The organism is Stenotrophomonas mexicanensis, from assembly GCF_032911605.1.
Taxonomy (GTDB): Bacteria; Pseudomonadota; Gammaproteobacteria; order Xanthomonadales; family Xanthomonadaceae; genus Stenotrophomonas; species Stenotrophomonas maltophilia_A.
In genome coordinates, this window is sequence record NZ_JAWJTG010000026.1 from 1 (window position 1) to 57,671 (window position 57,671).

45 protein-coding genes (1 of these 45 running past the window's edge) are annotated in these 57,671 nt (G+C 66.4%); 9 read left to right on the forward strand and 36 right to left on the reverse strand.

Annotated elements, in window-relative coordinates; genetic code table 11:
- Positions 1-217 precede the first annotated feature (217 nt).
- A complete protein-coding gene (locus R1L06_RS12475) occupies positions 218-1,201 on the reverse strand; it encodes a LysR family transcriptional regulator (protein ID WP_043403003.1) in 984 nt (327 codons plus the stop codon).
- A 207-nt stretch (positions 1,202-1,408) separates the two neighbouring features.
- On the opposite strand from R1L06_RS12475, the gene cysK reads away from it, so the two are divergent.
- The gene (cysK, locus tag R1L06_RS12480; RefSeq protein ID WP_014038293.1) at positions 1,409-2,368 is read left to right on the forward strand and encodes a cysteine synthase A; all 960 of its coding nucleotides are present in this window, start codon (positions 1,409-1,411) and stop codon (positions 2,366-2,368) included.
- A 291-nt stretch (positions 2,369-2,659) separates the two neighbouring features.
- Entirely contained in the window at positions 2,660-3,259 is a 600-nt protein-coding gene (locus R1L06_RS12485) for an O-acetyl-ADP-ribose deacetylase (RefSeq protein ID WP_317217847.1), read from the forward strand.
- Positions 3,260-3,350: 91 nt separating this feature from the next.
- Here the strand turns inward: R1L06_RS12485 and R1L06_RS12490 are convergent, their stop codons facing one another.
- The 8 genes from R1L06_RS12490 to gap form a co-directional block, all read right to left on the reverse strand.
- Positions 3,351-4,499, reverse strand: a complete 1,149-nt coding sequence (locus tag R1L06_RS12490; protein ID WP_317217848.1) for an ABC transporter substrate-binding protein — start codon at positions 4,497-4,499, stop codon at positions 3,351-3,353.
- A 129-nt stretch (positions 4,500-4,628) separates the two neighbouring features.
- Positions 4,629-5,633 carry a class I fructose-bisphosphate aldolase gene (locus R1L06_RS12495; RefSeq protein WP_010481439.1) on the reverse strand — a complete coding sequence of 335 codons (1,005 nt, stop codon included), beginning with the start codon at positions 5,631-5,633 and terminating at the stop codon, positions 4,629-4,631.
- Positions 5,634-5,829: 196 nt separating this feature from the next.
- Positions 5,830-7,296, reverse strand: coding sequence for a pyruvate kinase (pyk, locus tag R1L06_RS12500; RefSeq protein ID WP_032127871.1), 1,467 nt, complete (start codon positions 7,294-7,296; stop codon positions 5,830-5,832).
- 180 nt (positions 7,297-7,476) lie between these two features.
- Entirely contained in the window at positions 7,477-8,130 is a 654-nt protein-coding gene (locus tag R1L06_RS12505) for an HAD hydrolase-like protein (RefSeq protein ID WP_049463104.1), read from the reverse strand.
- The gene (locus R1L06_RS12510) at positions 8,127-9,302 is read right to left on the reverse strand and encodes a phosphoglycerate kinase (RefSeq protein WP_032127869.1); all 1,176 of its coding nucleotides are present in this window, start codon (positions 9,300-9,302) and stop codon (positions 8,127-8,129) included. The genes R1L06_RS12505 and R1L06_RS12510 overlap by 4 nt, the downstream gene beginning before the upstream one ends.
- A 645-nt stretch (positions 9,303-9,947) precedes the next feature.
- Positions 9,948-11,324 carry a DUF3999 domain-containing protein gene (locus R1L06_RS12515; protein ID WP_049422663.1) on the reverse strand — a complete coding sequence of 459 codons (1,377 nt, stop codon included), beginning with the start codon at positions 11,322-11,324 and terminating at the stop codon, positions 9,948-9,950.
- Positions 11,321-13,996, reverse strand: coding sequence for a DUF2339 domain-containing protein (locus tag R1L06_RS12520; RefSeq protein ID WP_317217849.1), 2,676 nt, complete (start codon positions 13,994-13,996; stop codon positions 11,321-11,323). The genes R1L06_RS12515 and R1L06_RS12520 overlap by 4 nt, the downstream gene beginning before the upstream one ends.
- Positions 13,997-14,121: 125 nt before the next feature.
- Complete coding sequence (gap, locus tag R1L06_RS12525) at positions 14,122-15,126, reverse strand: type I glyceraldehyde-3-phosphate dehydrogenase (protein ID WP_032127866.1); 1,005 nt, start codon at positions 15,124-15,126, stop codon at positions 14,122-14,124.
- A gap of 193 nt (positions 15,127-15,319) precedes the next feature.
- On the opposite strand from gap, the gene R1L06_RS12530 reads away from it, so the two are divergent.
- From R1L06_RS12530 to R1L06_RS12540, 3 genes are all read left to right on the forward strand, one after another.
- On the forward strand, positions 15,320-15,949 hold the full coding sequence (locus tag R1L06_RS12530) for an OmpW/AlkL family protein (RefSeq protein WP_317217850.1): 630 nt from the start codon (positions 15,320-15,322) through the stop codon (positions 15,947-15,949).
- 220 nt (positions 15,950-16,169) lie between these two features.
- A complete protein-coding gene (locus tag R1L06_RS12535) occupies positions 16,170-16,988 on the forward strand; it encodes a S1/P1 nuclease (RefSeq protein WP_317217851.1) in 819 nt (272 codons plus the stop codon).
- 11 nt (positions 16,989-16,999) lie between these two features.
- Complete coding sequence (locus R1L06_RS12540; RefSeq protein ID WP_317217852.1) at positions 17,000-17,800, forward strand: MBL fold metallo-hydrolase; 801 nt, start codon at positions 17,000-17,002, stop codon at positions 17,798-17,800.
- A 57-nt stretch (positions 17,801-17,857) separates the two neighbouring features.
- On the opposite strand, the gene R1L06_RS12545 is transcribed toward R1L06_RS12540, so the two are convergent.
- Genes R1L06_RS12545 through R1L06_RS12555 form a run of 3 tightly spaced genes read right to left on the reverse strand, consistent with a single transcriptional unit; the run spans position 17,858 to position 20,017 of the window.
- Positions 17,858-18,421, reverse strand: coding sequence for a hypothetical protein (locus tag R1L06_RS12545; RefSeq protein WP_317217853.1), 564 nt, complete (start codon positions 18,419-18,421; stop codon positions 17,858-17,860).
- On the reverse strand, positions 18,418-19,659 hold the full coding sequence (locus tag R1L06_RS12550) for a M56 family metallopeptidase (protein WP_317217854.1): 1,242 nt from the start codon (positions 19,657-19,659) through the stop codon (positions 18,418-18,420). The genes R1L06_RS12545 and R1L06_RS12550 overlap by 4 nt, the downstream gene beginning before the upstream one ends.
- Positions 19,652-20,017, reverse strand: coding sequence for a BlaI/MecI/CopY family transcriptional regulator (locus R1L06_RS12555; protein ID WP_014648244.1), 366 nt, complete (start codon positions 20,015-20,017; stop codon positions 19,652-19,654). Before R1L06_RS12555 ends, R1L06_RS12550 begins: the two co-directional genes overlap by 8 nt.
- A 118-nt stretch (positions 20,018-20,135) precedes the next feature.
- Here R1L06_RS12555 and R1L06_RS12560 point away from each other — a divergent pair, with 118 nt between their 5' ends.
- Both R1L06_RS12560 and R1L06_RS12565 read left to right on the forward strand, forming a co-directional pair.
- On the forward strand, positions 20,136-20,693 hold the full coding sequence (locus R1L06_RS12560) for a flavin reductase family protein (protein WP_317217855.1): 558 nt from the start codon (positions 20,136-20,138) through the stop codon (positions 20,691-20,693).
- A gap of 34 nt (positions 20,694-20,727) precedes the next feature.
- Complete coding sequence (locus tag R1L06_RS12565) at positions 20,728-22,680, forward strand: acetyl-CoA hydrolase/transferase C-terminal domain-containing protein (protein WP_317217856.1); 1,953 nt, start codon at positions 20,728-20,730, stop codon at positions 22,678-22,680.
- 126 nt (positions 22,681-22,806) lie between these two features.
- On the opposite strand, the gene tkt is transcribed toward R1L06_RS12565, so the two are convergent.
- The 13 genes from tkt to R1L06_RS12630 all read right to left on the reverse strand — a co-directional run bounded on the left by tkt (position 22,807) and on the right by R1L06_RS12630 (position 38,758).
- Complete coding sequence (gene tkt / locus R1L06_RS12570; RefSeq protein ID WP_032127859.1) at positions 22,807-24,804, reverse strand: transketolase; 1,998 nt, start codon at positions 24,802-24,804, stop codon at positions 22,807-22,809.
- Between the two features lie 335 nt (positions 24,805-25,139).
- Positions 25,140-26,459 carry a dicarboxylate/amino acid:cation symporter gene (locus tag R1L06_RS12575; RefSeq protein ID WP_032127858.1) on the reverse strand — a complete coding sequence of 440 codons (1,320 nt, stop codon included), beginning with the start codon at positions 26,457-26,459 and terminating at the stop codon, positions 25,140-25,142.
- Between the two features lie 57 nt (positions 26,460-26,516).
- Positions 26,517-28,232 (reverse strand): BatD family protein, encoded by a 1,716-nt coding sequence (locus tag R1L06_RS12580; RefSeq protein ID WP_317217857.1) that lies wholly within the window; start codon positions 28,230-28,232, stop codon positions 26,517-26,519.
- Entirely contained in the window at positions 28,229-30,049 is a 1,821-nt protein-coding gene (locus R1L06_RS12585; RefSeq protein WP_317217858.1) for a tetratricopeptide repeat protein, read from the reverse strand. The genes R1L06_RS12580 and R1L06_RS12585 overlap by 4 nt, the downstream gene beginning before the upstream one ends.
- A complete protein-coding gene (locus R1L06_RS12590; protein ID WP_154264293.1) occupies positions 30,046-31,050 on the reverse strand; it encodes a vWA domain-containing protein in 1,005 nt (334 codons plus the stop codon). The genes R1L06_RS12585 and R1L06_RS12590 overlap by 4 nt, the downstream gene beginning before the upstream one ends.
- Positions 31,047-31,496 (reverse strand): DUF4381 family protein, encoded by a 450-nt coding sequence (locus tag R1L06_RS12595; protein WP_049461751.1) that lies wholly within the window; start codon positions 31,494-31,496, stop codon positions 31,047-31,049. Before R1L06_RS12595 ends, R1L06_RS12590 begins: the two co-directional genes overlap by 4 nt.
- Positions 31,493-32,422 (reverse strand): DUF58 domain-containing protein, encoded by a 930-nt coding sequence (locus R1L06_RS12600; protein WP_049422629.1) that lies wholly within the window; start codon positions 32,420-32,422, stop codon positions 31,493-31,495. The genes R1L06_RS12595 and R1L06_RS12600 overlap by 4 nt, the downstream gene beginning before the upstream one ends.
- A gap of 8 nt (positions 32,423-32,430) precedes the next feature.
- Positions 32,431-33,456, reverse strand: coding sequence for an AAA family ATPase (locus tag R1L06_RS12605; RefSeq protein ID WP_032127852.1), 1,026 nt, complete (start codon positions 33,454-33,456; stop codon positions 32,431-32,433).
- 172 nt (positions 33,457-33,628) lie between these two features.
- Entirely contained in the window at positions 33,629-35,596 is a 1,968-nt protein-coding gene (locus R1L06_RS12610) for a type IV pilus secretin PilQ (RefSeq protein ID WP_317217859.1), read from the reverse strand.
- A 21-nt stretch (positions 35,597-35,617) separates the two neighbouring features.
- Positions 35,618-36,124 carry a pilus assembly protein PilP gene (locus R1L06_RS12615; protein ID WP_010484064.1) on the reverse strand — a complete coding sequence of 169 codons (507 nt, stop codon included), beginning with the start codon at positions 36,122-36,124 and terminating at the stop codon, positions 35,618-35,620.
- Positions 36,125-36,150: 26 nt separating this feature from the next.
- Entirely contained in the window at positions 36,151-36,807 is a 657-nt protein-coding gene (locus R1L06_RS12620; protein ID WP_049400744.1) for a type IV pilus inner membrane component PilO, read from the reverse strand.
- Complete coding sequence (locus R1L06_RS12625; protein ID WP_049422632.1) at positions 36,804-37,700, reverse strand: PilN domain-containing protein; 897 nt, start codon at positions 37,698-37,700, stop codon at positions 36,804-36,806. Before R1L06_RS12625 ends, R1L06_RS12620 begins: the two co-directional genes overlap by 4 nt.
- Positions 37,700-38,758 (reverse strand): pilus assembly protein PilM, encoded by a 1,059-nt coding sequence (locus R1L06_RS12630; protein ID WP_010484061.1) that lies wholly within the window; start codon positions 38,756-38,758, stop codon positions 37,700-37,702. Before R1L06_RS12630 ends, R1L06_RS12625 begins: the two co-directional genes overlap by 1 nt.
- 219 nt (positions 38,759-38,977) lie before the next feature.
- Here R1L06_RS12630 and R1L06_RS12635 point away from each other — a divergent pair, with 219 nt between their 5' ends.
- A complete protein-coding gene (locus R1L06_RS12635) occupies positions 38,978-41,401 on the forward strand; it encodes a penicillin-binding protein 1A (RefSeq protein ID WP_317217860.1) in 2,424 nt (807 codons plus the stop codon).
- A gap of 160 nt (positions 41,402-41,561) precedes the next feature.
- Entirely contained in the window at positions 41,562-42,206 is a 645-nt protein-coding gene (locus R1L06_RS12640; RefSeq protein ID WP_012511978.1) for a hypothetical protein, read from the forward strand.
- A gap of 302 nt (positions 42,207-42,508) precedes the next feature.
- On the opposite strand, the gene R1L06_RS12645 is transcribed toward R1L06_RS12640, so the two are convergent.
- The 11 genes from R1L06_RS12645 to R1L06_RS12695 all read right to left on the reverse strand — a co-directional run.
- Positions 42,509-43,252 carry a hypothetical protein gene (locus R1L06_RS12645; RefSeq protein ID WP_317217870.1) on the reverse strand — a complete coding sequence of 248 codons (744 nt, stop codon included), beginning with the start codon at positions 43,250-43,252 and terminating at the stop codon, positions 42,509-42,511.
- 69 nt (positions 43,253-43,321) lie between these two features.
- The gene (locus R1L06_RS12650; protein WP_317217861.1) at positions 43,322-43,966 is read right to left on the reverse strand and encodes a YadA C-terminal domain-containing protein; all 645 of its coding nucleotides are present in this window, start codon (positions 43,964-43,966) and stop codon (positions 43,322-43,324) included.
- Positions 43,967-44,125: 159 nt separating this feature from the next.
- Positions 44,126-48,022 (reverse strand): ESPR-type extended signal peptide-containing protein, encoded by a 3,897-nt coding sequence (locus tag R1L06_RS12655; protein WP_317217862.1) that lies wholly within the window; start codon positions 48,020-48,022, stop codon positions 44,126-44,128.
- A 64-nt stretch (positions 48,023-48,086) separates the two neighbouring features.
- Positions 48,087-48,782: a pilus assembly protein gene (locus R1L06_RS12660; RefSeq protein WP_317217863.1), complete on the reverse strand. Its 696-nt coding sequence runs from the start codon at positions 48,780-48,782 to the stop codon at positions 48,087-48,089.
- 18 nt (positions 48,783-48,800) lie between these two features.
- Positions 48,801-49,943 (reverse strand): CblD like pilus biogenesis initiator family protein, encoded by a 1,143-nt coding sequence (locus R1L06_RS12665; RefSeq protein WP_317217864.1) that lies wholly within the window; start codon positions 49,941-49,943, stop codon positions 48,801-48,803.
- A complete protein-coding gene (locus tag R1L06_RS12670; RefSeq protein ID WP_317217865.1) occupies positions 49,940-52,660 on the reverse strand; it encodes a TcfC E-set like domain-containing protein in 2,721 nt (906 codons plus the stop codon). Before R1L06_RS12670 ends, R1L06_RS12665 begins: the two co-directional genes overlap by 4 nt.
- A 64-nt stretch (positions 52,661-52,724) precedes the next feature.
- Positions 52,725-53,225 carry a CS1 type fimbrial major subunit gene (locus R1L06_RS12675; protein ID WP_317217866.1) on the reverse strand — a complete coding sequence of 167 codons (501 nt, stop codon included), beginning with the start codon at positions 53,223-53,225 and terminating at the stop codon, positions 52,725-52,727.
- Positions 53,226-53,862: 637 nt separating this feature from the next.
- Entirely contained in the window at positions 53,863-54,948 is a 1,086-nt protein-coding gene (locus R1L06_RS12680; RefSeq protein WP_317217867.1) for a hypothetical protein, read from the reverse strand.
- A 292-nt stretch (positions 54,949-55,240) separates the two neighbouring features.
- On the reverse strand, positions 55,241-56,518 hold the full coding sequence (locus R1L06_RS12685; protein WP_032127838.1) for a citrate synthase: 1,278 nt from the start codon (positions 56,516-56,518) through the stop codon (positions 55,241-55,243).
- Positions 56,519-56,814: 296 nt separating this feature from the next.
- Positions 56,815-57,057, reverse strand: a complete 243-nt coding sequence (locus R1L06_RS12690) for a type B 50S ribosomal protein L31 (RefSeq protein ID WP_005418951.1) — start codon at positions 57,055-57,057, stop codon at positions 56,815-56,817.
- Positions 57,058-57,145: 88 nt separating this feature from the next.
- Positions 57,146-57,671: the 3' portion of a nucleoside hydrolase gene (locus R1L06_RS12695; RefSeq protein WP_032127836.1), read on the reverse strand. Its footprint extends 413 nt past the window's final position; 526 of the gene's 939 nt are visible here — the last part of the coding sequence; its start codon lies off the right edge, out of view; its stop codon occupies positions 57,146-57,148.

The following is a 57,671-nucleotide window of genomic DNA, read 5'->3' on the forward strand; positions in this document are numbered from 1 at the left end:
GGTGGGGCGGTGTCGGAGTGCGGGGTGTCAGCCGCATGGATGCGGCTGCCAAGCCACAGGGATGTACTTGCGGCGTCCCCGCACTCCGACACCGCCCCGCCACCCCACACAATGCCAGCTTCTGCTGTTGCTGTTGCTGTTGCCGTTGCTTCTGAGGTTGCCGGCCAGCGGCCGGCACTACCGCGGGTGCAGGGCGGCACGCCCTGCTCGACCCACCTCACACCGTGATGGTCTGGGTCAGTGACTCCCACGTCGGTGGCACCGGCCACGCCGCCGCCTGGTTGCCATCCAGCACCCTGCGCAGATCACGCGGATCGATCTGCGGTGCCAGCACGTGCACCAGCTCCAGCGCGTAATCACGCAGCACGCGATCGCGAGGCAGCACCGCCCAGGCAATGCACTCAGTGATCGGCTCCGGGGCCGGCCACGACCTCAGGTCTTCGTCGTTGGAACTGACCGCCATCTCCGCCAGCAGGCCCACGCCCAGACCGGTACGCACGTAGGTTTTGATCAGGTCGGCATCGAGCGCGGTCAGCGCCAGATCCGGCACCAGGCCGTTCGCAGCGAAGGCGCGCTGCAACGAGGAATTCGGCCGGGTCGAGGATTCGTAGCTGATCAATGGCTGCCGGGCCAGCGCGGCCAGGTCTGGGGCGCGGCCGGCGCGGTCCAGCGGGTGGCCCTTCGGTACCACCACCAGGCGCCGCCAGCGGAACAGCGGCACCGCGATGCCATCGGTGGGCTCACCGCCAGCGGTGCTGATGATCGCAATATCGGCATCACCCTGATTCAAGCGGTCCAGCGCGTCGGCTTCGCCGGCCTGCTGCAGGTGCACGCTCACCTGGGGATAGGCCTGCTTGATCGCTGCCACCGCCGGCGGCAGCACGAAGCGCGCCTGGGTGTGGGTGGTGGTCAGGATCAGCTGGCCCTGGCTCTCGCGGCGCTGGTTGGCCGCGTAGGTGCGGATGTTGTTGGCCTCGGCCAGCACCGCACGAGCGCGGGCGATGACCTCGGTGCCGGCCGGGGTGACCGACTCCAGGCTGCGGCCCTTGCGCACGAACAACAGGAAACCCAGCTCGTCCTCCAGCTGCTTGAGCTGCTTGGACAGGCCGGGCTGGGTGGCGTGCACGCGCGAGGCGGCCAGCGTGATGTTCAGCTCGGCGTCGGCGATGGCAACCAGATAGCGCAGCTGGGTCAGCGTCATGGGAGGCAGGCGGCGTGGGGCGGAGGTCCACTCTAGGGTCAATTGCCGTCACCAGCTTATAACCAAAGGTTGTTTAAGAAAGGTATCTGGTCATTTCCGGGCGTCATATGCCGGCGCTACGGTCAGCCGGCAGCCGCTGGCCTGAACAGCCAGCCCTCCCCCTTCGCCCGCCGAAGCCCGGCGCGGCCCCGTTTCCGGAGCGCTTCCATGGCCCTGTACGACTCCATCCTCGATACCGTCGGCAACACCCCCATCGTCAGGCTGCAGCGCCTGGCGCCCCCGCAGGTCAGCGTCTACGCCAAGGTCGAGTCGTTCAACCCGGGCGGTTCGGTGAAGGACCGTCTGGCGCTGGCGATCATCCTCGACGCCGAGGCACGCGGCCTGCTCAAGCCGGGCGACACCATTGTCGAAGCCACTTCAGGCAACACTGGCGTGGCACTGGCGATGGTCGCCGCCGCGCGCGGCTACAAGTTCGTGGCCACCATGGTCGAGACCTTCTCGGTGGAGCGCCGCAAGCTGATGCGCGCTTACGGTGCCAAGGTGATCCTGACCCCGGCCGCCGAGCGCGGCAGCGGCATGGTGCGCAAGGCGGCCGAGCTGGCCGAGCAGCACGGCTGGTTCCTGGCCAGCCAGTTCGCCAACCCGGCCAACCCGGCCTACCACCGCAACACCACCGCTGCCGAGATCCTGCGCGACTTCGCCGGCAAGCGGCTGGACTACTTCGTCAGTGGCTGGGGCACGGGTGGCACGCTTACCGGCGTGGGCGAAGTGCTGAAGGTCGCGCGCCCGCAGACCCGCATCATCGCCACCGAACCGGCCGGCGCCGCGCTGCTGAAGGGCGATGACTGGAAGCCGCACAAGATCCAGGGCTGGACCCCGGACTTCGTGCCGGACGTGCTCAACCGCGATGTGGTGGACGAACTGGTCTCGGTCGAAGATGACCGCGCGATCGCCACCGCGCGTCGCCTGGCTGCGGAGGAAGGCATCTTCGTCGGCATCTCCGCCGGCGCCACCGTGGCGAGCGCGCTGGACGTGGCCGCCCGCGCTGAACCGGGCTCGGTGATCCTGGCAATGCTGCCCGATACCGGCGAGCGCTATTTCTCCACACCGCTGTTCGCCGATGTGAATGAGGGTTCCGACGACGACTGGCTGGCCGGCCTGCCGTGAGCCCAGGGTCGGATCCCGTTTCGTTCAAGGTAGCGCCGGGCCATGCCCGGCGTTGCTGTTTCCGGCATTCGCTTCGTTCACCATCCGCCGGACATGGCCCGGCGCTACCGTTTCGCCACCTCCCCCTTTCTGCTTCAGCCTGCGTGAAGGCGTCGCCCGCCATCGTGCGTGAAGGCCGTCGGATCGCAGCGCGTGAGACGGTCATGACGCAGTATCGATGCCCTGTCCCCTACCGTGGGAACAGCCGGCGCAGATGCTGCGCGGAACACCTCACAGGCAGGAGACGGACGCATGAAGATCGAAGTTTGGCAGGGCGATATCACGACCCTGGCGGTGGATGCGATCGTCAACGCGGCCAATGAAACACTGCTCGGCGGCGGCGGCGTCGACGGCGCGATCCATCGCGCTGCCGGGCCGGCATTGCTGGCCGAGTGCGAGCAGTTGCCGGAGCTGCGTCCGGGCGTGCGTTGCCCAACCGGCGAAGTGCGCGCCACCGACGCTTACGCATTGCCTGCGCGGCATGTACTGCACACGGTGGGCCCGGTCTGGCACGACGGCCAGCGCGACGAACCGGCATTGCTGGCCAACTGCTACTGGAAATCGCTGCAGTTGGCCGAGTCGCTGGGCGTGAAGTCGATCGCGTTCCCGGCGATCAGCTGCGGTGTGTATGGCTATCCGCTGTACCAGGCCGCGCAGATCGCAGTGACGGAAACACTGGCGTGGCAGCGCAGCCATGCACAGCCGATGCGCATCGTGCTGGTGGCGTTCAACACTGCTACGGCGAAGGCCTACCAGCAGGCATTGAGCGCCGCGGGACAAAGCACGGACAACGAACCGCGCGGGTCGATGCTGCCGCCTCTGGGCGAGGCGGGCTTCGCCGCTGCGCACTGAACCGCAGCGCTTCCGGTAAAAGGAAAGGCCGGGCATTGCCCGGCCTTTCCCGTTGCGGCCTTGAGGTCATCCACGCTACGTGTGGATCACCTCAACGGCTGGCTGCTTCCACCGCAGCAGCGGCGTCATCGGCCACGGCAGCAGCTGCATCCGCAGCGGCGCGTGCGGCCGAGGCAGCAGCACCGTCGGCGCTGGCACCTTCGACCTGCACGCGCACTTCCACCAGGCCCGCACCGTTGTTCAGGCTGGACACGTCGACGGTGTAGTGACCGGCCGGCAGCGTCTCTTCCAGGCGTGCATTGGTGCCATTGCCACCGTCGTCGTCGGTCAGCTCGACGACGCCGCCGACCACGCGCAGCACGGTATCGACCTGGCTGGAAATCGCATCCAGGCGCACGTCGGCCGGACGATCCAGGGTCAGCAGGAAGCGGCGGCGGCCTTCGTTGTCCAGCATGGTGTACGCGCTGCCCGACTTCGGCAGTGCCGTGCCATCGCGATCCACCAGGTTGCCTGGCAGTTCAATGCGGGTGGCCGACAGGGTGAACATGCCATTGACGCCGTCGCCGAGGCCGCGTGCAGTCAGGGTGTACTTGCCCGGCTTCAGCGAGAGGTTCAGGCGCGAGTTGGTGCTGTCGCCGCCATCATCGTTCTCGGCATCCACGCCCTGGCCGGACAGCTTCAGCACCGGATCGAAGACATCCGAGACCAGGCGGATCTCGTACAGGCCCGCCTTCTCCACCTGCAGGGTGTAGTCCTGCGAGTTGCTGGCCAGCATGTCGACGATCTCACCACTGCCCACCAGCGGCTTGCCGTCGTACGGCTTCAGCTTCTCGGCGCGCAGGCGGTACGGACCAAAGGCACTCGGACCGTTGGCGTTGACCGCCACCTGGTAGGTGCCGCCACCGTTGGCACGGAAGGCCAGCGAGACATCGCCTTCGCGTTCGTAACCGGTATTGCTGGTGGACACCAGGCTGCCGTTGTTGAACACGGCGATCGAACCGGTCAGTGCGCCGGTGAGCTTCAGGCCGACCAGCTCCCTGTCTTCCAGCTTGATCTGGTACAGCTGGTGATGGCTGCCGTCGTTGAAGTTGATGCCGCTGCGCGAGGTGATCTCGCCGGACACCGGCTTGTCGAAATCGAGTGACGCGGCCTTGCCTGCGTCACCACCGCCACTGATGCGGTTGCAACCGCCGGCGATCAGGACCGTGGCGACGGCCAGTGTGATTGCTGCCAAACGCATGTTTTTTCTCCTTGGCCTTCCATGTATGTCCCGCGCACCGGCCCGGTGCGTGGGGGCGGAAACGATACCCGCAAAAGCAAACGCCGGCGTGATGCCGGCGTTGCCCTGTTCATCCTGCGATGGGACGGATCAACCGTTCCACTTGCCCAGCGCGGCCAGGCCGTTGTCCTTGGCGCGCTCGTACACGGTCTTCTGGGCGGCAGCGTAGTTGCCCTTCATGTCCTTGGCCCACAGCTTCAGCGCGGCCTGCTGCATGGCGCGGCCGTAGGAGAAGCTCAGCGGCCACGGCAGGTTGCCCAGCTGGTTCATCGCGTTCAGATGCTCGGTGGACTGCTCGTCGCTCTGGCCACCGGACAGGAACACCACGCCCGGCAGGATGGCCGGCACGGTGCTCTTCAGGCACATCACGGTCGACTCGGCCACTTCCTCGACGTCGGCCTGCTCATCGCAGCCCTTGCCGGAGATGACCATCGAGGCCTTCAGGATGGTGCCTTCCAGCAGCACGTTCTGCTGGTACAGGGCATCGAACAGCGAACGCAGGGTGGCTTCGGTGACTTCGTAGCAGGTCTCGATGTCGTGGTCGCCGTCCATGATCACTTCCGGCTCGACCATCGGCACCAGGCCGCATTCCTGGCACAGGGCGGCATAGCGGGCCAGCGCGTGGGCGTTGGACTCGATGCAGGTGCCCGACGGAATGCTTTCGCCGATGTTGATCACCGCACGCCACTTGGCGAAGCGCGCACCCAGCTTGTAGTACTCCTGCAGGCGCTCGCGCAAGCCGTCCAGGCCTTCGGTCACCAGCTCGCCCGGGCAGCCGGCCAGCGGGTGCGCACCCTTGTCCACCTTGATGCCCGGAATCATGCCGTGGTCGGCCATGTACTTGGCGAACGGCACGCCGTCCTTAGTCGACTGACGGATGGTTTCGTCAAACAGGATGGCGCCGGAGATGTGCTCGTTGAGCTTCGGCGTGGTCAGCAGCAGTTCGCGGTAGGCACGACGGTTCTCCTCGGTGTTCTCGATACCCACGCCAGCGAAACGCTTGGCGATGGTAGCGGTGGATTCGTCGATCGCGATGATGCCCTTGCCCGGGGCAACCATGGCTTGGGCGGTTTCAGCCAGCTGTTCGATGCTCATGTACTTCCTGTGGCGGGTGCGGGAAAAACGTAAGTATAGCCCCGCCGCCCGTTGCACCGACGTGCAGGGCAGTCTGGAAACGATTCCAATGTCCGCACCGGACAGGCGATGTCCTGTTGCGCCGGGTCACGCCCCCTTCGGAGATCTGACCCCGGGTCGGACCCGCGCAGCGGCTCCGACCCGGGGCCGCCAGGGTTTACAGATCGCCCAGGCCGCTGGCGCGGCCGTCTTCGCCCACTTCCAGCAGGCGCAGGGTGTTGGTCGCGCCCAGGGTTTCCATGTGCTCACCGCTGGTGAACACGACGCGGTCACCGGCCTGCAGCAGTTCGGCTTCCACCAGCAGGCGGATGCTGCCGCGTGCGGCTTCACGCGGGGTCAGGCCACGGCTGTCAAAGTTGATCGGGTAGACATCGCGCATCAGCGCCATCTGGCGGCGTGCACCGTCGTGGCGGGTGACCGCGAACACCGGCGCCTTGGCGCGGAAACGCGACAGGTAGCGGGCGGTGCCACCGGATTCGGTCATCGCCACGATCGCGCGCACGCCCACGTGCTGCGACAGGAACATGGTGGCCATGGCAATGGCCTGGTCGGCACGTTCCAGGTTGCGCGGCGAGGCGTTGAAGTCGGTCTCGGTCTGGAACTGGCGCTCTGCACCCAGGCAGATGCGCGCCATCGCTTCCACGGCCTTGACCGGCCAGGCACCGGCAGCGGTCTCGGCCGACAGCATCACCGCGTCCGTGCCATCGATGACCGAGTTGGCCACGTCCAGCACTTCGGCACGGGTCGGGATCGGGCTTTCGACCATCGACTGCAGCATCTGCGTGGCGGTGATCACCACCTTGTTCTGCGCCAGCGAGGCCTTGATGATCTTCTTCTGCAGGCCCGGCAGTTCGGCATCGCCGATTTCCACGCCGAGGTCGCCACGGGCCACCATCACCACGTCGCTGGCCTCGACGATCTCTTCCAGGTTCTCGATCGCCTCGGTGCGCTCGATCTTCGACACCAGCGCGGCATCGCAGCCGTGCGAGCGGGCGATCTCACGCGCGTCGTTCATGTCCTGCGCATTGCGGCAGAACGACACGGCAATGAAGTCGACACCGATCTTGGCGACGATGCCGATCAGTTCCTTGTCGCGCTCGGTCAGCGCGCCCAGCGACAAGCCACCGCCCTGCTTGTTCAGGCCCTTGCGGTCGGACAGCACACCGTCGTTCAGTACGGTGTTGATGATGCGTTCGCCCTGCACTTCCACCACCTGCAGCTGCATCAGGCCGTCGTCGAGCAGCAGCACATCGCCCGGACCCACGTCCTGCGGCAGGCCGAGGTAGCTCACGCCCACCTGGGTGGCGTCACCCGGGCCGGCGCTGGTGCTGGCGATCAGGTCGAAGCGGTTGCCCGCCTTCAGCTGTACCTTGCCTTCGGCGAAGCGCTCGATGCGGATCTTCGGGCCCGGCAGGTCGGCCAGGATGCCGACTTCCACGCCCACGCGGGCCGCGGCAGCGCGCACTTCGGCAGCACGCTTGGCCTGGCCGGAGGGATCGCCATGGCTGAAGTTCAGGCGCACCACGTTGACGCCGGCGCGGAACAGATCCTCCAGCACGCCCGGCGGATCAGTGGCCGGACCGAGGGTGGCAAGGATCTTGGTGCGACGCTGACGCTCGAACATGGTGAATGGGCCTCTCCCGATAAAGAACGGAAATTAGCACATCCTTCACGCCGCATGTATACGGTTACAGCCTTGTGCGGCCTGACTTCGCGGGTCATCGAACGGACATCGGCCGGACATACGCTGGCGCAGGGTGGTGGTGGCGCCGGGCGTGGCCCGGCGCTACCGATCAACGGCGCATCACGCCAGCAGCGTTTCCAGCTGCGCCGGCTCACGGGCCAGCTGCCCGGCACCGGCTTCGGTGAGTTCGGCCTCACCGCCAAAGCCCCACAACACACCGACGCTGCGCAGGCCATGGTGACGCGCGCCTTCAATGTCCATGCGGCGGTCGCCGATCATCCAGCACTGCGCGGGCTGCACCTGCAGCCGACGCAGCGCCTCACCGACCAGTTCCGGCTTGTGGCTGCGCGAGCCATCGAGGGTTGAACCGACGATCTCCTCGAACAGCCCACCGAACGGCAGGTGGGCAAGGATGCGGCGCGCGTGCGGCTCGTTCTTGGCAGTGACCACCGCCAGGCGATGGCCACGACCATGCAGCGTGCGAAGGGTGTCTTCCACCTGCGGGTACACCGTGTGCTCGCGCCAGCCCTCGACGTCGAAGCGCTCACGGTAGTAGCCCACCGCCTGTTCCACCCGCGCCGGTTCACCGAACAGCGGCGCGAAGGTGGTGCGCAGCGACGGACCGATCCAGCCCAGCAGGGTCTCCTGCGGTGGCACCGGATGGTCCATCTTCTGCAGCGCATAGGCGATGCAGGCGGTGATACCCACCTGCGAATCGATCAGCGTGCCGTCCAGGTCGAAGAACAGGACATCCTTGCTGCGATCGGCACTCATGCGCCGCGCGCGTCGAGTGCGGCCACCGCCGGCAGGGTCTTGCCTTCCAGGAACTCCAGGAACGCGCCACCACCGGTGGAGATGTAGCTGACCTGCTGGGCGATATCGAACTTGTCGACCGCGGCCAGGGTGTCGCCGCCACCGGCGATGGAGAATGCCGGCGAACTGGCGATGGCACGGGCCAGCGCTTCGGTGCCCTTGCTGAAGGCCTCGAATTCGAACACACCGACCGGACCGTTCCAGACCACGGTACCGGCCTTCCCGATCAGCTGCGCGTACTGCGCCGCGGTTTGCGGGCCGATGTCCAGGATCAGGTCGTCTTCGGCAACGGCGTCGACCGCCTTCACTTCGGCAACCGCGTCCGGCATGAACTGCTTGGCGGTGACCACGTCCACCGGCAGCGGGATATCGGCGCCACGCGCCTTGGCATCGGCCACGATCTTCTTCGCGGTGTCCAGCAGGTCCGGCTCGTACAGCGACTTGCCGACGTTGTAGCCGGCGGCAGCGATGAAGGTGTTGGCGATGCCACCACCGACGATCAGCTGATCGACCTTGCCGACCAGGTTGGCCAGCAGTTCCAGCTTGGTGCTGACCTTGCTGCCGGCGACGATGGCCAGCAGCGGCTTGGCCGGTGCATCCAGCGCCTGCGCCAGCGCGTCCAGTTCGGCCATCAGCAGCGGGCCACCGGCCGCCACCGGGGCGAAGCGGATGACGCCATGGGTCGAGGCCTGCGCGCGGTGTGCGGTACCGAAGGCATCCATCACGAACACATCGCACAGGGCGGCGTACTTCTTCGACAGGGCTTCATCGTCCTTGCCCTCGCCGACATTCATGCGGCAGTTTTCCAGCAGCACCAGCTGGCCCGGCTGCACGTCGACACCGTCGACCCAGTCGCGCACCAGCGGAACCTCGCGACCGAGCAGCTCGGACAGGCGCTGGGCCACCGGCGCCAGCGAATCGGCTTCGCTCCACACGCCTTCCTTCGGGCGCCCCAGGTGTGAGGTGACCATCACCGCCGCGCCCTGCTCCAGCGCGCGCTTGAGCGTCGGCAGCGAAGCGGTGATGCGCTGTTCGGAGGTGATGCGGCCATTCTCGATCGGCACATTCAGATCCTGGCGGATCAGCACGCGCTTGCCGGAGAGGTCGAGGTCGGTCATGCGGACGATGGACATGGGCAACTCTTTGGCTCAGGGACGGGATGCCGGGCTACGGCAGACGGCCATTGTATCGGGTGCGGGTGGTGGGAGGGCCGATGCCTGCGGCAGGCAGAGGCGCAACAGCAACAGCAACAGCCTAAAGCGCTGGCGCCTTGTGATGCTGTGGGTGGGCCGGGGCGGTGTGGGCTGGCAGGGGACGCCGTTAATCCGTCCCTGGAGGCTTGGCAGCCGCATCCATGCGGCTGACACCCCTGCCAGCCCACACCACCCCGGCCTCGACAGGTTCATGAGGTGACGCGGGTGGCAAAGGCGGAAGCAAGAGCGACTTCTGGTGTCGGAGAAAAATGTAGAGCCGAGCCGATGCTCGGCTGGACGTTTCGCGAAGAGCAGCCGAGCGTGGGCTCGACTCTACAAGAAGCACGCAGCCAAGCTGCTTTTGCTTTTGCTCTTCATTTTTTTCTTCCGTGGGTGGACGCACACGGAAACCGTCAGAGGCCGGGCGGGTGGGCTGGGCAGGGGTATCCGCGCCATGGATGGCGCGGCTAAGCCTCCAGGGACGGATTCACGGCGTCCCCTGCCCAGCCCACCCGCCCGGCCAAGCACGGCTGTTGCTTTACACGACCAACCCCACCCACGAGGGGCTGCGCCGTTCGCCGGAACCTACGCCGAAGGCGCCGGCTTCTGCCGAAGCAGACTGACCGCCAGGCCGCCAACAACCAACACACCCAGCCCCAGCAACGCCCACAGCAGCCACGACTTCCAGTCGTGCTGCGGCTTCAGTGCCGACTCACCGGCCAGCGGCTCCGGGCTGCCCTCCAGGCGCGCCAGCGTCGGCTGCCACGACGGATCATTGCGCTGCCGCAGCTCCTCGATCAGCACACCGATCGGCGCCTCCATCCGGCGCGCAGTCGAGCTGCCCACCGCCAGCGCATACGGCGCCGCGCCCTGGCTCAGGAACACCAGCACTTCCGGCTGATAACCCAGACGCAGGGTTGGAGCCGTCGCCGTTTCAGCCGGATTCGCTACCAGCTTCCAGTAACGATCCCGATGCACACCGCCCAGCGGCTGCGCAGCCGATTGCTGACGCTGGCCCTGCGCGCCCTGCTGCAGCTGATAAGCAATCCACGGTGCACTACGGCGCTGCCATTCCGCGCTCTCGTCATCGCGGCTGAACAATGTCCACTGCACCAGGCTGTTGTCGGTGCTGGCCACGTCAGCACGCGCCGCCGGGAAGCGGCCATCCATCTCGAAGGTGTATTCGCCCTTGCGCTTCGAGGTCGGTTCCAGCGACAGCCACTCCCACGGCAGTGTGGCCGGTGCCGGCGGCAGCTCGGCCAGTACGCTGCGCAGCGTTGGCAGACGGGCATCGCCCTGCGCCAGCACACGCAGATAGCGCGCTTCACCATCCACCTGCAGACGGCGCTGCAGCAGGCGCTTGCCGGCGCGCTGCAGATCCACCAGCGGAATGTCGCGGCCAATCGCACGCCAGTGCTGCAGGTCGTCGCTGACGTCCAGCTGCACCTGCGCCTGCAGCGGCTGTCCGCTGTCGGCCCAATCCAGCACCAGCGCCGCCAATGGTTGCTGGCCGAGCACGCTGGCATCGATCAGCCAACCGCCCTGCCCGTTCGCTACCGCACCACCACCCACACGCGCCTCGACCCGGCGCACGCGGCCATCGGTATCGCGCTCGGTCAGCAACTGCAGGTCGTTGCGCTGCGCTTCGGCCAGCGGCGGCAACGCGAACCACGGCAGCTCACGCTGCACCGGCGGCTGTGCCAGCGGCTGGTCCGGCGCCAGCAATGCCGACGGCAACGATTGGCCGGCGGCATTGAACACCTGCACATCGCCCAGGTCCGCACTACCGGCGCGACGGTAGATCGCCGGTTCCAGCACGACACGGTAGGCACCCGATTGTGCGCTGGACAACGTCAGCGGCCACTGCTCGGCGTACTGGGTACGGTAATCGGCGGCCTGTGCGGTGACGGCGGCCAGCATGCCGAACATCGCCGGCAGCAGCGCCCTGCTCCACGTCTTCATTGTTTTTCCTCCACGGTCGGCGCCGCGCTCGGCGGTGCCGGTGCCAGATAACCCACGACCGTGCACAGCAGGCCGTAAGCGATGAACGATGCGATGCCCAGCAGGTTGCCCAGGTGCTGGCGATCGACGATGACCAGCTTGGCCAGCACCACGCCCATCAGCACCGCACCCACCATCCACAGCACGCGCTGGCCACGGCGCGAGCCCCACACCCAGGCAATCACGCCGAGCATGCTCCACAGCACGGTCAGGCTGGTCTGCGCCAGGCTGAAGCGCATCATCGACGCGTTCCACGACAGGCCGCCCCACTGATGCACGCCATGCAGCACAACGCTGGTCAGCGCGACGAAAGTTGCCAGTGACAGCAGCGGCATGCGGATACCCAGCAGCGCCTGCGGCGCCTGATCGCTGTACAGCCAACGCGCCAGCAGCAGCAGGCTCAGCCACTGCCCGATCTCCGCCGGATTCAGCACCGGCAGCCACAGCAGCGGCGCAGCATCGCCCGGCAACAGCTGGCCGGACAGCCAGCCGATCGACAACAGGCCGAACAGCACGCACTGCAGCGGCTGGCGCACGCGATCGAACGCTGCACCCAGCGGCCAGCGCAGCGCATTCCAGCGCCACAGCGACAGCGCTGCCATCAGCAGCCACGGCAGCGTCACCAGCAACGTGGTCCAGCCCTGTGCCAGCCCGGCCTCGCCACCGCCCCACAGGGCCAGCAGCGAAAGCAGCGACGGCCAAAGCAGCCACCACAGGAACTGCGCGATGCGTGCCACGGTATTGCCGCCCTGGCGCAGGCACAGCAGCGTGCGCACGCCCAGCACCGCGAACACCGCCCAGGCCAGCGCGCCGTAGCCGGCGAACGGCTGATGGTGCGCGTCGCTCTGTATCAGCGCCAGTGGGAAGCCCAGCGCCAGCATCGCGAGCGCGGTCATCCCCAGCGCGCGCGCCGGCTGGCGCCGCTGTACTTCGGCGGCCAGCCATGCGGTAACGGCAGCCAGCACCAGCAGTGCATCCACTTCGGTGCGGTACGGGAAGAACCGGGTGATCTCGTGCACCAGGCCACCCAGCCACCACAGCAGGCCCCACAGGTAGTAGACCAGGGCAATCTCGTGGCGCTGCCTGCGCTGGTAGCTCCAGGCCGACGCGAAGCCGGCAACGGCCAGCAGCAGTGCACCGATCGCGGTCGGGTTGAGCAGGAAGCGCAGGTCCTCATGCCAGTGATCGCCACCGGCCACGAAAGCGAACGCCGCGCCCATCTGCAACAACGCACCGGACACCTGCGGCAGCCAGCGTTTCTGGCGCAGGCCCAGCCAGGCCAGGCCTGCACCTTCCAGCGCGAACACCGCGCCGGTGGCACGCGCCGACAGGGCCAGCGGCACCGCCAGCGTGGCGAAGCCCACCGCCAGCACCGCATGCGACTGCGCCAGCACGGTGTACGACGCGCGCGCAATCAGTGCCCGCGCCAGTACGGCGTAGATCGCCGCCAGGCCCAGTGCGCACAGCGCCAGCGTCATCGGCTGCTCGTGCAGCATGCCGGCCTGCAGCGAGAAGGCGACCAAGGGCGTACCGAACACCAGGCTGCCGTCGACCAGGTCACGCCGCCCGGCGGGCTGCCGGCGTGCGTACAGCAGCGGGATCAGCAGGTAGAAGGCGAAGAACAGCAGCAGGAACGGCTCGGTGCTGCTGAACTTGTCCGGCGCGTACTGCAGCACGCCCCAGAACGTACCGATGCCGAAGGTGAAGGCGAAGCCCAGCAGGTTCAGCGCGCGCCACGGCCGGAACCAGGCAATGGCGAAGATGCCGGCGTTGAGCACCGCGTAGTAGCTGAACAACCCCACGTGGTTGCCGCTGCCGGTGGACAGCCACAGCGGTGCCATGAAGCCTGCGAGGATGCCCAGCGCCGCCAGCGTGCGCGAGTTCTGCACCACCGCCAGCACGCACAGCCCGGCCACCAGCGCGATCGAACTGGCGAAGGCAAACCCGGGGTTGAGCAGCTCGAACCGCTTGAACGCGGCGAAGATGGTCAGCAGCAGCACGCCGATGGCACCGCCCTGCAGCGCCAGTGCGAACAAGCGCCGGCGCTCGCGCTGATGCCAACCGAACGCCAGCAGGCCCAGCGCACCCACGGTGACACCGGCCAGGCGCAGCTCGATCGGCAGCACCAGCCAGCCCTGGTCACTGACGTACTTCAACAGCGCGGCAACACCGGCCAGCAGCACCAGCATGCCGATCTTGACCGGCACGTTGCCCTCGGTGAACCAGCGCTTGACCGCTCCGATGCCGCGCTCGATGAAGTTCGGCAGCGTCGGTTCGGAAGGCAACGGCGGCTGCACTGGCACGGGTGGCACCGGCGGTGGCGTGACCGGGCGCGGCGCCTCCGCTGCCGCAGGCACCGGTTCGTGCACCGGCGGCGGCGTTGGCTGGGGGGGAGGCGGCGCGGCAGCCGCCACCGGCCGCAGGAACGGTGGATCGGCACTGGCCGCAGGCATGGGCGCAGCCCGTTCCGGTGCAGGCTCGGCTGCAGCCGGGCGGGCGGCAGGCGCGGCGGCCAAGGCACCTTCCAGCGCGGCCACACGGCGGCGCAGGCCGGCAATCATCACCAGCGCTACCACCAGCAGCAGCGGGATGGCCAGCAGAACCAGTACCACCAGGGCTATCAATGCTTCCATTGCATGCTTCCATTGCAATCCCGCGCCCCAGCGGCAGCGGTCGACCGCCCCATGCTACGACAGGGCTGGCCCCATAAACGACGAACCCCGGCCAGGCCGGGGTCCGTGCGCGATCTTGGCCAGCCTTACTTGGCGGCGACGACCTTGGCCATTTCCAGGCACTTGTTCGAGTAGCCCCACTCGTTGTCGTACCAGGTGACCAGCTTGACGAAGGTGCCGTCCAGGGCGATGCCGGCTTCGGCGTCGAACACCGAGGTGCAGGTCTCGCCGCGGAAATCGGTGGCCACGACCTTGTCTTCGGTGTAGCCCAGGATGCCCTTCAGCGGGCCTTCGCTCTGTGCCTTCACTTCAGCGCAGATCTCGGCGTAGGTGGCTTCCTTTTCCAGCTCGACGGTCAGATCGACCACCGACACGTCCGAGGTCGGGACACGGAAGCTCATGCCGGTCAGCTTCTTGTTCAGTTCCGGGATGACCACGCCGACGGCCTTGGCCGCACCGGTGGACGACGGAATGATGTTCTCCAGGATGCCGCGGCCACCACGCCAGTCCTTGTTGGACGGGCCATCGACGGTCTTCTGGGTAGCGGTAGCCGCATGCACGGTGGTCATAAGGCCACGCTTGATGCCCCACTTGTCATTGATGACCTTGGCCAGCGGGGCCAGGCAGTTGGTGGTGCACGACGCGTTGGAGACGATCGCCTGGCCGGCGTAGGTCTTGTCGTTCACGCCGTAGACGAACATCGGCGTGTCGTCCTTCGACGGAGCCGACATGATGACCTTCTTGGCGCCGGCATCGATGTGCTTCTGCGCGGTTTCCTTGGTCAGGAACAGGCCGGTGGATTCAATCACCACGTCCACGTCCACTTCGTTCCACTTCAGGTTGGCCGGGTCGCGTTCCTGGGTCAGGCGGATCTTCTTGCCGTTGACCAGCAGGTCGTTGCCCTGCACCGCCACGTCAGCCTTGAAACGGCCGTGCACGGAGTCGTACTTGAGCATGTACGCCAGATAGTCCGGCTCCAGCAGATCGTTGATGGCCACGATTTCGATGTCGTCGCCGAAGTTCAGCACCGCCGAGCGCAGGACGTTACGCCCGATGCGACCGAAACCGTTGATACCAACCTTGATTGCCATGTTCTCAAGCTCCTGCAGCCGCGACGGGTGCGGCGGGATGGATAGGGCCCACAAGTCTAGCAAACCGGGGCTGGCCACCGCCGGCCAGCCCCGGCAGGCAGCAGGCCGGCGGACAGGATTTGATCCGGATCAAAGCGTTAGCGCGAAGTGAGGCCGAGACTGGCTGCATCCACCCAGCAACGAGATCACCCCCATGCGCAAGACCTCCCCCCTGATCGTGGCCAGCCTGGCCGCCGCCCTGTCCCTCGCCGCCGCCCCGGCCATGGCCCAGTCCAAGGGCGACTGGACCCTCTCCGCCGGCGTGCACCAGGTGGCCCCGAAGTCGAACAACGGCTGGCTGGCCAACCACACCCTGAAGGTCGACGTCGACAACGACGTCAAGCCGACCATCACCGGTGAGTACTTCATTGCCGACAACCTGGGCATCGAAGTGCTGGCCGCGCTGCCGTTCAAGCACGACATCAACATCAAGGGCCTGGGCCGCGTGGGCAGCACCAAGCAGCTGCCGCCGGTGGTGACCGTGCAGTACCACTTCAACAGCAAGGGCAAGGTGTCGCCGTTCATCGGTGCGGGCGTGAACTACACGACCTTCTTCAGCGAAGACACCACCGGTGCGCTGAAGGACAGCCGCCTGAAGCTGCAGGATTCGTGGGGCCTGGCCGCGCATGCGGGCGTGGACTTCGCGATCGGCGAGAAGGGCGCACTGCGCGTGGACATGCGCTGGATCGACATCGACAGCAAGGTGAAGTTGAACGGCGAGAAGATCGGCACGGTCAACATCGATCCCCTGGTCTACGGCGCTTCGTACGTCTTCAAGTTCTAAGCGGCGTGTTGAGTGGGGGGGCTTCGCCCCCGCTCCCCCCGCTACATGCAAAACCCTCGCAGCATGTTGCCCCGGTGATTGCCGGGGCTTTTTTGTTCCTGGGACTGAAGCGGTTTCGGAGCTGGGGCGAGGCGGGGAGCAGAGCCCCTCCCGCTGCGCTCCCACTTCGGAACAGGAACGCGCCGCTCTTCAATCCACCTGCCCCCGCTAGAATGTGCGCATGAAAGCCCTGCACTCCCTCTTCCTCGCCGCCGCCCTGGCGCCGGCCCTGCTGTCCGTCTCCGCCCCCGCCCATGCCTGGGGCGCGCAAGGCCACCGTCTGGTCGCCGAAGTCGCCGACGCCCGCCTCACCCCCACCGCCCGCGCTGAAGTGGACCGCCTGCTGGCCATCGAACCGGATGCCACCCTGGCCAGCATCGCGCCGTGGGCCGACCAGCTGCGCGCCAAAGACCCGGGCCTGGGCCGTCGCTCGGCCGGCTGGCACTACGTCAACATCGCCGAAGACAACTGCCACTACGAAGCACCGAAGCACTGCAAGAACGGCAACTGCATCGTCGAGGCCCTGAAGGCACAGAGCGCCATCCTCGGCGACCGAAGCCTGACCGACGGCGAGCGCCTGCAGGCGCTGAAGTTCGTCGTGCACCTGGTCGGCGACATCCACCAGCCGATGCACGCCGGTTACGCCCACGACAAGGGCGGCAACGACTTCCAGCTGCAGTTCGGCAACCGCGGTACCAACCTGCACTCGCTGTGGGACAGCGGCATGCTCAACACCCGCAAGCTGGACGACGCAGGCTATCTCCCGCTGCTGCAGAGCCAGCGCGCGCCGAAGCTGGCGCGCCAGTCCAACCCGCAGCGCGACCCGCAGACGTGGGCCGAGGCCAGCTGCCACATTTCCATGCAAGCTGGCGTTTATCCGGCCACGCGTAAAATCGGTGACGAATACACCGAGCGCTACCGGCCGCTGGCCGAAGCGCAGCTGCGACTGGCCGGTGAGAACCTGGCGCAGTTGCTGAACCGCGTGCTCGGCACGCGCTGAGGAGCGTTCCAATGTCAGTCCAGGTGCAGTCGTTCTTCCACCGTGACAGCAATACCTTCAGCTATCTGGTCAGTGATCCGGCCAGCGGCGAAGCGGCGCTGATCGACCCAGTCCTGGACTACGACCCGGATACCGACGCCAGCAGTGAAGCGCCGCTGCATGCCGCGTTGGAGGCCATCGAACAACAGGGCCTGCAGCTGCGCTGGCTGCTGGAAACCCACGCCCACGCCGATCACGTATCGGGTGGGCGCCATCTCAAGCAACGCTTCCCGGAGGCCACGCTGGCCATCGGCGAAGGCATCCGCGCGGTGCAGGCCACCTTCGCACCGCGCTACGGCCTGCAGCTTCCTGCGGCCGATGAGATCTTCGATCACCTGTTCAGCGATGGCGAAACCTTTGCTCTGGGCGAACTGCGCTGTCAGGTGATCGCCGTGCCCGGCCATACCAGCGACAGCATCGCCTACCTGATCGACGATGCGCTGTTCACCGGTGACTCGCTGTTCATGCCCGACGGCGGTACCGCCCGCTGCGATTTCCCGGGTGGCGATGCCGCGCAGCTGTACCGTTCGATCCAGCGCCTGCTGGCCCTGCCCGATGCGACCCGCGTGTTCGTCTGCCACGACTACGGTCCGGGTGGTCGTGCATTCGCCAACGAAACCACCATCGGCGAACAGCGCGCACACAACATCCACGTGCATGACGGCGTGGCCGAGGCGGAGTTCGTCAGCGTGCGCCAGGCACGCGATGCGACGCTGGAAGAACCCAAGCTGATGCAGCCCGCGGTGAAGGCCAACATCCAGGGCGGGGCCTGATCCACGCCGCTGCGCTCGCCGGGCATGGCCCGGCGCTGCCCCGGTCATCGCAAGCGGTCATTTTCCCTGCGTACGCACCACGTGCTGTCCCTTCACGATCTCGAAGGTGAAGGCATACTGCAGGGTGACCGCCACCGGCTCGACGCGCTCGGCGCCGCGACAGTCGCCACGGTCGGCAGGCACCTTGCCAGCCGCGAAGTGGCAGACCGCTGCGGACGAGTACTTCCACATCGCCACGGCTTCCTGCGCCGCCTGCAGCAGGGGCGCATTCTCGCCTGCAGCACCTGCCGCGCACTCAGGGCGATCGGTCAGCGGCACGCTGCGTTCGACACTGCCCTGTGCATCAACCACCACCTGCAGGCAGATGGTGGTCGGTGCCAGCTCCGCACGCGGGTCACGATCACCGACCTCCGGATCCGGCGCCGCGTACAACTGCGGCATCCGGTAGCCCTCGCTCGCGCCCAGCGAATAGGCCTGCAGCTGCCCACTGCCGCCACCGGTCTGCGGCTGCAGGCGCTGATGGCCGACATTCTCGCTGCGGGTATCAACGGTGGTCAGGCGATCCTGGGTCGCGCACCCTGCCAACAGCGCCGCCATCATCAACAGCGGCGCGGACTTCACTGGGAGTCCTCGGTGTTGTCCATGGCATAGGTGATCGGAATCTTCACAGCCCCTGCAACGGGCTTTCCGTTCTTCATCGCCGGACGATAGGTCCAGCTCCGCGCAGCGGCGATCGACACCGCATCGAACACACCCGGATTGGTTGCACTGAGCACCTGGACGTCAGTCGGATGGCCGTTGGCATCCACGTCCACGCGCAGGTTCACCACGCCCACCTGGCGCTGTTCGATGGCGGACTTCGGATAGGACGGTGGCGGCATCTTGTCGACCTGGATCGGACGGTCCAGCCCCGCCTTGGCCGCATCTTCTTCAGCATGTTCGAACGGCTCGACGCTGATCGACGGCACGCCCGTCGCGCCACCCTGGCTGGCCCACGCCACCGCTCCCATTCCCAGACACAACCCGACCACCAGCACCTGCCCCGACACCCACGGCAATGCCTTCCGCTTGGACTGCTTCAACATGGCGATACGCTCCTTCAACACGGGTTGGCTGCGCCAATGGCAGACCGCTGGCGCAACCGGATGGACCAGCTGCGCCTTCAGCAGCGTGCTGGCGTAGAGACCGCGCAGCGCAGGCTGCGGGGCAATGGTGCGGGCATCGCAGGCCAGCTCCTGGTCACGCAGGAATCGGCGGGAGGCCCACGGCAGAAGCGGATGGAACCAGAACACCGCGCGTGCCATCAGCAGCGCCCCATTGGCCCAGTGATCGCCATTGCGACGGTGGCTGCGCTCGTGCTGCAGGATCAGGCCCTGCTCCTGTGCGGTGAACTGCTGGTCGAAGTCCGGGCCTACCACGATGCGCGGACGCCACAGGCCGACCAGCGCGGGCAGCCCGGGATCAGCGCTGGCCTGCCAGCTGCCATCGGCGCGTGCACACAGTTGGCCCATGCCACGTTCAAAGCGCCGCTGCGCACGTAGATCGCGTAGCAGACAAAGGACCGCCCCCAGCATCCATGCCAGCAGCAACAGCCCGGCCCACGGCAACGACTGCCCTGCCATGCCTTCGACGGCGCCGGGTACCACTTTCAGCGGCAGCGTTGGCACATGCTCCAGAAGTGCCACCTGCGGCAGCGGCAGCAGCAACGATGCCCCCAGCATCGGCAGCAGCCACCAGCTGCGGTAGGCCAGACCAGCGCCCCCCAATCGCACCAGCAGCGGCCGCATCACCGCCAGCAGGACCGCGCCCACCGCCAGCCACAGGCTGGCCTGCCACAACCCATCGAGCAGCTCAGTCATGGTCCAGCTCCTGGATCAGTTTCTTCAGTTCGGCGATGTCCTGCGCACTCAACTGGCCGCGTTCGCTGAAGTGCGCAACCAACGGCGCAACGCGCCCTTCGAAGACACGACCAATGAAGTCCTGGCTCTGCGCCTCCACCCAGGCCTGCCGCTGCAGCAGCGGCCGGTACAGGTAGCGCCGGCCATCGCGCTCGGCAGTAATCGCGCCCTTGGTCAGCAGGCGGTTGAGCAGGGTCTTGATGGTCGGCTCGGCCCAGTCACGGTGGGCCAGTGCGGCGACCACGTCATCGGCGCTACGCGGTGCCTGCTGCCATAGCACCTCCATCACAACGGCTTCGGCTTCGCTGATCGGGGTCATGGTTTACATCCGTAATCGACAACCCGATTACGCGCGTAATCGAATCGTCTGTCAAGCCCCTCGACTCCAGGTTCATCCCGGCTGCGCCAGCATCGATTCCTCCCGCCCCAGGCCCCGGATGAAAGCGCTGCCCAAGAAGGAATTCCCGGTCGAGCAGGCCCGCCGCTTCCTCGAACCCGGGCCGGTCGTGCTGGTCAGCACCGCCTGGCGCGGCCAACGCAACCTGATGACGATGGGCTGGCACATGGTGATGGGCTTCTCGCCTTCGCTGGTCGCCACCTACCTGTGGGACGCAAACCACAGCCATGCGCTGGCGCGTGACAGCGGCGAGTGCGTGATCAATGTGCCGGGGGTGGAACTGCTCGATACCGTGGTGGACATCGGCAACTGCAGCGGCCGCGAGGTCGACAAGTTCGCCCGTTTCGAGCTTGATGCGCTGCCGGCGCGCGAGGTCGGTGCACCGCTGGTCGGGCAATGCCATTCGTGCTTCGAATGCCGCTTGTACGACGACAGCCAGGTCGCGTCGAACAACCTGTTCATCTGGGAAATCGTGCGCGCCCATGTTGCGCCCCGGCCGAAACTGCCGCGCACGATGCATTACCGGGGCGATGGGCAGTTCATGGTGTCTGGCGCCGAAGTCTCGCGTCGACGGCGGTTCAAGCCCGACATGCTGTAATGCCCGCACTCCCCCACACGCAGGACCACCGCGCATGACCGAACACCTCACCGACCTGGACGCCGCTGTCGACTGGTTGTTTGCGCGCGTGGACGGGCCGCTGCGGATCGGGGCACCGCTGGCACTGGGCAAGCCGCATCGGCTGCTCAATGCCCTTTACGCACGCGTCGAGCACGATCCGTCGCGGCCACTGCAGCTGTATACCGCGCTGTCGCTGAACCCGCCGAAGGCGCGCGGCAACGGCCTGGAAGCGCGCTTCATGGCGCCGTTCGCGCAGCGCCATTTCGGCGACGATTTCCCGCGCCTGGCCTATGCCGATGCGATCGCGCGCGACGCGTTGCCGGCACATGTGCAGGTGGAAGAGTTCTACATGCAGTCCGGCGCCCTGCTCGGCTCGCGGCAGGCGCAGTCCAGCTATACCAGCCTGAACTACACCCACGCCGCCGATGCGGTCGCGCAGCGCGCGCCGCAGGTGATCGTGCAGAAGGTGGCGATGCGGCCGAACGACCGCCGGCTTTCGCTGTCGTGCAACAACGACATCACCCAGGACACGCTGGATGCGATGACCGCTCGCGGGCTGCCTCGCCCGCTGCTGATCGCCGAGATCGACCCGCAGCTGCCCTATATGGGCGGCTCGGCTACGGTCGATGTGTCGTTCTTCGATCTGGTGATCACCCCGCCACCGCCGTATCCGGCGCTTTTCGGCCTGCCGCGGCAGCCGGTCGGCGACGCCGACTACGCGATCGGCCTGTATGCCAGCACACTGGTGCGCGACGGCGGCACCCTGCAGATTGGCATCGGCACGCTGGCCGACGCGCTCAGCCATGCGCTGGTGCTGCGCCACACCGACAACGCCCGCTACCGCCGCGTGCTGCACGCGCTGGATCCGCAGCTGGCCAGCCACCCGCTGGTGCAGGAAATCGGCGGACTGGATCCGTTCGAGGTCGGCCTGTATGGCTGCAGCGAAATGCTCAACGAGGGCTTCCGCCGGCTGGTGCAGACCGGCGTGATCAAGCGCAAGGTGCACGATGACCTGGCGCTGATGCAACGCATCGAGAACGGCAGCACGCTGTCCATCGACCACGCCACCCTGGCTGCCGAGGGCGAGTATCTGCATGGCGCCTTCTACCTGGGCTCGCCGGAGTTCTACGAGTGGTTGCGCACGCTGCCGGAAGACGAATGCCGTGCGATCGGCATGCGCCGCATCAGCGAGATCAACCAGCTGTACGGTGGCAACGAGACACTGGAACGCCTGCAACGCCGCCACGCGCGCTTCTTCAACTCCTGCATGATGGCCACCGCGCTGGGCGCGGCGGTGTCGGATGCGCTGGATGATGGACGTGTGGTGTCCGGCGTGGGTGGTCAGTACAACTTCGTGGCGATGGCACATGCGCTGCCGGAAGCGCGCAGCGTGCTGATGTTCCGCGCCGCGCGCGATGACAAGGGCCAGCGCGAATCCAACGTGCGCTGGAACTACGGGCACACCACCATCCCTCGCCACCTGCGCGACATCTACCTCAACGAATACGGCATCGCCGACCTGCGCGGCCTGACCGACGAGGACTGCGTGCATGCGATGACCGCAATCACCGAGGCCCCGTTCCAGGCCGGCCTGCTGCAGCAGGCACACGCCTCGCGCAAGCTGCTGGCGGCCACGCAACCGGATCCGGAGCGCCAGCAGCGCAACACGCCGCAGGCACTGTCCGCGGCACTGGCACCGTTCCGCGTCGATGGCAGCCTGCCCGACTATCCGTTGGGCAGCGACTTCAACGAGATCGAGCAGGTGCTGGTGAAAGCGCTGGGCTGGCTGAAGGCCAACACGCAGACCCGCGGCGACAAGCTGCGCACGGTCTGGGCGGCGCTGCGGCAACCGGCTGGCGACGGCGATGCGGTGTACCTGCAGCGCATGGGCCTGCAGGCACCGAAGGATTTCGGCGAGCGCCTGGACGCGAGACTGCTGCGCCTCGCACTGGCACGCACCGCCTGAAAAAAGGGGACGGAGGGGATCAAGTCGTTTGTGCACAAACGACTTGATCCCCTCCGTCCCCTTTTCTCTCGAGCAAAGAAAAGGCCGGCGTGCGCCGGCCTTTCCCTTCCTGCTTCGCGAGGCTGCTTACAGCGCCTTGGCCGCTTCCACAACGTGGGCGGTGGTGATGCCGAAGTGCTTGTACAGCTGGTCGGCGGGGGCCGAGGCACCGAAGGTGTCGATACCGATCACCGCACCGTCCAGGCCGACAAACTGGCGCCAGAAGCCGGTGACACCGGCTTCCACCGCCACGCGCTTGCGCACGGCGTTCGGCAGCACCGATTCACGGTAGGCCGCATCCTGGCGCAGGAACACGTCGGTGGACGGCATCGAGACCACGCGGGTCTTGAGGCCGGCCGCATCCAGCTGGGCCTTGGCTTCGGTGGCCAGCGAAACTTCCGAACCGGTGGCGATCAGGATCACGTCCGGGGTGCCGGCGGCATCGGCCAACACGTAGCCACCGCGCTCGATCTGGGCGATCTGCTCGGCGTTGCGCGGCTGGTGCGGCAGGTTCTGGCGGCTGAACACCAGGCAGCTCGGGCCGTCCTGGCGGGTGATCGCAGCCTTCCAGCTCACCGCCGACTCGACCGCATCGCACGGACGCCACACGTCGTTGTTCGGGATGTAGCGCAGCGAGGCCAGGTGCTCCACCGGCTGGTGGGTCGGGCCGTCTTCGCCCAGGCCGATCGAGTCGTGGGTGTAGACGTGGATGGCGTGGGCCGGGATCAGCGCGCTCATGCGCACGCCGTTGCGGGCGTAATCGCTGAACACCAGGAAGGTGGCGTCGAACGGAATGAAGCCGCCGTGCAGGGCCAGGCCGTTGGCAATGGCGGTCATGCCGAACTCGCGCACGCCGTAGTACACGTAGTTGGCGTTGGCGTCGTCGCTGGCAACCGACTTGCTGCCCTTCCACAGGGTCAGGTTGGAGTGCGCCAGGTCGGCCGAGCCGCCGACGATTTCCGGCAGCAGCGGGGCGTAGGCTTCGATGGCCAGCTGCGAGGCCTTGCGCGAGGCGATCGTCGGGCCTTCAGCGGCCACCTGGGCGATGTAGGCATCGGCCTTGGCAACGAAGTCGGCCGGCAGCTCGCCGTGCGAACGGCGGGTCAGCTCGGACGCTTCAGCCGGGTACTGGCTGGCGTACTTGTCGAACAGCTGTTCCCACTCGGCCTGGCGCAGGGTGCCGGCGCCATTGGCGCGCCAGCCGTCGTAGATCGCCTGCGGGATCTCGAACGGACCGTATTCCCAGCCCAGCTGCTTGCGGGTGGCTTCCAGCTCGTCCTTGCCCAGCGGCGCGCCGTGGCTGGATTCCTTGCCCGCCTTGTTCGGCGAACCGAAACCAATGGTGGTGCGGCAGCAGATCAGGGTCGGCTTGTCGCTCTGCGACAGCGCGGCCTCGATGCCGGCCTTGATGCTTTCCGGGTCGTGGCCATCGACATCGCGCACGACGTTCCAGCCATAGGCCTCGAAACGCTCCGGGGTATTGTCGGTGAACCAGCCCTCGACGTTGCCGTCGATGGAGATGTGGTTGTTGTCCCAGAAGCAGACCAGCTTGTGCAGGCCCCAGGTACCGGCCAGCGAAGCGGCTTCATGCGACACGCCTTCCATCAGGCAGCCATCGCCCATGAACACCCAGGTGCGATGGTCGACCACTTCCAGCTCCGGGCGGTTGAAGCGCTGTGCCAGCAGCTTCTCGGCCAGGGCGAAGCCCACGGCATTGGCGAAACCCTGGCCCAGCGGGCCGGTGGTGGTTTCCACGCCCGGGGTCTCGTGGCGTTCCGGGTGGCCGGCGGTGTGGCTGCCCAGCTGGCGGAACAGCTTCAGCTGCTCGATCGGCAGGTCGTAACCGCTCAGGTGCAGCAGCGCGTACTGCAGCATCGAACCGTGGCCGTTGGACAGCACGAAACGGTCGCGGTTGAACCAGTGCGGATTGCTCGGGTTATGGCGGAGATAGTCGTTCCAGAGGACTTCGGCGATGTCGGCCATGCCCATGGGCATGCCGGGGTGGCCGGACTTTGCGGTTTCAACCGCATCGGCGGCAAGGAAGCGGATGGCGTTGGCCAACTGGCGACGGGTAGGCTGCGTCATGGTTCTGTCGGAATCGGGAGGCGGCCGCGGACGTGCGGGCGGCCTATTGTCCCATAGTCGCCGGGCGGGGGGTCGGTTCACCTTGCCCGGTCGTGCTGGCCGCTGGCCGGCAGTTGCGCAGAATCCAATGAAGATCATGAAGTTGCCGGCCAGCGGCCGGCACTACCCGCCCCCGGAGTTCGGGGGCTGCGCCATAGGCGCCGGGGTGTGGAGGCCGGTAAGGGGCCCCGCGATTCGCATCGCGAAACGTGGGAGCGGCAGCGCGCATGCGATGACGCGCACCCGGCCAGCGGCCGGCACTACCGCCCCCGGAGTCCGGGGACGGGAATCCGGACTCAGTCCTGCTGCGGGCCCAGCGCCGGGCCATCGTGGGACTCGCCCTTGGCCACCAGGGTGGTCAGGGCCAGGTCGCCGGTCACGTTCAGCGCGGTACGGCACATGTCCAGGAAGTGGTTCACGCCCAGGATCAGGCCGATGCCCAGCGGGTTCACGCCCACCATCGCGCAGATCATCGCCACCACCGGCAGCGAGCCTGACGGCACGCCGGCCGTGCCGATGCCACCGAGGATGCAGACCGCCATCACCATGATCTGCTGGCCGATGCTCAGGTCCACGCCGAAGAACTGGGCCAGGAAGATCACCGTCACGCCCTCGAACAGCGCGGTGCCGTTCTGGTTGGCGGTGGCGCCCACGGTCAGCACGAAGCGCGACACGCGCTGCGGCAGGCCCATCTGGTCGGCCACGCGCAGCGCGGTCGGCAGGGTGGCGTTGCTGGAGGCGGTGGAGAACGCCATCACCGTCGCTTCCTGGGTATCGCGGAAGAACGACAGCGGCGAACGACCGGACAGCCATACGGCCGTACCGTAGCTCACCACCATGTGCAGGCCGAGTGCCAACACCACCACGCCCACGTAGGCACCGAGGCGGATGATCAGCTCGAAGCCGAACAGCGCGGCCAGGTTGAACATGAAGCAGGCCACCGCATACGGGGCCAGGCGGATGACCAGGTTGATCAGGGTCATCGAAATTTCGAACACGCCTTCGATGGCGCGGCGCAGCGGCGCGACCTTCTCGTTGTCGGTCAGCACCATGCCGATGCCGAACATCAGCGCGAAGAACATCAGCGACAGGATCGCGCCGTTGTCAGACGCGGCCTGCAGCACGTTGCTCGGCACGATCGACAGCAGCATGTCCATGCCCTTCGGCGTGCCGTGGATGCCCGCGACAATCTCCTTGCTGCGCTCGGCGTTCTCCGACAGCATCATCGCAGCGACCTGCGGGTCGACGCCGACACCCGGCTTGAGCAGGTTCACCAGCACCAGCCCGATGCCCACGGCAATGCCGGACAGCAGCACGGTATAGGCCAGGGTCTTCCAGCCGATGCGGCCAAGGGCGCGGATGTCACCCATCTCCGACACACCCATGATCAGCGCCGAGAAGATCAGCGGCACGATCAGCATGAAGATCAGGTTGAGGAACAGGCCCGAAGCCGGGGTGGTGATGTAGTCCATTACCCACTTGGCACCGGCCTGCAGACCATCGACGCTGCCGCCCAGGGCGTGCACGATCAGTCCCAGGATCAGGCCGATCGCAAAGCCGATGCCCATCTTCCAATGCAGGGGCAACTTCTTCTTGTCGGCAGCAGCTGCTGTCATGCGCGGGTTTCCTCGAAAAATGAATGCACTCTAACAAAGCGCGCAAGCGGCGCCGGTTCAGGTTCGCCGCGGCGGATACAGCGGCGCCAGGCCAGTGTCAGCGGTGCCGGCAGCCGCCGACCAGTGCGGTCCGTCACGGAAGGCCTCGCGCAAGCGCGCACGCAGCGACGCCAGGTCGCCCTGCCCACCCCAGCGCGCCTGCTGCAGGTCCTGCAGCACCTGTCGCTGTCCGGGGTCAGCCAGGCGGTCGATGACCTGCTCGATACGTTCGACACCAGCCATCGCACACAGCTGCGCTTCCACCTGATCAAACCCTTCACCATCCAGCGCGCGGCGCAGTTCGGCCACGCCTGCACGTCCAGTCGCCACAGCCGGCACAGCGCCCTTGGCCGCCACGGGCGCCGCCACGCGCGGGCGACGGCCTCGCTGCCAGCCCCACAACAGCGTCAGCAGCCACAGCAACGCCAGGCCGATGGCGGCGCCCATCCACGTCCATGGCCGCTCGGACAAACCACTGGCGCGCGGATCGGTCGCCGCGATACGGCTGTCCTGGCCATCGCCATCCGGCAGCGCCGCATCGGTGTCGATCGGCGGCAGCGGTGCAGGTGGCGCACTGCCAGCCCCGTTACCGGCCACCACGGCCAGCGTCAGGTCCGGCAGCTTCGCTTCCTGTGCCTTGCCATTGCGCACGTCCCACCACGGCAGGCGCGGCCCCGGCACCACCAGCGAACCCGGCTGGCGCGGCACGATGGAATAGCGGCGGGTGATCTTCAGCCGCGGCGTACTGCCATTGAAGGTCTCTTCGTACTGCGCAGGTTCTGCGAACACCTGCGCCGCGTTGCCGACGTCGGGCACCGGCAGATCGGTGAACTGCGCGCGGGTAGCGCCTTCGGCAATCGCCTCCACCACCACGTTGGCCGCCTCGCCGGTACGGGCGCTGGTCGGTGCACTGGTGTAGCGCAGCTGCAGGCCCTGCAGCGGCAGCCATGGCTGCGGCGCCTGTGCCGGTTGCGCCTGCACCTGCAACGTGCGATCGGCGCCGGTGGCATTCATGCGCCCGTCGCCGCCGCCGAAGAAATCGTCGAAGAAGCCACCGGCACTGCGCCCGCTGAAGCGCGCACCGGCCAGCCGAAGTGCACCGCTGCGCTCGGGGATCAGCAGGAAGCGCCGCTCGACCACGTTGTAGCGGCGGCCGCTGACCTGTCGCACATCGGTGCGGTCATCGCCCACCCGCTGCAACGACGCGCCGGCCGGTGTATCCAGCACCAGTTCGCCGGAGGCCAGCTGCGAAGCGAAATACAACCGCACCACCACGCCTACGCTCTGCTGCACATACGGTGTCTCGTCATCGACAGCGGTTTCGATGAACGCCACCGCATTGCTGTCGGGACCTGCCACGGCAGCGGCATCCACCTGCAGGGTCAACGGTGCGGTACGTACGCTGCCCACCTGCAGGCCCGGCACCACCAGTGCACCGCTACGCCGTGGCGTGAGTGCCACGCCATACAGATTGCGCTGCTGCATGCTGCCATTGCTCCACGCTACCTGGCGGCTGCTGGTCTGCCCGCTGAGGTCGAAGTCGGTGCGCAACGGTGTGAAGTCAGGGGCGCCCTGGTCGCTCTCGACGTTGAGCGTGACCGTGTCGCCCATCGCGATGCGGTCGCGGTCCAGCCACGCACGCGGCTGCGCCCAGGCCAGCAGCGGCAGCCACAGCAGCAGCGCCGCCAGTACCTGTCGGGGCCAGTGCCCGTGCATGTTGATCGCCCGCGTCATCGCCCTTCCCTCTTCCTGCGTTCGTTTTCCAGCTGGAACTTGGCCCGCAGCAATGCGCCCGGATCATCCGGCACGCGCCGCATCCACGCCTCCACCGCCTGCTGCTCCTCGCGTTGGCGTGGGGTGGTGCCGTCGCTGCCTGGCACGGGCTTGCCATCCTGATCGCCTTTGCCCTCACGTGCCTGCTGCATGGCCTGCTGCATGCGCTGGCGCTGTTGCTCATCAGCCTGGGCCTGCGCCTTGGCATCCTCCACCTGTGGCGGCGCCTGCTGTCCATCGCGGCCGCGCTCGCCGGGCTGCGGGCTCGACTGGTTCTTTTCGTCACCGGGATTGGGCTGGCCCTGCTGACCTGACTGCGGCTGTCCCTGACCGGGATTCTGCTGGCCCTGCGGATTCTGCTGGCCCTGTGAATCGTTCTGCTGCTTCTGCTGCCCGTTCTGCGGTGGCTTCTGCTGATCCTGGCCTTTGCCACCCGACTGCTTGCGCTTGCGCACGGCATCGACCACGGCACGGTTGGCGACCGCATCGGCCATGCCGGGATGCAGTGCCAGCGCGCGGTCGTAGGCGGCAATGGCTTCGTCGTAGTTGCCCTGGCGGGCCAGCGTATTGGCCAGGTTGTACCAGCCCGCATCGCTGTCGATGCCCTCGAACTGCTTGCGGGCACTGGCGAAATCACCGTTGCGGTAAGCCTGCGCACCTTCGGCCAGACGCTGGTGCTGCACCTGGTCGGCGCGCTTCCACAGCGTGCCCTGCGCCAGCGGTGCGGCAGGCACCGCGGGCGCCTGCGCCTGCACATCACTCATCCATGGCAGCAGGCCCACCGCCAGCACCGCCGCCAGCAGCGCGCGGCGACGGAAAGCGAGCAGCGCCAGCAGCATCACCGGTGGCAGCAGCCAGAACCCTTCATCACGCCATTGCTTGCCCTCGCCGGGCCGCTGCGCCGCAGTACCTTCGCGTGCATCAAGTACGCCCAGCGCACGCAGATCACTGTCATCGGTGGCGATGCGGGCATAGCGGCCTCCGCCTGCGGTCGCCACCGCACGCAGGCTGCCTTCATCCAGCGCGGCCTGGCGGATCTGCCCAGTGCCATCCCGGTACGCCGCACCGGCAGATGTGCCCAGCCCCAGTACCGACACCTGCATGCCGAGGCTGCGCGCCTGCGCTGCGGCCAGTGCCGCTTCATCATCCGCCTGATCGCTGACCAGCAGGATCTGCCCCCGCAATGCCCCGATCTGGCGCATCAACCGCGTCGCCCAGTCGATGCCACGGTCGGCGCGTTGTCCGTCGCGCGGCATCACATCCGGCGACAGCGCGTCCAGATACAGCGCGACGTTGCTGCCGTCGTCGGTCAAAGGTGCCACGGTGTAGGCATCCTCGGCATAGACCACCAGCCCCACCTGCCCCCCCTGGCGGGCACGCAGCAGCTCGCCCACTGTTGCCCGTGCCTGCAGCAGGCGCGACGGCGGCAGATCGGTAGCATTGATCCGGCTGGACAGATCCAGCACGACCAGCAGCGGTGCGCTGGCCTGGAACATCGGTTGTGCCTGCTGCCGCCAACTCGGCCCGGCCATGGCCAGCGCTGCCAGGGTCCAGCCCAGCAGCACGGCCCAGGGCAGGCGTGCACGGCGGCGCGTGCCCGCAGCCAGCAGATGCGGCAACAGGTGGGCATCCACCGCTGTTCGCCACACGTCGCTGCGCCGCTGCCGATACAACGCCACAGCGATGATCAACGGCAGCGCCAGCAACGCCCACAGCCATTCCGGACGCAGGAAGTGCAGCGCGTTCCAGTCGGGAAGATTCGAAGCAAGCGCGATCATCGGCGACGCTCCGGCCACAGCCAGGCCAATGCGCCCAGCAGCAAGGCCAGGCCCAGCGCCCATGCATAGCGTTCCTCGCGCGGTCGCAGGCTTGGTCCCTTCGCAGCGATCGGCTCGAGCCGGTCCAGTTCGGCGTAGATGCCGGCCAGCTGTGCAGTGTCGCGGGCGCGGAAGAACTGGCCGCCGGTCATGCTCGCGATCTTCTTCAAGGTAGCCTCGTCGACCGGATCCTGGTCGGCGGAAATGGGAATACCGAACAGGCGCATGCTGCCATCACCGCCAAAGGCGACGGTGTGGATACGCACGCCCTCGGCACGCGCGACTTCGGCGGCACGCAGCGGTTCCAGCACGCCGGCATTGCTGACGCCGTCGGTCAGCAGAATCAGCACGCGCTGGCCTTCAGGCTGGCTGCGCAGGCGCTTCACCGCCAGGCCGATGGCATCACCGATTGCGGTCTCGCGCCCGGCCAGGCCGACCACGCTGTCGCGCAGCTGGTCGCGCACGCTGGCCAGATCGGCCGTAAGCGGCGTCAGCGTGTAGGCGCGGTCGCCGAAGATCAGCAGGCCGATGCGATCACCGGCGCGGCGATCGAGGAAGTCGGCCAGCACCGCCTTCGCGGCAGTGAGGCGATCCACCGCCTGCCCGCCCAGCACCATGTCGCCCTCGCCCATGCTGCCGGACACGTCCATCGCCAGCATCATCTGCCGGCCCTCCTGCGGCGGCGTGATCGCTTCACCCAGCTGTTGCGGGCGAGCCAGTGCGACGCACAGCGCGCACCAACCCAGCCACAACAGCAGCGTGCGCAGCCACGACACATCAACGCGGCCGCCACCGGCCAGCGCTTCCAGTTCCGTCGCCGCATAGGGCACCCGCAGCGCAGCACCGGGATCGGCACGACGCTTCCACCAGCGCATCAGCAACGGCAACGGCAGCGCCAGCAGGGCCAACGGCCACGCCAGCTGCAGGTCCGGCCATGGCCAGTAACTTGCCAGCAGATTCATCGGCGCCGCTCCAGCAGCATGGCCAGATAGCGCTCGCGCGCCCAGCGGCGTACTGCGGCCACCTCGTTGACGTCCACGCGTGGGCGATAGGCACCTTCGGCCAACAGGCTTCGGCGTGCTTCCGGCAATGTGCCCTGCGGATCCACGCGCTGCCACCAGGCATCATCGCGCAGGGATTCACTGCCGGGCTGCGCCTGGCGTGCGGCGCGACGCAGCAGTCCGGCGATGGCTGCCAGTTCCGCAGCAGCATCGGCGGTAGATGCCAGCTCCTGATCGAACAGCTGCAACCAGCGTTGGCGGCGACGGCGACGCTGCCACCAGAAGAATGCAGCCACCGCCAGCAACAGCAGCATCACGCCGCCGATCATCAGATAGCCCGGTGCCGGCGGCCACCATGATGGAGCGGGTGGCACCTGCACATCGCGCAGCGGCAGGTTCGCGCTCATGCCGGCACCTCGGTCGGTGATGGCGCCAGCCAGGCATCGCTGGGCGCGTCGGTGGACAGCACCTGCACATCGACGCGGCGCGCTCCCAGCTGGCGCCGCAGGTCCTGCAGCGGTTCGACGAAGTGGGCCTGCCAATGGGCCTGGACCTCGCTGCGTCGCAGGTCGAGGCCGATGCGCTGCTGCAGGGTCTGGAACTGCAGCGCGGCTGACGGAGGCTGCAGTTCCAATGGATCCACCAGCAGCACCAGGCTGAGGTCGTGGTGCTGGGCCAGCGCACTCCAGCGCGCCGGCGGAATACGGATGGCCTGCTGCGGATCGGCCAGCACCAGCACACGTGCACCCGGGCGCAGGACGCGACCGGCATGGTCCAGCGCACGTTCCAGGCCAAGGTCGTCGGCCGGGGGCTGCGCATACCAGCGGGTGAGCGCGTCCAGCACGCGCAATACGCCGCGCGGGCCGCCTGCCGGTGCAATCGGTGGTTCACGGTCGCTGCCACGCAGGGCGCCGATGCGATCGCCCCGACGCTGCGCCGACCACGCGGCGACGGCGCCCGCGCGTGCAGCCTGCACCGATTTGAAGCGCACGCGGGTGCCGAAGTACAGGGCCGGCGAGGTATCGGCCACGATCAGGCTGACCCGCTCGCGTTCGGCCTGGAACAGCTTGGTGTGGGCACGACCGGTCCGCGCGGTCACCCGCCAGTCGATATGCCGTGCATCATCACCGGCCACGTACTCGCGTGACTCCGCATATTCCATGCCACGCCCGCGCAGCGGCGACGGCGCCTGCCCGGCGTTGCCGGCACGGCCACGGCGTGGCGGCGGCGGTCGCTGTGCAAGGCGGCGCAGCGCCACCAGTTCGGACAGTTGCGGGCGCAGCCCGTCACCGTCACTGACGGAGGAGGCGTGGTGCAGGGATGGATCGGTCATGCGCAGGCTCAGGGTGCCGGCACCCGGGCCAGCAGCTCCTGCACCAGGCGCTCACCATCCCAGCCTTCAGCGGTGGCTTCGTAGCTGGGCAGCACGCGATGGCGCAGCACGTCGGCAGCAACCGCACGCACGTCATCGGGGGTGACGAAATCGCGGCCGGCCAGCCAGGCGCGCGCGCGTGCACAGCGTTCCAGCGCGATGGAACCGCGCGGGCTGGCGCCCCATGCAATGCGGCGGCCAAGACCAGCGTCATAGCGCGACGGATCACGCGAGGCCAGCACCAGCTCGATCAGGTAGCGTTCCAGCGCCGGCGCCATGTGCAGGTCCAGCACTTCGCGGCGGGCATCGAACACATCCTGCATCGGCAGCTTTTCCGGCGCTTGTGCGGCTTCCCCCAACGCACCACGGGCGCGCTCGCGGGCCAGGCGCAGGATCTCCGATTCGGCGGCCTGGTCCGGGTAGCCGATGCGCACATGCATCAGGAAACGGTCCAACTGCGCTTCTGGCAGCGGGAAGGTGCCTTCCTGCTCGATCGGGTTCTGCGTGGCCATCACCAGGAACAGCGGCGGCAGCGCGTAGGTGTGGCGGCCCACGGTGACCTGGCGCTCGCCCATCGCTTCCAGCAGTGCCGACTGCACCTTGGCTGGCGCGCGGTTGATTTCATCGGCCAGCAGGATCGGATGGAAGATCGGGCCGGGTACGAATTCGAAGCGGCCTTCCTGCGGGCGCCAGATCTCGGTGCCGGTCAGGTCGGCAGGCAACAGGTCCGGGGTGAACTGCACGCGGGCGAAGTCGGCCTCCAGGCGCGAGGCCAGCGCGCGGATCGCCGTGGTCTTGGCCAGGCCCGGAGCGCCTTCCACCAGCAGGTGGCCATCGGCCAGCAGCGCGATCAGCAGGCGTTCGACCAGCGCGGCCTGGCCGACGATCTCGGCCGACAATGCGTCGCGCAGCTGGCTGAAAGCGGCATGCAGGCGGGAGGTGGCCGGCGCGGACGGCGGCGAGACGGTTTCGGGCATCGGCGGTGGCAGGTTCATGGGGGCCTTTGACCGGCGCGGGACGGCACGGGTTCCCGACATCATCGCAGGGTGCCCTGCGAATGGCATCAAGAACGGCTGAACGGCCCATCCACGCATGGCGTGGATCTACGGGCGGAAACGCAGAAGGGCCGCGCAGGGCGGCCCTTCTGCGTTTCGCGGAGGCGCGGGCTCAGTTCTGCTTGGCCACGCGCAGCACCTTCGGGGTGACGAACACCAGCAACTCGGCCTTGTCCTTGTTGCGGCCGCGCTTCTTGAACAGGTTGCCCAGGAACGGCACGTCGCCCAGGAACGGCACCTTGCTGATGCTGCTGCGGTCGGTGAACTCGTACACACCACCGATGACCACGGTCTGCCCATCCTCGACCAGCACCGCGGTAGTGACCTCGCGCCGGTTGATCGACGGCACCGTGCCGTAGCCGTCCAGCTGTATGAGCTGGTCCACTTCGTCCTTCTTCACCTGCATGTTGAGGAAGACGCGGTTGTCGTTGGTGATGGTCGGTGTGACCTTCAGCTCCAGAACCACTTCCTTGAACTGCACGTTCGGCGTTGCAACACCACTGGCACCGCCACCACTGATGGTGACGTAGCCGATTTCCTTGCCCTGCTTGATCGTTGCCTCACGCTGGTTGGTGGTGACCACACGCGGGTTGGAGATCACTTCACCTCGCGACTCTTCCTGCATGGCCGACAACTCCACGTCCAGCAGGTAGCCGGCATTGAGGATCGACAATGCCAGAGAACCCGGATTGCTGGTCGCGGCTACCGGCAAACTCCAGTTCAGGCCACGGGTAATGGCCGAACCCGTCGGTACCGGCGGCGGACCGACACGGCCGCCAGCAATCCAGTCACGCTCGGCCTTGGCATTGTCCTGCGCCGCCTTGACTTGGGATTCGCGGGTCAGGCGATTGGATTCCAGGTTGCCGCTGAAGTACACGTTGTCGCGGCTGCCGCTGATGCCGAACTTCGCACCCAACTCGCGGGCGAAGGTGTCGGTCGCGATCACGATGCGGCTTTCGATCAGCACCTGGTCGACCGGGCGGTCGATCACGCTGATCAGCTCGCGCATGCGCGCGATCTTCTTCGGAATGTCGCTGATCATCAGCGTGTTGGTGCGCTCGTCGGCGACGATGCGGCCACGCCCGGACAGGAAGCCACTCTCCTCCTGCGACGAGCCGCCACCACCGCCATTGCCGCCACCACTGCCGCCACCGATGCCCTTGGCCTCGGTCAGCGCTTTGAAGATCTGCGTGGCGCTGTGGTAGTTGATCTGGACGTAATCGGTGACCAGGTCTTCGCGGTTCTCGATGGCGATGCGCGCGTCTTCCTTCTCCTGCTCGAACTTGGCCAGCTCAGCCTGCGGAGCGACCCAGATCACGCTGCCATCGCGACGCTTGTCCAAGCCCTTGGCACGCAGCACGATGTCCAGTGCCTGGTCCCACGGCACGTTGACCAGGCGCAGGGTCACATTGCCCTGTACCGAATCGGAGGCCACCACGTTGAGATTGGATTCCTCGGCGATCAGCTGCAGCACGGTGCGCACCGGCACGTCCTGGAAGTTGAAGGTCACCGGCTTGCCGGTGAAACCGCGCTGGCCGACGGCCTTGGCAGCCTGGGTGACGCTGCCGGCGGTGACGGCACCGACGGCGGCCGGCGCCTGCCGCGGGCTGATCTCCACCACGTACTCGTTGCCACTCTGGTAGGCCAGCGACTCCACCGCGCCACCGGTGCTCAGCACCAGCTGGGTACCGGCACCGGACGGCTTGGCGTCGATGCGCTGCACCGGCGTAGCGAAGTCGATGACGTTCATCGGCTTCTGCAGGTTGGCCGGCAGTCGGGCGTTACCGACATCGACCACCACGCTGTTGCCCTGCGTACGCAGGTCCGGAACCGCGCCCTGGCCGTCGAACTGGACGATCAGGCGCCCGGCGCCATCATCGCCGCGCTTGAAATCGATCTTGGCCACCGACAGGCCGGCCGGCGCTGCCGCCGGTGCCACGGTGGCGCCCACCGGCTTTTCCGCCGGTGCGGCGGCCAGCGCCGGAGCGCAGGCCAGCATCAGCGCGACTCCCAACGCGCTGACACGGTTCAAGGTAAAGCGCCGGATGGGACGCAGCCCCTTGGCTTGGTGAAAGGTCATCGTGCTATCCCCAGTAAACGATCATTGATCTTCAAGCGAGAGCGTTGCCGGCCGTTCCAGCCAGCCGCCCGCGCCATCCGGCACCAGTTCGATCAGCTCCACGTGGTCTTCGAAGACCGCCGTGACCCGCCCGTCGCTCTGCCCCAGGTAGCCGCCCGGGCGTACCCGGTAGGTCACCTTGTCCGGCCCCATCACCAGCGCCACGGTGGCGGCTCCGGTGCCGATGGTGCCGACCATGTCCAGTGCGTCCAGCGGGAAGCCTTCCAGCGGCTCCTTGCGCCGGTTCGGATCCGGACGCAATCCGCCATTCCCCTGCTGCGGATTGGTCCAGGCATCGGTGAACGGATCGCGCAGACCCTGTGCGGAGTATTCGAAGGTTTCGAACTGCTGCATCACCGGCAGCGGCTCCAGCGGCTGCGCCGGTCGCGCACGCTCGCCTTCCACCCACTTTTCAAGATTCGGTGCATCACCCGGCGTGCTGGTCACATCGCGGCCGCACGCGGCCAGCATCAGCACGACGGCAGCCATCCCACAACGCGCAAAGAGGGAACGGATCACTTCTTCTCCTCCTTGCCGGCGTCAGCCGCCTGCTGTGCCTGCACCTCGGTCTCATCCAGATAGCGGTAGGTCTTGACCGTGCCGGACAGCTCCAGCGCACCACTGCGGGCGTTGCCGCTGGTCTTGTCCTTGGGCTTGAGGTTGATGTCGTGCATGGTCAGGATGACCACGCGCGGCAGCGACGCCACGCCACTGACGAAGGCACCGAACTGGTGGTAACTGCCCACCATGCGCAGCTTGATCGGCTTCTCGGCGTAGAACTCCTTGACCTGCTCCTGCTCCGGCTCGAACAGCTCGTTGGTCAGGCCGCTGGACAGCGCAGTCTGCGAGATGTCGATGATCAGGTCCGGCATTTCGGTCTTGCTGGGCAGCTGTCGCAGCATCTGCTGCAGCACCTGTTCCATCTGTGCCAGCTGCTGCTTCAGCGGCGCCAGGTTCACCGCACGCTCCTGCTGCTTGGTGAACTCCGAACGCAGCTCGACTTCCTTCGATTCCAGGCCGGCCAGTTCCTCGCGCTTGCCACTGATCAGCAGCATCCACGCCACGAACATGATCACCAGCGCCAACAGCGAGCAGAAGACGATCTTGGCCTTCTGCGGCCAGTTGCCGATGTCGTTGAAATCCAGGTTCTTCAGATCGATTTTCTGGCTCATGCGCGATCCCCCTGCAGCGGGGCGTTGAAGGCCTGCGGCGGCTGCGCCAGGCGGCTGCCCTCGGGCTTCGGCGCAGGCTTTGCAGCCGGGGCTGCCGGCTGGTTCGGCGTAGCCGGGGCCGGGGTGGCAGCAGGTGCGTTGACCGGCGCGGCGGCGGGTGCGGGTGCAGCCGGTGCAGCAGCGGGCTGGCCTGCGGCCGGTGCAGCAGGTGCCGCTGCATCCGGGCCGGCTGCAAGCGGTGCCACTGCGGGCGGAGCCGGCGTTGCCACCGAACCATCGGCGTTGAGGCCTGGCGTACCGGCCACTTCCTCACTCTGTGCCGGCAGCTTCACCTTGACCACGAACACATAGGGCAGCGCCTTGATGTCGGCCAGCGGGCCCACCTTGCCGTCCTTGTCCTTCTCGGGATCACGCGCTTCGATGATCGACAGTTCCGGGTTGGTCATCCAACCGGAGGTCTCCAGGTTGCGCATGTACGCCGAAACACGGGCATTGGACTGGGTACGGCCTTCCAGGGTCAGCACGTCGCCTTCCTGCTTCAGCGCGGTCAGCACCAGGCCATCGGGAATCGTGCGCACCAGCGCATCGAACAGGTGCACCATCTGCGAGCGCTTGGCCTGCAGTTCCTCGATCACCTTCTTGCGGGCCAGCAGGCGTTCCTTCTGCGCGTCGAGGCGGTCGATCTCCTTGTTCTGTTCCTTGACCTTCTCGATCTCGGCTTCCAGATAGGCGTTGCGGTCCATCTGGCCGCTCACCTGGCGGTCGTAGTAGAACCAGATCACCAGCGACAGCAGCAGGCCACCGATCGCGGCCATGCCCAGCATTGCGTAGAACTCGCGCTGGCGTTGCTTGCGCCGCTCGGCGCGCCAGGGCAATAGATTGATGCGTGCCATCAGTCGAAGCTCCTCAGCGCCAGACCGGTTGCGATCATCAGCGCGGGGGCATCCTGGGCCAGCGCATGCGCGTTCACCTTCGGCCCCAGGGTCATCTGCGCCAGCGGGTTGGCGACCACGGTCGGCACGCCCAGCTGCTCCTCGACCATTTCCGGCAGACCGCCCAGCACGGCGCAGCCACCGGCCAGCACGATGTGATCAACGCGGTTGAACTCGCTGCCTGCGTAGAAGAACTGCAGCAGGCGGCTGATCTGCTGGACCGTGGCTTCCTTGAACGGCTCCAGCACTTCCATCTCGTAGCTTTCCGGCAGCCCGCCCTGGCGCTTGGCCAGTCCGGCTTCCTCGTAGCTCAGGCCGTAGCGGCGCATGATCTCGTCGGTCAGCTGCTTGCCACCGAACACCTGTTCGCGGCTGTACAGGCTGCGGCCGCCGCGCAGGACATTGAGGGTGGTCATGGTGGCACCGATGTCGACCAGCGCGACCACACCCTCGATGGATACCGGCAGCTCGCTGGCGACCAGGGCATAGGCGTTCTCGACCGCGAAGGCCTCCACGTCCATCACCTTGGCCTGCAGGCCACCCAGCTCCAGCGCCGACTGGCGCAGTTCCACGTTCTCCGAACGCGACGCGGCCAGCAGCACCTGGACCATCTCCGGGTTGTTCGGGATCGCGCCGATCACCTCGAAGTCCAGGTTCACTTCCTCGATCGGGTACGGAATGTAGTTGACCGCTTCCAGCTCGATCTGGGCTTCCATGTCGTTCTCGTCGAGCTCGGCCGGCATCGGGATCACCTTGGTGATCACCGCCGACCCAGCGACGGCGGCAGCGGCCAGCTTGGCCTTGCTCCCCGAGCGGTTCATCGCGCGGCGGATGGCCTCACCCACGGCCTCCACTTCCACGATGTTCTTCTCCACCACCGCGTTCGGCGGAAGAGGTTCCACAGCGTAATGTTCCACACGAAAACGATTGCCACTGCGGGACAGCTGCAAAAGCTTTACCGCAGTCGAACTGATGTCGACGCCTACAAGCGGCGACTGACTTTTTGGGATGAGCCCCACGGTTTCTCCCCTGCCGACGGGCACTTGGACGCAAGACCTGCGCCCGAGCATTAATAACGTATTCTTAGCAAATGGCAACGGCCCTGCTGTGAAGTCCCTCACGGATTCACCATGCAGCCCCTGACTGTTCCCCTTGCGCTCCCCGGTGCCGACCCCAGCCGCCACCTTGCGTAATCTATACTCTGCGACCACGAAATTCGCAATCGGAATCTGAACCCGATGACTCGACTCCGCCGCTGGCTGCGCTGGATCTTCCTGATTGTCCTGGTCCTGGCGCTGATCGGCGCGGCCGCCGTGGGCGGTCTGTACTACGCCGTGTCCTCCAAGCTTCCCGACGTGCAGACCCTGCGCGACGTGGAAATGCAGGAGCCCATGTACGTCTATGCCGCCGACGGCAAGCTGATGGCGGTGTTCGGCGAGACCCGCCGTACCCCCATCACCATGAAGGACGTGCCCGAGCGCCTGAAGCAGGCGTTCCTGGCCACCGAGGATGCCCGCTTCTACGAGCATGGCGGTGTGGACTACATGGGCATCGGCCGAGCGGTGTGGCTGCTGGCCACCACCAACGACAAGCGCGTGCCGGGTGGCTCCACCATCACCCAGCAGGTGGCCCGCCAGTTCTTCCTCAGCTCCGAGTACAGCTACACCCGCAAGCTGGCCGAGATCCTGCTGGCGCGGAAGATCGAGTCCGAGCTGAGCAAGGACGAGATCTTCGAGCTGTACCTGAACAAGAGTTTCTTCGGCAACCGCGCCTACGGCGTGGCCGCCGCCGCCGAGTTCTACTACGGCAAGAAGCTGAACGAGCTGGACCTGGATGAAATGGCCTCGCTGGCCGGCATCCCCAAGTTCCCGTCTTCGGGCAACCCGATCTCCAACCCGGAACGTGCCCGCCAGCGCCGCGACAACTATGTGCTGCAGCGCATGGCCGATCTGAAGTTCGTCAGCCAGGCCGAGGCCGATGCGGCCAAGGCCGTGCCCATGCACGCCACCGCGCATGAGCCGCCGGTGCAGGTCGATGCCCCCTACGTGGCCGAGCTGGTGCGCCAGGAAATGATCGCCCGCTTCGGCGGCGATGTGGTCAACAAGGGTTACCACGTCACCACCACCATCGATGCCACCCTGCAGACCGCCGCCAACCAGTCGGTGCGCGACGGCCTGCTGCTGTACGACCACCGCCACGGCTGGCACGGCGTGGAGAAGCAGGTGCAGGTGGGTGCCGGCGAAGACGCCGCTGCCCTGGCCGAGCACCTGCGTGGCATGTACGGCCAGGCCGGCCTGCTGCCGGCCATCGTCGCCAGCACCGGTGCCGATGGCAGCGCAACGGTGGTGCTGGCAAACCGCAGCGAGATCGTGCTGCCGGCCGGCGCCGCCAAGTGGACCAACAAGACCCCGGGCAAGCTGGTGCAGCGCGGCGACATCGTGCGCGTGCGCGCCGGTGCCAAGGAAGGTGAGTGGCTGCTGGACCAGATCCCGCGCGGCCAGTCCGCACTGGTCTCGCTGGATGCCCACAACGGCGCGTTGAAGGCGCTGGTGGGTGGCTTCAGCTTCTCCGGCAACAAGTTCAACCGCGCTACCCAGGCCCGTCGCCAGCCGGGTTCGAGCTTCAAGCCGTTCGTCTACGCCGCCGCCTTCGACAAGGGCTACAACCCGGCCTCGATCGTGCTCGACGCCCCGGTCGTGTTCCGCGACCGCCGCGGCAAGACTTGGGCCCCGCAGAACGACGGCGGCGGCTTCCGCGGCACGATGCGCCTGCGTGAGGCGCTGGTGCAGTCGCGCAACCTGGTCTCGGTGCGCCTGCTTGATGGCATGGGCGTGGACTATGCGCGCAAGTACATCAGCGAGTTTGGCTTCGCCGAATCGGAACTGCCGCCGAACCTGTCGATGTCGCTGGGTACCGCCTCGCTGACCCCGCTGTCGGTGGCCCGCGGCTACGCCGTGTTCGCCAACGGCGGCTCACGCGTGGACACCTGGCTGATCGACCAGGTCAATGACCGCGACGGCAACGTGGTGTTCAAGGAAAACCCGGCACTGGCCTGCCGCGACTGCGCCGGCAGCAGCGACCAGCCGGTCAACCAGGTGGTGGACGGCTTCAACTTCGGTGCCCCGGCCCCGAAGGTGGACCCGGCTGCTGCCGCCAAGGCCGAAGCCAAGACCGAAACCCCGGCCGCGCCGGTCAACCCCGATGCCCGCACCGCCCCGCGCGCGATCGACGCCCGCACTGCCTACCAGCTGGTGTCGATGATGCGCGACGTGGTCCAGCGCGGTACCGGTGCCCAGGCCAAGGTGCTCGGCCGCGAGGACGTGGGCGGCAAGACCGGCTCCACCAACGACCACCGCGACGCCTGGTTCTCCGGCTTCGGCGGCCCGTACGTGACCACCGTGTGGGTGGGCCGCGACGACTTCCGCTCGCTGGGTTACCGCGAATACGGTGGCAAGGCCGCCCTGCCGATCTGGATCGACTACATGCGCACCGCGCTGAAGGACACCCCGATCGCACAGAACGAACCGCCCAGCGGCATGGTCCAGGCCACCCTCAACGGCGCCACCGAGTGGGTGAAGGTGGAAGACATGGACCGCCTGACCGACTACGACCTGAACCTCAATACGCCGCAGGCCGACGCCGCCGCGTTCGATATCTTCTGAGGAAGGGTGCGGTGGGTGCCGCTCTGGTAGATGCCAACCTTGGTTGGCGCCCCGTGCCGACCAAGGTCGGCACCCACCAAAGCGGTTGCATCCGCCATACCCACGCAGATGTCACATCCGTGCGCTAGTCTGTAGCCAGGTCGCAACAGGGAGTCATCGCATGCATCGCGCCCGTCAGCATGCTGCCAGCCAGACCCGCGAGCGGCGCCACCGCCTCGCCCACGAAGCCGCCCGCCTGATGGCCGAAGGCGGCATCCGCGACTACCACCAGGCCAAGTTGAAGGCCGCCAGCCGGCTCGGCATCCACGATGATGCCTCCCTGCCCCGCAACACCGAGATCGAAGACGCCCTGCGCGAGTACCAGCGGCTGTTCTCCGGGCCCCAGCACGGCAACGAACTGCAGCGCCGCCGTGAAGCCGCGATGCGTGCGCTGGAGTTCCTGCACGGCTTCGCCCCGCGCCTGGCCGGTCCCGTACTGGACGGCACCGCCGACGCCAACAGCCCCGTGCAGCTGCACCTGCACAGCGACGATCCGGAAGCCGTGCACCGCTTCCTGGACGAACACGGCATTCCCGCCGAATCGCGGACGCGTCGCCTGCGCATGGATCGCGAACGCTGCCTGGACGTGCCCGTGTGGGTGTTCAGTGCCGAAGAGCTGACATTCGACCTGGCCGTGCTGCCCTACGACGCCCTGCGTCAGGCACCGCTGTCACCGGTGGATGAGAAGCCGATGCGACGCGCGTCGGTGGCACAGCTGCGGCAGGTGCTGGCCGAAGCGGAGATCACCGCGTATATCGGCGGGTGAGGGTAGCGCCGGTCCATGGCCGGCGAGCGCAGCGGTGTGCGACGGGCGTGGTGGGGCCGCGCCGGTCTTGGTAGGTGCGGACCGTTGGTCCGCACTGTGCTTCAGGCATTTCGATTGCTGACCGAAGAGCAGTTGAGCATGGCTCGACTCTACAGGGGCGCTGCACCGGTGTTTGGTAGGTGCGGACCGCTGGTCCGCACTGTGCTTCGGGCATTTCGATGGCTGAGTGGAGAGCAGTCGAGCAAGCTCGACTCTACAAAAGCGGTGTTACCTGCTCTGGCAGGTGATGCCCATCATGCGCGCTACCAGACAAAACGGTTATCGCGCAGCGGGTCGCTGAGCAGCCGCGGCAACCACGGTGCGGGGGCACGCTGCGGATACTCCCGCATCATCTGTGCGTGCATGGCCTGCAGGTCCCGCAGCACCCAGGACTGGTAGTAGATGTCGTTGAACCCATCCGACCAACCACTCTTCACCCGCTCATGCTCGTCTGCCTCCAACGACGGCATCTGGTCCAACGACACCTCCAGGATCGTCGCCAGCGCCGCGTTGATCTGCGCATTCTCCACACCGGCCTGACGCACGTAGTCCAACCTATCCAGCACCCGCCGGCAATCGTAGGGGAAGCACCCGCCTGTGGCGGTGATGTAGTCAGCGATGTCCGCCAGCATGTCGGCTTTCAGCCGCCACACCACTTCACTGTCCATCACCTGCCGTACCCGCATCGTGCGCAGCGTGCTCGCCCGCACCTCCTCCGGCGTAGTGAACGGAGCACCCGGCGTGCTGCCCGCGTGGCGTACCAGCACGATGCGATGGATCGCCTCCCTGGTGACACCCTCGATGCGCAGCGCCGCTGTCTCCGGGTGCACGCGCGGCGTCGGCACGCTCAGCATCCGCCACATGTACCACAGCACCAGCAACAGACCGGCGATGCACAGCCCGCTCATCAGCGTCCACAGATCCAGGTTCCGCGTGTAGTAGCGATAGCGCGCCCGCCAGATATAGAACGTGCGATAGCTGATGATTCCCTTTACCCATCTGTACATCGCCATCTCCTGGGCGAGGACCCCGGCGCGGCGGGGTGGATTACGCGCGTCGTGCCGGGGCTCCATGGCTTACCAGCCGATACCCACGCCCACGCCCATGCTGCGCTCACCGCTGTTGGTGAACGCACCATTGAGGCTGAACGTGGCCGAGCCCTTGTCGTTGAGCACGCGCTGGTAGCCCACCGCCATGGCCGACTCGCCCTCGGCATAGCCCACGCCCGCGCCGAGGCGGTTGTAGGTATTCAGGCCAGCGGTGTTCATGGCCATTGCGCTCTGCGCGCTGGTCATCGCCGCCATGCGGTTGAAGCGCTTGTCCATCTTGTCCAGGCGGCGGTCGACCTCGCGCGAGATGCCATCGCTGTACTCGTTGGCACGGGCCAGCATCTTCTCCAGCTCGGCGGTGTCCACCTGCGGGGTCGGGGCTTCGGGCTTGGGCGTCTCAGCCTGCGGCTGCGGCGACGACTTCGGCGCGTTGCCTGCATCGGCCAACGGCGGGTTGCCGCCGGTGGACGGCGGCGCGTCATCGGCGGCCGGCGTACCGGTGTCGGCCGAGGCGACAGTCATTGCACGCGACTGCGGCTGGCTGTCGATGCGGCTTTCCAGGCCATCCATGCGGCCGTTGAGCTGCTGCTGCATGGAGTGCAGCTGGCCACCGTTGACCGCGTCGCGGCTGCCGGCAGCGATGACGCCGTTGGCCACGTTGGAGAGCACCATGCCGTTGGCACCGGCGAAGGTGAGCTGGTTGAGGCCGTCGCTGCGGACGCTGGGGGTGTCCTGGAAGACGGCGTTGAGCTGGGATTCGACGCGGTCGGTGCGGGTGGTGTTGGTGACAACGGCAGCGTCGAGGGTGGACAGGGCGTCGTTGAGGGTGGACTACTGGCCGCCCTGCACGTTAAAGGTGGGGTTGATGATGTTGCCGTTGGCGTCGATATCACCGCCGAGCGTGGCGAGGGCACCGCGGAGCTGGCCTACGGTGGTGGCGTCATTGGCGTTGCGGCCGTTGGCTACGTTGATGATTCGTCGTCGCCTGTCATCGGACCCAACCGACACCGCATTGGCTACTTGAACAATTGAACCATCACCTAGCGCGACGGAGCCTTCTGCCCCTTCGAGGACCATTGCTCTTGCTCCAAGCGCCATTCCATGGCGGCTGCGCACTTCCGAAGTAGCCCCCAATGCAAACCCGTACTCTGCACCAGCATGCACATATGAACTGCTGCCGAGAGCAACCGAATTTCCAGCCAACGCGGTAGCGTAGAAGCCAACTGCAGTGGCTCCTTCTGCAACAATGCCTCCTGCTTTTGCTCCTTCACCGATGGCCATCGAGAACCCGCCTGCCGTTGCATTCACGCTTTCATCGTCCGAGGAAATGGCAATAAACCGCTTGCCACTCTCAAGGCCAGCGATGCGCTGATTGGAAGCAAACAGCTGCCGGCCATTGACCACATCGCGGCTATCCGCAGAGATCACCCCATCAGCAACACCCGTTAAACGCGCGCCACCAAAGTCGATCACATTGCCCTGCCCCGCTGCCATCAGCCCATGCGACAGCAGTTCATCGCGCTCACCCCGCAGTTCATCCAGGCCACTACGATTGCGGTCGATCTCCCGCTTGGCTTCAAACAGCTGGCTACCGGTCACCGCATCACGGCTGCCTGCGGCAATGCGGCCATCGGCCAGGTTGGTCAGCACCGAGCCGTGGGCGCCTGCAAGCGTCAGCTGGTTCAGACCGTCACTGCGGACGGTGGGGCTGTCCTGGAAGACAGAGCGCAGCTCTCCTTCCAAGCTATTTACGCGACTTTCTGCCTTGACCACGGCACCGTCGAGTGCGGTCAAGGCATCACCGACGTTGTGCTGAGTACCCCCCTGGACGTTGTAGGCGGGCGCGACCAGGCCTCCATTGTCATCTAAGCGGGATCCGCCTCCCAAAGCGGCAGCAATTTCTTTGACCTGGGAAACGGTCACCGCATCGGAATCAGCCGTGCCACGGGAAATCCTGGTCAGGCGCCGCGTAATTACATCACCGCCAAAGGAAACCACTCCTGCCTCGGTGGCTCGTGACCCATGTCCAATTGCGACACTATTTCTACCGTCAACTCGTGAGGCAGATCCCAGGGCGACGCCGCCCTCAGCCTCTACGCGGGAACCCGCGCCCAGTGAGAAGCCATTCGTTGCTGATTCGGAGACGAATGCGGCTCGCCCCAAGGCAACTGAGTTGATAGCCAATGCCTTGGAAAAGCTCCCTACAGCTGTGCCACCCTCGTTTCCAATGGAAGCCTGGGCGGAATCGCCGATTGCCACAGCAAGAGCACCGGCTACTGCCGCCTCGCTCAGATTGTCACTGCCAAATCTAAAGAATCGAGCATCCTCCTCAAGATGCTCCACCCGCCGATTTGTCGTAAAGAGCTGTCCTCCATTAACGGCGTCCATACTCGCCGCGGAACTGATATCGCCCGCAGCCACATTTCTCAGCTTGCCACCATCGATATCCACGCTCCCGTCCGCAGCAAACTTCACCACGCCCTCCAGATCGGGATCGAAGTCCTCGAATGCGGTCCGAAGCGCATCCAGATCGCTGCGGTTGCCGTCAATGCGATCCGATTGCGCGGCAAGTGCAACGCCGTGCGACGCAAGCAGCTCTGCGTTCTCTTCAACCCCCTGCTGGGTGACAAACAGCTGGCGCCCACTCACGGCCTGGTCACTGTCGGCGTCAATACGGCCATCGGCCACGCCGTCCAGCGTGCGACCCGCGCCACTGCTGCTGCGTATGTCCACCGCGGTTCCCGCGTTGCCCGCGCCGAGCCTCACTGCACCGTCGGGCGAGGTCTGGCTCAACAGCGTGCCCAGCGCACCACTCTGCGCCAAGGCCATGTCCGCCGTCCGCGCGGCGTTCTCCGCTGCGCTCTGCGCAGCAACCGCTGTGCTGCGCACGGTGCCGACCTCAATGTTTGTGGCATGCAGCTGGCGGCCGGTGATGGCGTCATGGCTACCGGCGTTTACCGCACCATCAGCAACGTTCACGATACGCCGCTTGAGGTCACTGTTGCCCACAGAGACCTGATTGATACCGGTCGTCTGCGATTGCAATCCCAGCGCAACGCTGCCGCTGTGCGAGGCAACGGCGCGGTCGCCTAGTGCCAGTGCGCTCTGTGCGCTGGCCTGCGCGTTGTTACCCAAGGCTGCGGAGAACACCCCGCTCGCCCGGCTCTGCCTACCGATGGCTGTCGCCTGGTTGGCGGTGGCCTGTGCATCCAGACCCAGCGCCGTCGCGTGGTTGCCGTTGGCAATGGCCTCTGCACCCATCGCCAAGGCACCCTCGCCCTGCGCACGGGCACTTTCCTTGCCGCCCGTTGCACCGCCGGCAACCAGCTTCACCAGCGGATCAAGCGCCCGGTGTGTGGCGAACAGCTGCTGCCCGGTCACCGCATCGGTACTGGTGCTGCTCAACGTGCCGTTGCGCACCCCGTTGAGGTAGCGGGCCTCGCCACTGCTGTTGGCGATACCGATCTGATCGCCGCTATTGTCCACGCCGATGCGCATGCCACCAGATGAAGAAGTCTGCGTGATCATGCGTGAGGTTGCATTGAGCTCGGATCGGACAGCATGCAGCTGGCGCCCGGTCACTGCATCGGTGCTGGAAGCACTGATTGCGCCATCATCGACGTTGACGATCTTGCGCTTGGAGGCGCTGCTACCCACGGAAATCTGGTTGGTGCCGGTGGTGACGGAGCCAGCGCCCAGCGCCACCGCATTTGCGTGGCTGGCATTGGCTTTTTCGCCCAGTGCCACCGACATCTTGGCATTTACATTTGAGATCTGCGCCTGATAGCCGAATGCCAGGCCGCCCTCAGCCAACGAGCGTGCGCCAGCCCCCATTGCAAGCGACGCCCAACCATCAGCACGGGCGGCCTGGCCCAAGGCCAGTGACTGCTTTCCCAAGGCCTGCGTATTATGGCCAAGCGCAACCGCTCCCTCGCCGGTAGTGCGTGCGTCCCGGCCAACTGTCACTGCCCTGCTGGCAGCACCGACCGCAGAATGTCCAATCACGATGCTGTCATAGTCAGCGCGCGCGCGCGCGCCCAGGGCGATGGCACCGGTCCAGCCTGCGGATCCAGCATAGGTATCAGCACCAATTGCGATGCGGGAATGCCCCTCTCCCCCATCCGTCTGCGCCCCGCTTCCCATCGCAATTGAATTGGTGGTTCGCGCTTTTGCGTTCTGCCCGACAGCCGTTGCTCCCGTGCCATTGGCATCACTGTACGTTCCCAGGGCCGTGCCGTAGCCGCCACCTCTGGCGACCGCGTAGTGACCTACCGCAACGCTGTTCGTGCCGTGGGCTTCGGCCAGATTGCCGACGGCCGTACTGCGGTCTCCTACGGCGCGGCTGGAGATGCCCGCGGCCAGGCTGCCTTCACCATTGGCCCCCGCCTCGGAACCCAGCGCCATGGATTCACGACCACTGACCACGCTCCAGTTCGCGCGCGAGGTGTTGCTGTAGACATCGCCACGATTGACTGCAAGGAGGGCGTTTTCCGCGCGGTTCGTTACTGGCTGGAGGCCCAGCGCCGTGAGCGTTTGAAAATGCCACCAGCGCACCTCGTCTTCATCAAGTTCGGCAGCACCCGCCGGCAGCGCCAGCAACATCACCACGACCGCGGCTGCGCTACGGCGCAGCGTGGATGCCGGTTTCCCGCGCGGTGAAGCCAATTCGCTGGTTACCACCCAGCACTGCCGTGCGCTGGACCACAGACGTCGGTAGATCTTGTTCATTGCGATGCTCCTTAACAGAAAGGACAAAGAAAGGCCGCCGCCGCGTTTGCACGGCGGGGGGGCATCAGGGGGAGAGGGTCTGCAGGTGTTCGCGATAGCCATCGCCGGTGAGCCGGTAGCGCAGTTGCACCGTGTGGCCCGCCTGTACGGTGAAAGGCAGCTGCAGCGAGCTGCCGGGATAGAGGCTTCTGGAGACTTCGTGGGCGGTGCAGCGGCTGCCCATGCAATCGGCGATGCTGGTGACGCCCAGGCGCAACGTGCCATCGTTGCGCAGGGTGTTACCATGTACCCGTGGCTCCACGGTACCTTCGGGCGGCAGCACGTTTACCAGTGCACCCCAGACCAGGCTGACGCCTACGTTGGCGGACGCAGCTTCGGCGGTGCCGCCGCGCTCTTCTTCGGGGCCGGCCACACCTTCGAAATACACCCGGTAGGCGGTCTCCCGTTCCACCGGCTGCAGCGGGATGACCCGGATGAGACGGTTGCCGCCACCGGACAGCGCGAATTTGCCCGGGGTGACGGCGATTGCCACTTCATCCGGCTGGACGTCAACCTCGGTTTCGGCTGCGCCGGCAGGGTCCTCAATGCGCCGCAGCGAGGCCTGGATGTACTGCGGTTGCGTGGATTGCGAGTACACGCGGATCTGCGTGCCACGCTTGGCATCCACCGAGGTCCGCATGGGATGCACGGTCAGGTTGGCCTGTGCGGGCAGCGCCAGCAGCAGGCAGAACGGAAGCAGATAAAGAGAGTGTCGTTTCATGGAAGTTCCTGGTGGGGATCAGGGCACGCCCGTGGGCACGCGCAGCTCGACCTTGAGATCGCCGCGGTAATAGCCGGGTTGCTTTTCGGCGATGGGAACACGCGGCATCTCCAGCCGCAGCGGTGTAGGCACGCAGAAAACCGGCTGGCTCATGCCAGGCAGCAAGACCAGCTTCAGCTTGGCGCTGTCGATGCCGGTGAGCTGCTCTTCGACGCCGTTGCGCATGGGGATGAGCGCGCCGCTGTGGTCAAGGGTGACCGTGTAATCCAGGCGCTCGCTTTCGCCGCTACCGCCGCTGTCGCGATGCCATGCACTGAAGCCCAACGGCCCTGGCGCACGCGCGCCGGAATCGCGCACGGTGACGCCGAGATAGGCTGCCTGCGAGCCGAGCCCGTCGTAAAGACACATGTCGACCGTGGTGCCACCGCCCACCGTGTGCGCGATGGGGTCGTAGCGCAGGTTCATGCCGACGTGCGGAGCGATTTCGTCGAACTGCGGGAAGTAGATGGCTACGGCGTTGTGGTCGGTGACGGTAAAGGCGAGATCGAAAGAGTAGGTCGCCAGCCCTCGGGAAATAGCCGAGTCCAACTGAAGTTCGAGCCTCGCCGACCAGATGCCTGCAACTAGGCGAGCCAAGTCTGACTCGGGAATCGATAGGTGAAGTCCGGTTCCTACAGCAAGGTCCCCCAGGCAATCTTCATTGCGGCTGGACCACGGCAAGTAAATCAGCCCATGCCAGAAATCACCCCTGCACTGACGTCCATTCATCACCCTCTCGATAGCAGCGAGGACCGGCACATTCACCCGCATACCCGAACGCTGTTCGGTGAAAGCAAGTGGGATACGCCCAGCTTCAGGGCTGATTTGCTCCGTGTCGGCTGTCGGGCACAGTCCCTTAGCCGAGTCGGTGCTGGATTCGCATACAAGGTGTAGTCCTCCATACACCCTTTCGCTATCAAGTGGATCGTGACCTAGTACGGTTCTCGGGGGGACCAGCTCCACATCCCCCGGCATCGCCGAGCGATCCCAGCTCATCACAATGTCCTGGTGCGTACTCACCGGATGCGTCTCCGGCGGCCGCTGCGCAAACGCCCGCGGCGCCATCACCACCAGCGCCGTGCTCAACATCACCCACATCAACCCACGGATCGCGCGCTTCATGGCGTACCTCCCGCCGCAGCGGTCTGCTGCGTACCTGCAATCAACGCCTGTTCCTGCAGCAACCGGGTCACCCGTGCCTGCTGGCGGATGTCAGCCGGCAGCTGTGCCACGGCCAGCGGTTCGCACTGCACGGCACCCACCAGCATCACCACGCTGCGGCGCTCGCGTACCTGCAGCGGGCACTGCAGCAGGCGGTCGTCCTGCAGCAGATACAACGTGCGTTCGCGGCGCGGAAAGTCGGCCACGAAGCCGCCGTTGCTGCCGGTACCCGGTACGGGGGCATTGAGAATGCGGGCGCCGCCCAGCGGCAGGCCGGCCACGTCGCGTGCGTTGCCGATGAAGGTGTAGGTCACTTCAATCGGCACCGGCAGGCGCACCAGCCGGCCGGGCGCCAGGAACATCGGGCGCGCGCCGCCCGCACCGGTCACGCGGATGGCGGCATCACTGTTCAGTGCACTGGCATCCTGCACTTCGGCCCGATGCTGCTGGTAGGCCGGCAACGGCAGCAGGCGTCGCTCGCCCAGCGCCAGGCGCTGGCGGCGTTGTCCGCCCACCTGCAGTTCGGCGGCCACGCCGGTCAGTTCCAGATCGTCGGTACCATCGACCTGCACGGCCAGTCCGGCGTCGGCCCCCAGGCCACCGCCCCAGTACAGGCCACGGCGGCCCAGCGCCAGCCCGGAACTGTGCGTGGCGCTGTAGGTCAGCTCGCTGCCGCCACGCTGCCGGAACGTCGCCACGCTGGCACCGGTGTGGCCGTACTTGTTCTGTATCTGCGCGCCCAGCGATGCGCTGTAGCGATCACTGTTGTTGCCGCGCAGTTCAAGGGTGGCATCGCGGTACTGCGCATCCACTTCCTGGCGCACGGTCTGCCCGGCGCTGTAATTCACATCTGGGCGGGCATGCTGCGGCTGGCGCACATCCACGGCGTAGCGCCGTTGTGCGCTACCGATATCGCGGCGCTGCAGGCGGGTCAGGCTGAAGTTGATGAAGATGCCACGGTCGCGGCTGTCGCGCAGGCTGCTCTGCGTGCCCTGCTGCCAAACGCCCACACGGGTGGACACGCTGAATTCCTGCCAGCGCTGCACGCGGCTGTAGCTGGCCTGCCAGGTGCGGGTAAGGTTGGGTTCGCGGCTGTAGCGCGGTTCCCACGGCAGCAGCGGGTCGAGCGCGGCCATCGGGTCGTCGGGATCGTTGTTCAGCACGGTGCCGCGGCTCCAGGTCTGTCGGCGGGTGAAAGCCAGATAGGCGCTGCCACCGGCCACCGGCAGCGACATCGAGGCGCTGAGCGAATCGGCGCAGGCCAGCCGGTCGCGGGTATCGTTCTCGAACTGGCAGGTACGCCCGCGCAGGCGCTGCTGGTAGAGGTTCCAGGAGGCCTTGCGGCGGTAGGACAGCTGGTGCTGCTGGCCGTTGCTGCCATCGCTGCCGCGCATGCCACTGAAGCTGGCGCGCACGTCCTGGGTGTTGAACACATGGCGCAGGTCCACGCGCAGCTCGCCGTAGCTGAAACCGCCCAGGTCGGCCACGCCGGCGGTCACGGCCGCATCGCGCCACATCGGCACGCGCAGGCCGGCCATCGCCGCCGTCTCGCCATTGAAGCGATCGCTGCGGCGCTCGTTGCGGCGGCCACCCTGTAGGAACCACTGCACGCTGCTGTTGGCCCAGTCGCCGCCCTTGTCGAAGGGCGCGTCTTCGCTGCGCACCAGCACGCCGTCTTCGTAGATGCGCAGGGTGACCGTGTAGCTGCCGAACGGGAAGCGGCGGGTATCCAGATCGTTGATGCCGGCCTGCAGGTAGAAGCTCTGCAGCAGGCGCTCGCCATCGAAGGCATCCACGCGCGCATCGCGGGCCAACAGCACGGTCAGCGGCGTGCTCTGTATGGCCGCTTCGGTATCCACGTAGGCCTGGGTGGTGCCAACGCGCATGCCGGCGAAGCGGTCCATCGGCAGCATGCTGAAACTGAAGGTGCCGCCCTGCGGGCTGGACAGGTTGCGGCGGTCCATGCGCCCGGCTTGCAGGTAGTGCTGCGGGTCCAGGTCATGGCGGTAATAGGCGTTGTCGAACTGGAAATCGTGGCGACGACGACCGCCGCGGTACTGCTGGCTGTTGAAGTTCCAATCGACCGACACATGGCCGCGCTGGAACAGGCCCAGCACACCGGCGCCCTGCGCGGTCAGTGCCTGGTAGCCCCTGCCGCCGCTGAGGTTGAGCGTCTGCTGGTGCAGGAAGGCGTTCTCGGCATTGCTGCTGATCTGGTGGAAACGCTCGGCGGCGGGCTCGGCAGTAATCCACTGCTTGGACACGAACAGGCTCACGGCGCCCTCGCCTTCGTCGTACAGCGCGCGCACGGTGTTGGGGTCTTCCGGCGGATCGAGATAACCGCAGCCGGCTTCGGCGCCGCCGAAACGGCAGGCCAGGTGGCTGTTGCGTGCCAGCGGTTGCGACAGCGCGGGCAGCAGCGCGGCCTGGGCATCGGCCGACAGGTCGAGCGCCTGCAGCACGCGCGCGGGATCTTCCAGCTGCACCTGTTCCAGGGTGACGCGCACCGGCGACAGCCCGGCGCTGCGACCGAAGAGGCGGATGTCGAGTTGTTCGATCTGGCCTTCGACCAGATCCTCGAAACCGACGGGAACGCCGCGTGCCGCGACCAGCGGCGTGGCCAACGACAAGGCGAGCGCGACCGCCAGCCGGGTGACGGCGGGTGCGGAAGCTTTCATGGGTGGGGGGCCTGGAGCGGCCGGCCCGGTGATTGGGCCGGCGCGGGGTTTGATGCCGAGGGTGTTAGGGAGCCTGCAGCATCACTACCCGCACGATGCCGTTGTACTTACCGGCATCTGCAATTGCGGTGCTGTTGCCTTGGGCAATTCGCAGATCCATCGGGATGGATCGGCCCGGCAGTGCACCATCGAAGATCGCGCTTGCGTCGTAAGTACGCGCCGTGGTGGTCAGCGCTTGACCATTCAGCGACACTGCCAGCGGGATCGGGGTACCACCACCGGTATCACGCTGCAGAGAAGGGTCGAAGCCCAAGCGGACTTCGATGTCCTTGTCCGTGTCGTTGCTATGGATACGCACCGGCACGCTCCACGGAATCAGAAGACCTGTTGCGGCGTCGTGCGACAACTTCACGGAGTCATCCAGCGCGGTACCGTCGGCTTTCATGAGCGACAGCGTCGGGTCAACGTCGGCCCAGACGGAGATATCGACTTCCGCGGCGTGTGCGGACAGCGAAGCGGTGGCCAGCGCTGCAGTGAGCGCGGCCTTCTTAAGAATGGTGTGCATGTGTATCTCTCTCAGACAGGGGGAATATGAAAGCCCCCCTCCCCTAAGGAGAAAGGGAGGGAGGCGCCGCCCGCAGAGGTGGTTGCGGGCGACGGAGAGAATGTTAGAAATCCATTGCCATGCAGGCCATGCAAACATTCCTAAAACGTTGAACGTTAAGAAGAATGTTTGAATCAGTTCAACGTTCTAGGGTTATGCAATTTCCCTCATTCATTGAATGCAACAAACCTCATTGCTTTGCCTTTGTAGACTCGACCTTTAGTCGACTGCTTTTCTGGTACTGCGCGAAACGCCTGCGCTGCACGCATAAGTCGAGCATGGCTCGACTCTACAGCTGCTCATCTGCGCATCGCGTTAATCTACCGGATAGGGTTATGCAACTTTCCTCATCCATTGAATGCAACAAACTTCATTGCCTTGCTTTCTTGTAGAGTCGAGCCTGTGCTTGGCTGCTGTGCGCGCTACGCGCGGGAGTCGAGCACGGCTCGACTCTACAAATACCCATCCACACATGCGTGGACCTCGCGTTGGCGCGCGATCAGAAGAAGATCGCGTAAAGGATCAACAACGGAATCGGGACGCCCAAGAACCAGAGCAGAAAGGTTTTCATGACAGGTCTCCTTGCATCAGATGCGGGTTACAGGTCGCGGCGACGGCCGCCCCAGGTGGCGCTGAGGCTGGCAAAGAACGCGCCGATCAGCAGGGTGATGAACAGCCACAGTGCAGCGTAGGCCGTTGCCTTGCGCGCATCATCAGCGGCTTCCTTGGCGGTGTTCTTGGCCTTTTCCAGCGCAGCGCGCATGCGGGTCTGCACGTCGGTCACTCGTGCCTGTGCTTCGGCCGGGCTCATGCCGGTTTCGCGGGCAATCAGCTGCGACAGGTACTGGGTGTCAGCCGGATCCAGGCCATCACCCTGCAGGCTGTTGACGATGATGCGGTTCACTTCGGCGCGCACTTCGCGGCGGTCGCCCATCGGGCCATTGCCCGGCATCGAGCGCGGCGGTGGGGCCATGCGGGCGTCGCGCGGGCCCGCAGCTGCGGCCACCGGCGGCGGCGGCGCAGCGGGGTCCATCGGGGCATTGCCCGGGGCGGCACCAGGGGCTGGGGGTGCGCCTGCGGCGTCCGGGCCCGGGATGGTCGCGTTGCGGAACAGCGAATCGACCCAATAGTTGAGGTCGCCTTCCGGCGCGGCGGCTGCGGCGCTGCCAGCACCCGCAGCGGCAACACCGGCGGTGGAGGCGGCGGCGCCTGCGGTAGCACCTGCAACCTTTGCACCGGCGCCGAGCACGCCACCGATGGCCGAGGTCAGCAGACCAGCGGTGAGCAGCGTGGCGACCGCCCACGACACGAAGCCGTGTGCGGTATCGCGGAAGTAGGTTTCATCGCCATGGATCTGCGTCCACTTGGTGCGCAGCCGGCCGGCCAGATAGCCGCCCAGGCCGGACGCGGCCAGCGCGGTGAAGGTGAGCCAGAGGATGCTGGACCAGCCGAAGGTTTCCTTGCTGACGCCTTCAAACGACCACGGCGAGACCGAGGACAGGCCCAGGCCCACGCCGAGGATCAGCAGGACGAGGGAGAGCGCGGCCGCGGCGGCGGCACCGGCGAAGATGGCTCCCCAAGAGACGGCACTCTCGCTGGCCGGCGGGACGATCGGCGCGGTGACGACAGTTGCGATATCAGGGCCGAGCGGGCCGCGCTCGGGTGGGTCGAATCGGGTACTCATGGGGTGGACGCTCCGGATCAGATGCTGCGGATGCAGCTGGCGTCCTGAGGCTGCGCGAGCGCTTGTGAAGCTGGCGAGACCCTTGAATCACGCGGTCTTGGCGCGGTGAAGAGCGTGCCAACCAAGGTTGGCACCTACCGAAGGCGGATGCGGTGGTAGATCCACGCCATGCGTGGATGATTTTTCGCGGGCGCCGAAATCGTGCGGACCAACGGTCCGCACCTACCAGGTCCGCTCCAAAAAAAACGCCCCGCGGATGCGGGGCGTTCTCGGCACAACCTACGCGGGGCAATCAGCCCTGGTAGTCGCGCACGTCGCTGCCGGTGTAGACCTGGCGCGGACGGCCGATCTTCATTTCCGGGTCAACCTGCTGTTCCAGCCAATGCGAGACCCAGCCGGAAGTACGGCCCAGGGCGAACATGACGGTGAACATCTCGGTCGGGATCTGCAGCGCCTTGTAGATGATGCCGCTGTAGAAATCGACGTTCGGGTACAGCTTGCGGGCGACGAAGTACTCGTCCTGCAGCGCGGCCTGTTCCAGCTTCACGGCCACGTCCAGCAGCGGATCCTGCACGCCCAGCTGCTTGAGCACCTTGCTGGTCATCTCGCCGATGACCTTGGCGCGCGGATCGAAGTTCTTGTAGACGCGGTGGCCGAAGCCCATCAGGCGGAAGCCGGAGGTCTTGTCCTTGGCCTTGACCACGGCGGATTCGACGTTGTCGGCGCTGCCGATCTCTTCCAGCATCTTCAGCACGGCTTCGTTGGCACCGCCGTGGGCCGGACCCCACAGCGCGGTGACGCCAGCGGCGACCGACGCGTACGGGTTGGCACCGGTCGAGCCGACCAGGCGCACGGTCGAGGTCGAGGCGTTCTGCTCATGGTCGGCGTGCAGGATGAACAGCAGGTCCAGTGCCTTGACCACGTCCGGGTTCAGATCGTACTGGCCGTCAGCCGACTCGAAGGTCTGCTTCAGGAAGCGGCTGACGTAGTCCAGCGAGGTGTCCGGCTTGTTGGCCGGCAGGCCCTTGCCGTGGCGGTAGATCAGCGCCGACAGGGTCGGCACCTTGGCGATCAGGCGCACAGCGGCCTGGCGGCGCTGTTCGGCGTCGGACAGGTCCAGCGAGGCGTGGTAGATGCCCGACAGCTGCGCGATGGCGGCGGTCAGGATGGCCATCGGATGAGCATCCTTGGCGAAGCTGCCGATCAGGGTGTTGATCGACTCATCGACGTTGGCTTCAGCCGCCAGCTCGTCGGTGAAGGCCTTCAGCTGCTCGGCGCTCGGGCGCTCGCCGTTGATCAGCAGGTAGGCCACTTCGACGTAGCTCGACTTCTCCGACAGCTGTTCGATCGGGTAGCCGCGGTACAGCAGCACGCCCTTGTCGCCGTCGATATAGGTGATGGCAGACTTGCAGCTGGCCGTCGCGGTGAAGCCGGAATCGTAGGTGAAATACCCCGTTTCCTTGGTCAGCTTCGCGATGTCGACGCAGTCGTTGCCAAGGGTGGGTTTGATGACGGGCAGAACGACCGACTTATCGCCGGCGTTGAGCGTGACCTGATCAAGATCGGACACTGTGTGCGCTCCTTCATGGGAAGGCGCCTGCCCAAGCGCATTGGTCAGGCACGTGAATGACGTCCTCGGCCTGTGCCGGGGATCACGCCATTATCGCACAGCAGCATTTGCCCGGCGCTAGACAGAAGTCGTATACGACAGGCGGCCAGACGCCGGCCGTTGAGCGGCCCGGATCGGCAAAAGCGTTGTCATCCGAACGCAGTGTTCCGTCCATCCAAACGCCCGTTGGGTAGGCGTTGGGGAAAAACAAACGGCCGCGCAGAGCGCGGCCGTCGGTTCGAAGCTGGATCGACAGATCAGCGCGCGTAGCGCTTCTGGAACTTGTCGATACGGCCCGAGGTGTCGATGACCTTGTGCTTGCCCGTGTAGAACGGGTGCGAAGCAGAGGAAATTTCAACCTTGACCAGCGGGTATTCGTTGCCGTCTTCCCACTGGATGGTTTCCTTCGTGCCCATGGTCGAGCGGGTCAGGAACTTGAAATCGGAGGTGACGTCATGGAAGACGACGTCGCGGTAGTTCGGATGGATATCGGCCTTCATGGGCTCACACCGTAAATGGGCTGGTGGTCAAGAGCGGCATTATAAGCACCGGTTGCCGCTCGGGGCAACCGGTGCGGGTCAACAGACTTCAGTCCGCGCCCAGGGCCTGGCGCACCAGGGCCTCGAAACGCTGCTGGTCGTAGGCCATCAGCAGATCGCAGTTGTCCGGCTGGCCGGTCTGGCGGTTCCAGTCGACGATGGTGGCGCCGCGGCTGAACGTACCGTTCAGCTCCACGTTCAGCGGCCGCGATTCGACCTGCAGCTGCCCTTCCGGGTTCAGCGCCCAGGCCATGGCGACCGCATCGGCGGTATACCAGCGGCCACCCTTGCTGTCCTCGGACAGGCCACGGGTCTTGCGCGAGATCAGCTCGTAGAAACGGGCGCGATCGGAATCAGCCTGCAGCCACTTTTCAGCATCCTGCAGCGGCAGGCCATGGGCGACGGTGGCCTCCCAGTCCGACACCAGCAGGTGCTTGAACGAAGTGAACACCACGTGCGCCGCTTCCGGATCGAACGCGATGTTGAATTCGGCCGCCGGGGTGATGTTGCCGTGGCAGGTGACCGCACCGCCCATCACCACGATGCGCTTGATGCGCTCGGGAAGGGTCGGGTCC

Coding starts and splice junctions, on each gene's coding strand:
- R1L06_RS12475 (WP_043403003.1), bottom strand. CDS start 1,201: ATGACGCTGACCCAGCTGCGCTATCTGGTTGCCATCGCCGACGCCGAG.
- cysK (WP_014038293.1), top strand. CDS start 1,409: ATGGCCCTGTACGACTCCATCCTCGATACCGTCGGCAACACCCCCATC.
- R1L06_RS12485 (WP_317217847.1), top strand. CDS start 2,660: ATGAAGATCGAAGTTTGGCAGGGCGATATCACGACCCTGGCGGTGGAT.
- R1L06_RS12490 (WP_317217848.1), bottom strand. CDS start 4,499: ATGCGTTTGGCAGCAATCACACTGGCCGTCGCCACGGTCCTGATCGCC.
- R1L06_RS12495 (WP_010481439.1), bottom strand. CDS start 5,633: ATGAGCATCGAACAGCTGGCTGAAACCGCCCAAGCCATGGTTGCCCCG.
- pyk (WP_032127871.1), bottom strand. CDS start 7,296: ATGTTCGAGCGTCAGCGTCGCACCAAGATCCTTGCCACCCTCGGTCCG.
- R1L06_RS12505 (WP_049463104.1), bottom strand. CDS start 8,130: ATGAGTGCCGATCGCAGCAAGGATGTCCTGTTCTTCGACCTGGACGGC.
- R1L06_RS12510 (WP_032127869.1), bottom strand. CDS start 9,302: ATGTCCATCGTCCGCATGACCGACCTCGACCTCTCCGGCAAGCGCGTG.
- R1L06_RS12515 (WP_049422663.1), bottom strand. CDS start 11,324: ATGAAGACGTGGAGCAGGGCGCTGCTGCCGGCGATGTTCGGCATGCTG.
- R1L06_RS12520 (WP_317217849.1), bottom strand. CDS start 13,996: ATGGAAGCATTGATAGCCCTGGTGGTACTGGTTCTGCTGGCCATCCCG.
- gap (WP_032127866.1), bottom strand. CDS start 15,126: ATGGCAATCAAGGTTGGTATCAACGGTTTCGGTCGCATCGGGCGTAAC.
- R1L06_RS12530 (WP_317217850.1), top strand. CDS start 15,320: ATGCGCAAGACCTCCCCCCTGATCGTGGCCAGCCTGGCCGCCGCCCTG.
- R1L06_RS12535 (WP_317217851.1), top strand. CDS start 16,170: ATGAAAGCCCTGCACTCCCTCTTCCTCGCCGCCGCCCTGGCGCCGGCC.
- R1L06_RS12540 (WP_317217852.1), top strand. CDS start 17,000: ATGTCAGTCCAGGTGCAGTCGTTCTTCCACCGTGACAGCAATACCTTC.
- R1L06_RS12550 (WP_317217854.1), bottom strand. CDS start 19,659: ATGACTGAGCTGCTCGATGGGTTGTGGCAGGCCAGCCTGTGGCTGGCG.
- R1L06_RS12555 (WP_014648244.1), bottom strand. CDS start 20,017: ATGACCCCGATCAGCGAAGCCGAAGCCGTTGTGATGGAGGTGCTATGG.
- R1L06_RS12560 (WP_317217855.1), top strand. CDS start 20,136: ATGAAAGCGCTGCCCAAGAAGGAATTCCCGGTCGAGCAGGCCCGCCGC.
- R1L06_RS12565 (WP_317217856.1), top strand. CDS start 20,728: ATGACCGAACACCTCACCGACCTGGACGCCGCTGTCGACTGGTTGTTT.
- tkt (WP_032127859.1), bottom strand. CDS start 24,804: ATGACGCAGCCTACCCGTCGCCAGTTGGCCAACGCCATCCGCTTCCTT.
- R1L06_RS12575 (WP_032127858.1), bottom strand. CDS start 26,459: ATGACAGCAGCTGCTGCCGACAAGAAGAAGTTGCCCCTGCATTGGAAG.
- R1L06_RS12580 (WP_317217857.1), bottom strand. CDS start 28,232: ATGACGCGGGCGATCAACATGCACGGGCACTGGCCCCGACAGGTACTG.
- R1L06_RS12585 (WP_317217858.1), bottom strand. CDS start 30,049: ATGATCGCGCTTGCTTCGAATCTTCCCGACTGGAACGCGCTGCACTTC.
- R1L06_RS12590 (WP_154264293.1), bottom strand. CDS start 31,050: ATGAATCTGCTGGCAAGTTACTGGCCATGGCCGGACCTGCAGCTGGCG.
- R1L06_RS12595 (WP_049461751.1), bottom strand. CDS start 31,496: ATGAGCGCGAACCTGCCGCTGCGCGATGTGCAGGTGCCACCCGCTCCA.
- R1L06_RS12600 (WP_049422629.1), bottom strand. CDS start 32,422: ATGACCGATCCATCCCTGCACCACGCCTCCTCCGTCAGTGACGGTGAC.
- R1L06_RS12605 (WP_032127852.1), bottom strand. CDS start 33,456: ATGAACCTGCCACCGCCGATGCCCGAAACCGTCTCGCCGCCGTCCGCG.
- R1L06_RS12610 (WP_317217859.1), bottom strand. CDS start 35,596: ATGACCTTTCACCAAGCCAAGGGGCTGCGTCCCATCCGGCGCTTTACC.
- R1L06_RS12615 (WP_010484064.1), bottom strand. CDS start 36,124: ATGGCTGCCGTCGTGCTGATGCTGGCCGCGTGCGGCCGCGATGTGACC.
- R1L06_RS12620 (WP_049400744.1), bottom strand. CDS start 36,807: ATGAGCCAGAAAATCGATCTGAAGAACCTGGATTTCAACGACATCGGC.
- R1L06_RS12625 (WP_049422632.1), bottom strand. CDS start 37,700: ATGGCACGCATCAATCTATTGCCCTGGCGCGCCGAGCGGCGCAAGCAA.
- R1L06_RS12635 (WP_317217860.1), top strand. CDS start 38,978: ATGACTCGACTCCGCCGCTGGCTGCGCTGGATCTTCCTGATTGTCCTG.
- R1L06_RS12640 (WP_012511978.1), top strand. CDS start 41,562: ATGCATCGCGCCCGTCAGCATGCTGCCAGCCAGACCCGCGAGCGGCGC.
- R1L06_RS12645 (WP_317217870.1), bottom strand. CDS start 43,252: ATGTACAGATGGGTAAAGGGAATCATCAGCTATCGCACGTTCTATATC.
- R1L06_RS12650 (WP_317217861.1), bottom strand. CDS start 43,966: ATGGTGCTCTCCAACGTGGCCAACGGCGTCATCGCTGCCGGCAGCCGC.
- R1L06_RS12655 (WP_317217862.1), bottom strand. CDS start 48,022: ATGAACAAGATCTACCGACGTCTGTGGTCCAGCGCACGGCAGTGCTGG.
- R1L06_RS12660 (WP_317217863.1), bottom strand. CDS start 48,782: ATGAAACGACACTCTCTTTATCTGCTTCCGTTCTGCCTGCTGCTGGCG.
- R1L06_RS12665 (WP_317217864.1), bottom strand. CDS start 49,943: ATGAAGCGCGCGATCCGTGGGTTGATGTGGGTGATGTTGAGCACGGCG.
- R1L06_RS12670 (WP_317217865.1), bottom strand. CDS start 52,660: ATGAAAGCTTCCGCACCCGCCGTCACCCGGCTGGCGGTCGCGCTCGCC.
- R1L06_RS12675 (WP_317217866.1), bottom strand. CDS start 53,225: ATGCACACCATTCTTAAGAAGGCCGCGCTCACTGCAGCGCTGGCCACC.
- R1L06_RS12680 (WP_317217867.1), bottom strand. CDS start 54,948: ATGAGTACCCGATTCGACCCACCCGAGCGCGGCCCGCTCGGCCCTGAT.
- R1L06_RS12690 (WP_005418951.1), bottom strand. CDS start 57,057: ATGAAGGCCGATATCCATCCGAACTACCGCGACGTCGTCTTCCATGAC.